52 protein-coding genes, 1 tRNA gene and 2 other annotated features are annotated in these 53,160 nt (G+C 30.8%); of the genes, 47 read left to right on the plus strand and 6 right to left on the minus strand.

The genetic code is table 11. The annotated features are described in order from the left end of the window. Positions 1-58 precede the first annotated feature (58 nt). The 3 genes from FD06_RS07795 to arcD all read left to right on the plus strand — a co-directional run bounded on the left by FD06_RS07795 (position 59) and on the right by arcD (position 2,344). Complete coding sequence (locus FD06_RS07795; protein WP_082605269.1) at positions 59-244, plus strand: IS3 family transposase; 186 nt, start codon at positions 59-61, stop codon at positions 242-244. Positions 245-256: 12 nt separating this feature from the next. Further along, on the plus strand, positions 257-790 hold the full coding sequence (locus FD06_RS02855; protein ID WP_056965950.1) for an IS3 family transposase: 534 nt from the start codon (positions 257-259) through the stop codon (positions 788-790). Positions 791-916: 126 nt separating this feature from the next. Then, a complete protein-coding gene (arcD, locus tag FD06_RS02860) occupies positions 917-2,344 on the plus strand; it encodes an arginine-ornithine antiporter (protein WP_056965952.1) in 1,428 nt (475 codons plus the stop codon). Positions 2,345-2,382: 38 nt separating this feature from the next. On the opposite strand, the gene FD06_RS02865 is transcribed toward arcD, so the two are convergent. The 3 genes from FD06_RS02865 to FD06_RS02875 all read right to left on the minus strand — a co-directional run bounded on the left by FD06_RS02865 (position 2,383) and on the right by FD06_RS02875 (position 5,251). Continuing rightward, positions 2,383-3,279, minus strand: coding sequence for a diacylglycerol kinase family protein (locus tag FD06_RS02865; protein WP_056965954.1), 897 nt, complete (start codon positions 3,277-3,279; stop codon positions 2,383-2,385). 71 nt (positions 3,280-3,350) lie between these two features. Next, positions 3,351-5,033, minus strand: a complete 1,683-nt coding sequence (gene rnjA, locus FD06_RS02870; RefSeq protein ID WP_056965957.1) for a ribonuclease J1 — start codon at positions 5,031-5,033, stop codon at positions 3,351-3,353. Positions 5,034-5,035: 2 nt separating this feature from the next. Continuing rightward, positions 5,036-5,251 carry a DNA-directed RNA polymerase subunit epsilon gene (locus FD06_RS02875; protein WP_056965960.1) on the minus strand — a complete coding sequence of 72 codons (216 nt, stop codon included), beginning with the start codon at positions 5,249-5,251 and terminating at the stop codon, positions 5,036-5,038. 372 nt (positions 5,252-5,623) lie between these two features. On the opposite strand from FD06_RS02875, the gene FD06_RS02880 reads away from it, so the two are divergent. After that, positions 5,624-5,860, plus strand: coding sequence for a hypothetical protein (locus FD06_RS02880; protein WP_056965961.1), 237 nt, complete (start codon positions 5,624-5,626; stop codon positions 5,858-5,860). 16 nt (positions 5,861-5,876) lie between these two features. On the opposite strand, the gene def is transcribed toward FD06_RS02880, so the two are convergent. Then, on the minus strand, positions 5,877-6,437 hold the full coding sequence (gene def, locus FD06_RS02885; RefSeq protein ID WP_056965964.1) for a peptide deformylase: 561 nt from the start codon (positions 6,435-6,437) through the stop codon (positions 5,877-5,879). A 132-nt stretch (positions 6,438-6,569) separates the two neighbouring features. Here def and FD06_RS02890 point away from each other — a divergent pair, with 132 nt between their 5' ends. The 11 genes from FD06_RS02890 to holA all read left to right on the plus strand — a co-directional run bounded on the left by FD06_RS02890 (position 6,570) and on the right by holA (position 17,037). Further along, positions 6,570-6,848 (plus strand): UPF0223 family protein, encoded by a 279-nt coding sequence (locus FD06_RS02890; RefSeq protein WP_056965965.1) that lies wholly within the window; start codon positions 6,570-6,572, stop codon positions 6,846-6,848. 234 nt (positions 6,849-7,082) lie between these two features. Next, positions 7,083-8,921: a translational GTPase TypA gene (gene typA / locus FD06_RS02895; RefSeq protein WP_056965967.1), complete on the plus strand. Its 1,839-nt coding sequence runs from the start codon at positions 7,083-7,085 to the stop codon at positions 8,919-8,921. 112 nt (positions 8,922-9,033) lie between these two features. Continuing rightward, a complete protein-coding gene (locus FD06_RS02900) occupies positions 9,034-10,191 on the plus strand; it encodes an FtsW/RodA/SpoVE family cell cycle protein (protein WP_056965969.1) in 1,158 nt (385 codons plus the stop codon). Between the two features lie 11 nt (positions 10,192-10,202). Continuing rightward, on the plus strand, positions 10,203-10,478 hold the full coding sequence (locus tag FD06_RS02905; protein ID WP_056965971.1) for a DUF2129 domain-containing protein: 276 nt from the start codon (positions 10,203-10,205) through the stop codon (positions 10,476-10,478). Between the two features lie 12 nt (positions 10,479-10,490). Continuing rightward, a complete protein-coding gene (gene rsmD / locus FD06_RS02910) occupies positions 10,491-11,045 on the plus strand; it encodes a 16S rRNA (guanine(966)-N(2))-methyltransferase RsmD (RefSeq protein WP_054658746.1) in 555 nt (184 codons plus the stop codon). A gap of 4 nt (positions 11,046-11,049) precedes the next feature. Further along, positions 11,050-11,541, plus strand: a complete 492-nt coding sequence (gene coaD, locus FD06_RS02915) for a pantetheine-phosphate adenylyltransferase (protein ID WP_202812975.1) — start codon at positions 11,050-11,052, stop codon at positions 11,539-11,541. After that, positions 11,534-12,577: a SepM family pheromone-processing serine protease gene (locus tag FD06_RS02920; RefSeq protein WP_056965973.1), complete on the plus strand. Its 1,044-nt coding sequence runs from the start codon at positions 11,534-11,536 to the stop codon at positions 12,575-12,577. Before coaD ends, FD06_RS02920 begins: the two co-directional genes overlap by 8 nt. A gap of 60 nt (positions 12,578-12,637) precedes the next feature. Next, positions 12,638-13,285, plus strand: coding sequence for a ComEA family DNA-binding protein (locus FD06_RS02925; RefSeq protein ID WP_056965975.1), 648 nt, complete (start codon positions 12,638-12,640; stop codon positions 13,283-13,285). 44 nt (positions 13,286-13,329) lie between these two features. Further along, positions 13,330-13,809 carry a ComE operon protein 2 gene (locus FD06_RS02930; RefSeq protein WP_056965977.1) on the plus strand — a complete coding sequence of 160 codons (480 nt, stop codon included), beginning with the start codon at positions 13,330-13,332 and terminating at the stop codon, positions 13,807-13,809. Between the two features lie 236 nt (positions 13,810-14,045). Further along, entirely contained in the window at positions 14,046-16,025 is a 1,980-nt protein-coding gene (locus FD06_RS02935) for a DNA internalization-related competence protein ComEC/Rec2 (protein ID WP_156403086.1), read from the plus strand. Beyond that, complete coding sequence (holA, locus tag FD06_RS02940) at positions 16,018-17,037, plus strand: DNA polymerase III subunit delta (protein ID WP_056965981.1); 1,020 nt, start codon at positions 16,018-16,020, stop codon at positions 17,035-17,037. Before FD06_RS02935 ends, holA begins: the two co-directional genes overlap by 8 nt. 37 nt (positions 17,038-17,074) lie before the next feature. On the opposite strand, the gene rpsT is transcribed toward holA, so the two are convergent. Beyond that, positions 17,075-17,326: a 30S ribosomal protein S20 gene (gene rpsT, locus FD06_RS02945; protein WP_056965983.1), complete on the minus strand. Its 252-nt coding sequence runs from the start codon at positions 17,324-17,326 to the stop codon at positions 17,075-17,077. 252 nt (positions 17,327-17,578) lie between these two features. Here rpsT and rpsO point away from each other — a divergent pair, with 252 nt between their 5' ends. The 8 genes from rpsO (at position 17,579) to FD06_RS02985 (ending at position 25,903) form a co-directional block, all read left to right on the plus strand. Then, positions 17,579-17,848: a 30S ribosomal protein S15 gene (rpsO, locus tag FD06_RS02950; RefSeq protein WP_054658209.1), complete on the plus strand. Its 270-nt coding sequence runs from the start codon at positions 17,579-17,581 to the stop codon at positions 17,846-17,848. A gap of 172 nt (positions 17,849-18,020) precedes the next feature. Beyond that, positions 18,021-19,739, plus strand: coding sequence for a ribonuclease J (locus tag FD06_RS02955; RefSeq protein WP_056965985.1), 1,719 nt, complete (start codon positions 18,021-18,023; stop codon positions 19,737-19,739). Next, complete coding sequence (locus tag FD06_RS02960) at positions 19,726-20,670, plus strand: hypothetical protein (RefSeq protein ID WP_056965987.1); 945 nt, start codon at positions 19,726-19,728, stop codon at positions 20,668-20,670. The genes FD06_RS02955 and FD06_RS02960 overlap by 14 nt, the downstream gene beginning before the upstream one ends. Before the next feature lie 191 nt (positions 20,671-20,861). Next, positions 20,862-22,049 carry an elongation factor Tu gene (gene tuf, locus FD06_RS02965; protein WP_054658215.1) on the plus strand — a complete coding sequence of 396 codons (1,188 nt, stop codon included), beginning with the start codon at positions 20,862-20,864 and terminating at the stop codon, positions 22,047-22,049. A gap of 184 nt (positions 22,050-22,233) precedes the next feature. After that, complete coding sequence (gene tig, locus FD06_RS02970; RefSeq protein ID WP_056965989.1) at positions 22,234-23,556, plus strand: trigger factor; 1,323 nt, start codon at positions 22,234-22,236, stop codon at positions 23,554-23,556. A 148-nt stretch (positions 23,557-23,704) separates the two neighbouring features. Continuing rightward, positions 23,705-24,943 carry an ATP-dependent Clp protease ATP-binding subunit ClpX gene (gene clpX / locus FD06_RS02975; protein WP_170207771.1) on the plus strand — a complete coding sequence of 413 codons (1,239 nt, stop codon included), beginning with the start codon at positions 23,705-23,707 and terminating at the stop codon, positions 24,941-24,943. 75 nt (positions 24,944-25,018) lie between these two features. Beyond that, positions 25,019-25,606 carry a ribosome biogenesis GTP-binding protein YihA/YsxC gene (gene yihA / locus FD06_RS02980; RefSeq protein WP_056965990.1) on the plus strand — a complete coding sequence of 196 codons (588 nt, stop codon included), beginning with the start codon at positions 25,019-25,021 and terminating at the stop codon, positions 25,604-25,606. Positions 25,607-25,609: 3 nt separating this feature from the next. Beyond that, on the plus strand, positions 25,610-25,903 hold the full coding sequence (locus tag FD06_RS02985) for a nucleoside triphosphate pyrophosphohydrolase family protein (RefSeq protein ID WP_056965992.1): 294 nt from the start codon (positions 25,610-25,612) through the stop codon (positions 25,901-25,903). 26 nt (positions 25,904-25,929) lie between these two features. Here the strand turns inward: FD06_RS02985 and FD06_RS07695 are convergent, their stop codons facing one another. Next, positions 25,930-26,067: an SPJ_0845 family protein gene (locus FD06_RS07695; protein ID WP_170207772.1), complete on the minus strand. Its 138-nt coding sequence runs from the start codon at positions 26,065-26,067 to the stop codon at positions 25,930-25,932. A gap of 87 nt (positions 26,068-26,154) precedes the next feature. On the opposite strand from FD06_RS07695, the gene uvrC reads away from it, so the two are divergent. From uvrC to recA, 24 genes are all read left to right on the plus strand, one after another. Further along, entirely contained in the window at positions 26,155-27,951 is a 1,797-nt protein-coding gene (gene uvrC, locus FD06_RS02990; RefSeq protein WP_056965994.1) for an excinuclease ABC subunit UvrC, read from the plus strand. Between the two features lie 66 nt (positions 27,952-28,017). Beyond that, on the plus strand, positions 28,018-29,310 hold the full coding sequence (gene obgE, locus FD06_RS02995) for a GTPase ObgE (protein ID WP_056965996.1): 1,293 nt from the start codon (positions 28,018-28,020) through the stop codon (positions 29,308-29,310). Positions 29,311-29,409: 99 nt separating this feature from the next. After that, positions 29,410-30,342, plus strand: a complete 933-nt coding sequence (rnz, locus tag FD06_RS03000) for a ribonuclease Z (RefSeq protein ID WP_056965998.1) — start codon at positions 29,410-29,412, stop codon at positions 30,340-30,342. A 24-nt stretch (positions 30,343-30,366) separates the two neighbouring features. After that, positions 30,367-32,700 (plus strand): single-stranded-DNA-specific exonuclease RecJ, encoded by a 2,334-nt coding sequence (gene recJ, locus FD06_RS03005; RefSeq protein ID WP_056966000.1) that lies wholly within the window; start codon positions 30,367-30,369, stop codon positions 32,698-32,700. Further along, the gene (locus tag FD06_RS03010) at positions 32,701-33,219 is read left to right on the plus strand and encodes an adenine phosphoribosyltransferase (RefSeq protein ID WP_056966002.1); all 519 of its coding nucleotides are present in this window, start codon (positions 32,701-32,703) and stop codon (positions 33,217-33,219) included. Between the two features lie 35 nt (positions 33,220-33,254). Beyond that, a tRNA-Ser gene (locus FD06_RS03015) sits at positions 33,255-33,340 on the plus strand. Between the two features lie 196 nt (positions 33,341-33,536). Further along, a complete protein-coding gene (locus FD06_RS03020; RefSeq protein ID WP_056966003.1) occupies positions 33,537-35,654 on the plus strand; it encodes an ATP-dependent Clp protease ATP-binding subunit in 2,118 nt (705 codons plus the stop codon). A gap of 100 nt (positions 35,655-35,754) precedes the next feature. Continuing rightward, complete coding sequence (gene tpx, locus FD06_RS03025; protein ID WP_054658229.1) at positions 35,755-36,249, plus strand: thiol peroxidase; 495 nt, start codon at positions 35,755-35,757, stop codon at positions 36,247-36,249. Positions 36,250-36,290: 41 nt separating this feature from the next. After that, positions 36,291-36,510 (plus strand) — a binding site (T-box leader). 47 nt (positions 36,511-36,557) lie between these two features. Continuing rightward, a complete protein-coding gene (locus FD06_RS03030) occupies positions 36,558-39,221 on the plus strand; it encodes a valine--tRNA ligase (RefSeq protein ID WP_056966005.1) in 2,664 nt (887 codons plus the stop codon). 62 nt (positions 39,222-39,283) lie between these two features. Then, entirely contained in the window at positions 39,284-40,582 is a 1,299-nt protein-coding gene (locus FD06_RS03035) for a bifunctional folylpolyglutamate synthase/dihydrofolate synthase (protein ID WP_056966008.1), read from the plus strand. Between the two features lie 112 nt (positions 40,583-40,694). Continuing rightward, a complete protein-coding gene (locus tag FD06_RS03040) occupies positions 40,695-41,699 on the plus strand; it encodes a rod shape-determining protein (protein WP_056966009.1) in 1,005 nt (334 codons plus the stop codon). A gap of 60 nt (positions 41,700-41,759) precedes the next feature. Next, a complete protein-coding gene (gene mreC / locus FD06_RS03045) occupies positions 41,760-42,611 on the plus strand; it encodes a rod shape-determining protein MreC (RefSeq protein ID WP_191980340.1) in 852 nt (283 codons plus the stop codon). A 2-nt stretch (positions 42,612-42,613) separates the two neighbouring features. Continuing rightward, the gene (gene mreD / locus FD06_RS03050; RefSeq protein WP_162256003.1) at positions 42,614-43,135 is read left to right on the plus strand and encodes a rod shape-determining protein MreD; all 522 of its coding nucleotides are present in this window, start codon (positions 42,614-42,616) and stop codon (positions 43,133-43,135) included. Between the two features lie 27 nt (positions 43,136-43,162). Further along, the gene (locus tag FD06_RS03055) at positions 43,163-43,834 is read left to right on the plus strand and encodes a septum site-determining protein MinC (protein WP_056966016.1); all 672 of its coding nucleotides are present in this window, start codon (positions 43,163-43,165) and stop codon (positions 43,832-43,834) included. 1 nt (position 43,835) lies between these two features. Beyond that, entirely contained in the window at positions 43,836-44,645 is an 810-nt protein-coding gene (minD, locus tag FD06_RS03060) for a septum site-determining protein MinD (RefSeq protein WP_054658233.1), read from the plus strand. A gap of 43 nt (positions 44,646-44,688) precedes the next feature. Beyond that, positions 44,689-44,926: a binding site (T-box leader), on the plus strand. Positions 44,927-45,088: 162 nt separating this feature from the next. After that, positions 45,089-45,754, plus strand: a complete 666-nt coding sequence (locus tag FD06_RS03065) for an amino acid ABC transporter permease (protein ID WP_054658235.1) — start codon at positions 45,089-45,091, stop codon at positions 45,752-45,754. A 12-nt stretch (positions 45,755-45,766) separates the two neighbouring features. Then, the gene (locus tag FD06_RS03070) at positions 45,767-46,402 is read left to right on the plus strand and encodes an amino acid ABC transporter ATP-binding protein (RefSeq protein WP_056966018.1); all 636 of its coding nucleotides are present in this window, start codon (positions 45,767-45,769) and stop codon (positions 46,400-46,402) included. Between the two features lie 18 nt (positions 46,403-46,420). Further along, complete coding sequence (locus FD06_RS03075) at positions 46,421-47,266, plus strand: amino acid ABC transporter substrate-binding protein (protein ID WP_338024191.1); 846 nt, start codon at positions 46,421-46,423, stop codon at positions 47,264-47,266. A 1-nt stretch (position 47,267) separates the two neighbouring features. After that, positions 47,268-48,527, plus strand: coding sequence for an EF-P 5-aminopentanol modification-associated protein YfmF (gene yfmF, locus FD06_RS03080; protein ID WP_056966020.1), 1,260 nt, complete (start codon positions 47,268-47,270; stop codon positions 48,525-48,527). Then, entirely contained in the window at positions 48,528-49,802 is a 1,275-nt protein-coding gene (yfmH, locus tag FD06_RS03085; RefSeq protein WP_056966021.1) for an EF-P 5-aminopentanol modification-associated protein YfmH, read from the plus strand. Positions 49,803-49,880: 78 nt separating this feature from the next. Next, entirely contained in the window at positions 49,881-50,756 is an 876-nt protein-coding gene (locus tag FD06_RS03090; RefSeq protein ID WP_054658243.1) for a helix-turn-helix domain-containing protein, read from the plus strand. Positions 50,757-50,813: 57 nt separating this feature from the next. Continuing rightward, positions 50,814-51,395, plus strand: coding sequence for a CDP-diacylglycerol--glycerol-3-phosphate 3-phosphatidyltransferase (gene pgsA, locus FD06_RS03095; protein WP_054658245.1), 582 nt, complete (start codon positions 50,814-50,816; stop codon positions 51,393-51,395). 63 nt (positions 51,396-51,458) lie between these two features. Further along, positions 51,459-51,932: a CinA family protein gene (locus FD06_RS03100; RefSeq protein ID WP_054658247.1), complete on the plus strand. Its 474-nt coding sequence runs from the start codon at positions 51,459-51,461 to the stop codon at positions 51,930-51,932. Between the two features lie 95 nt (positions 51,933-52,027). Next, positions 52,028-53,089, plus strand: coding sequence for a recombinase RecA (gene recA / locus FD06_RS03105; protein WP_082605273.1), 1,062 nt, complete (start codon positions 52,028-52,030; stop codon positions 53,087-53,089). Positions 53,090-53,160 lie beyond the last annotated feature (71 nt).

The following is a 53,160-nucleotide window of genomic DNA, read 5'->3' on the forward strand; positions in this document are numbered from 1 at the left end:
TTCAAGAAGTAGTTATTATTATCATCAGAAAGCTACGCTATCTTTGGATAAGTAACTTATAGAATCAGAAGTAAAAAAAGCAGTGAGTGAGCATAAAAGCTATGGATATCGTAGGATTACTGCCCATCTACGGAATAACAACAAGGTAGTAAATCATAAATGTGTTCAAAGAATCATGCATAAATACGGTTTACAATATAAGTTATTTAGTAAACGAAAACGTAAATATAATTCTTATAATTGACAAGTTGGACATATAGCACCTAACATTCTACATGATGATTTTAAGGCTGATTATTTTGGACAAAAACTAACTACTGATGTTAGTGAATTTAGGTATGGCAATAATTCAATAAACCAAAAGGTTTATTTATCTCCGGTAATGGACCTATACTCTGATAAAATCATTGCTTACAGTATTAGTTCACATCCAAGCGTATCATTTACTTTAACGGCTTTGAAACATGCGCTTGATATTGTTAAAAATAATCAAATTAAAACCATCGTTCATAGTGATCAAGGTGTTCAGTATCAAAGTCATGAATGGGTAAATACGATTAAAGCATATAATGTGGTTCAATCTATGTCCCGTAAAGGGACATGTTTAGATAATGCACAGATGGAATCATTTTTTCATATTATGAAAAGTGAAATGATGAATGTACATTATGATACAAAAGAATCCTTAATCCATGCCATGAAAGCTTGGATTAAGGATTATAATGAAAATAGGATAAAAGAAAAACTAGGATATCAATCTCCAAATCAATATTTGGGATTAATATCCTAGTAAATGTTGTCCAACTTTTGGGGGTTCACATCATAAACTTTTTTTGTTTTAATCTTTTATAACAAACTTTAAAAAATACGTTATAATACTTTAGTTGTGTCAATTTTATGAAAAAGGGGATTTATGATGAGTCGCTCTAGAAAAAAATTGAGTTTATTAGAATTAGTAGGCTTAGTCATGGGATCAATTATTGGCGGTGGAGTATTTAATTTAATGCACGATATGTCAATGAAAGCCGGAATTGGAGCTATACTAATTGGATGGATTATAACTTGCATCGGAATGTTATCTTTAGCATTTTGTTTTCAGAATTTGACGATGCAAAGACCTGATTTGCAAGCTGGAATATATAGTTATGCTGAAGCTGGCTTTGGTAAGTATATGGGTTTTAATGCTGCTTGGGGATATTGGCTATCAGTTCTTTTGGGAAATGTTAGTTATGCAACATTATTAATGAGTGCAATGGGATATTTTTTTCCTATTTTTGGAAACGGACAAAATATTTACTCTATTTTGGTAGCATCTTGCTTTTTATGGGGATGTCACTTTATGATTCTCAAAGGTGTTGAATCGGCTTCATTCGTTAACATTATAATTACGATTACTAAGTTAGTACCATTATTTTTGTTTATTTTAATAATGATAGTTTCTTTTAAAATGAACGTCTTTACTTCTGATTTTTGGTTAACTAAAAGTGGAAAATTTGAATTTTCTAGTGTTTTAACGCAAGTTAAAAGTACTATGCTTGTAACTATTTGGGTTTTTGCTGGTATCGAGGGTGCGGTAGTTTTTTCTGGTAGTGCCAAACATAGAAAAGATATTGGTAGAGCTACAGTGTTAGGAATTATAATTATTGCATTGCTATATATTTTAATTACAGTTCTTTCATTTGGAGTGATGAAGCAAGCACAACTTGCAAATTTGCCACAACCAGCTATGGGCTATTTATTACAATCAGTAGTTGGCAAATGGGGGGCAATGTTAGTTAATTTTGGATTGATTGTTTCAGTTTTAGGTGCATGGTTATCTTTTACTATGTTTGCTGGAGAATTGCCTTATGAAGCAGCTAAAGTAGGAACTTTTCCTAAGTTATTTGCTAAAGAAAATAAAAATGGGGCTCCAATTAATTCGTTAATTTTTACTAATGTAGTTATTGAGTTATTTATGTTATCGTTTTTGTTTGCCGATAAAGCTTATAATTTGTTCTTTTCTATTGCTAGTTCTGCTTCATTAATACCGTATGCATTCTCATCATTTTATCAAGTGAAATATTCTGTACAGAATAGCTTTAATCATCGTAAGAAAAATATTTTTATTGGAATTTTATCCAGTTTATATTCTATTTGGTTACTATATGCTGCTGGAATGAATTATTTATTATTAACCATGTTGTTATTCGCATGTGGAATTCCAGTTTACCTATATTTACAAATAAAAGACAATAATTCTATGAAAGTTTTTACTTCTGCTGAGAAAGTGTCAGCAATCATATTGTTTATTTTGGGATTAACGGGTCTATTAGGACTACTCATGGGCTTTGTTAAGCTAGGTTAATAAAAAACGCTTTGAAATTTATTAGTTCAAAGCGTTTTTTAGTATATAAATGGGTATTTAACATTACCAATATTAATATCGTAAAACTTCGTGCCAATTTTTTCATTATCTACATAACCATATTCTAAGGATGGTATCTGTATTTTTGCAGAAAAGACCTTGTATGAGTGGTAATTTTTTCCTCTAATTTTTAAATTGAATAACCAAAGAAGTATAAGAAAAATATTTCTTATAAATGATTTTCTTTCAAAAATCTCTACTTTTAAATTATTTTCTAAATTTAAATCGTTAGTTATTTTAATAGAAAAAATTTTTAAGAAATTATGAGTACGATTATTGGATATTAAAACTAAAGGAAAACTAGTTAAATTATACATGGTAGGGACTAAACTTATTATTTTTATTAAGTTATTAATAAATCTAGACCTATTTATTTTATATGTATAATCTTGTAGTCCAATTTGAGCTTTATTAATAAAAAAGTTGTTGTAATCTTTTTTTGTATCACGAATATATCCAATTTTTACAAAATGATTGTCTTTGCAATTAACAATCTTTTTAATGGCATTATCTTTATTTATTTCCATTTGAGCTGATGTTATAAATTCGTTTTTATATCCAGTTGGAATAATACCCACTGGAATATCTGGAATAGCTGGGTATTTTTTTTGAGCTATTTTAATTCCATTTATGGTTTCGTTAATAGTGCCATCACCGCCAACAACAATAATATGTTTAGGCAAATTGTGTTGTTCAAATAAGTCTATTAAATTTTGTGATAAGACTATTTTGATGTGTCCATGGTATTTAGAATTTAGTAACGTGTAACTTAAATGGAGTTTTTCTAATTCATTTTTTATATTGATCCAGTCTTGTCTTGAATTGCCACTGTTTGCTTTTTCGTTTAATACCACTAAATATTTTTTGGGTTGCAACGAGAAAACACTCCTTTAGTTACTAAAATAAAAGGCGAATTCTAATCAGAATTCGCCAAAGAATATATTAACTAGTGATTATGCATGATTAACATCGGTAATATAAGAGGGTGTCTCTCAGTTTTATCAAATAAGAATTCTTGTAAGTCATCTATAATTGCATTTCTAATAGTTGACTCATTAGCATGTTTATTACGCATAGCTTTTCTTATTGTTCTGAAAACTAATCGACGGCCTTCATCTAACAGCTTTCCAGACTCTCTCATATAAACGAAACCTCTAGATAATAAATCTGGTCCAGATTGGATTTCTTGGTCACTCAAGTTTATTGTAGCAACAACTACAACTAATCCTTCTTCTGAAAGTAGTTGACGATCGTGAAGTACAACACTTCCAATGTCTCCAACTCCGTCACCATCGATATAGACATCGCCAGCTTCAAAGTGACCAGCAATTCTAGCAGTATCTTTAGTTAGTGCTAGGACATCACCATTTTGCATGATAAAACTATGATCTAATGGGACGCCACATTGATTAGCTAACTCCGTATGAATTTTAAGCATTCTATATTCACCATGAATAGGCATAAAGAATTTAGGCTTCATAAGTCTTAGCATTAATTTTTGCTCTTCTTGACCACCATGACCAGATGTATGAATATTATTTACTTTACCGTGTATTACGTTTGCACCGGCTTCTTCTAATTCATTAATAACACGATTTACACTAACGGTATTACCTGGAATTGGGTTACTAGAAAATACTACTGTATCATTAGGTTGAATAGAAATTTGACGATGTGTTCCATTAGCAATTCTAGATAAAGCAGCCATTGGTTCACCTTGAGAACCGGTACATAGGATAAGCGTTTTATCTGCTGGTAGTGATTGTAGCTCTGAAGCATCTACAAAAGTATCATCAGGAGCATCAAGATAGCCTAATTCTTTTCCGTTAACGATGGCTGCTTCCATACTTCTACCAAATACAGCAATTTTCCTACCATGAGCTAAAGCAGCATCACAAGCGGTTTTAATTCTAGAAATATTAGAAGCAAAAGTAGCAAAAATAATTCTTCCGGTTACTTCGTCGAATATATGTTTAACTGATTTTCCAACCCATCTTTCAGATTTTGTCCAGACAGGTCTTTCAGCATTTGTACTGTCTGACATCAGACATAAAACGCCTTCCGCACCTAATCGAGCCATTTCTTGTAAATCAGGTGGCTGATGAGTAACTGGCGTTAAGTCAAATTTATAATCACCAGTTTGAACAATAACCCCAGATGGAGTATGCACTGCAATTCCTAAAGTATCTGGAATAGAGTGGGTTGTTCTAAAAAATGAAACACTAGTTTTTTTGAATCTTAAAACAGAACTAGGGCTAATTTCATGTAGTTCAGCTGTTCTTAGCAAACCGTGTTCATCTAATTTATTTTTTATTAGTGCTAGCGCTAGTGGTCCTGCATATATAGGAACATTTAAATCTTTTAGTAAGTATGGAACACCACCAATATGATCTTCATGTCCATGGGTAATAACTAATGCCTTAATTTTGTTTTTATTTTCTAAAATATATTGATAGTCAGGAATGACATAGTCTACACCTAACAATTCATCTTCTGGAAATTTAATTCCGGCATCAATTAAAATTATTTCATCTTGAAATTGTACACCGTAAGTGTTTTTACCAATCTCGCCAAGTCCACCAACGCCATAAATAGCTGTTTCGTTATTTTTGACGTTTAGTTTTTTCATAATTATTTAAACTCCGTAATTTTAAAATCTGGATTTTTCTTTTCGTAATCCAAGTGGTTTCCTTCTAGTGGTTCAATGAATTCGATGTTATGGTCTGTATTTTGTTCTACTAGATATCTAGCATCAACTTCAGTATCGCAATCTAAATATAAAGATTTGGTAAATTCTCTCTTTGGATTAGATTTTTTATTTTCTTGATATAATACTTTAAAAATCATATTTATAAATCTCCTTTTGTAAGCTTTTTAAAACCGTACAATTGCTGTTTTATACACAACATTCTGTTTAAATTTTATCATATAATATATTATAAGTATAGCACTGATAACTCTGGTAAATGCATGATAATTTAATGTTTTATTTAAGGAGGTCTTAACATCAATAAATTATTTATCGCTATTTTAGTAGCTGTTTGTTTATTTATATTTTACAGATATATTATTTCTAGAAAATACGCTAATATTCAAAATATCAATCATAAATTAACTGATAAATTCTTAGTTAAAGTTCTAAATGAAATTAATTTCAAAGTTAATAATAAATTCAAAATTATTTCAACAAATAATTCTTCAAAAATATGGGGTAGAGAAGTGTATGTATATTCTTACTGCATTGAGTGCAAACACACTGTTGTTCCAAAAGAAATTTTAGCTAATGTTAAACATAGTTTTAATGTTATCAATAGTGATTTTGACAGTCCTTATAAATTTGTGTTGAGTGACTTCTATGTTAGAGATAATAAGATGTTTTTAGATATCGCCTATGTTACTAATGACGCTACATCTGAATACTTACAAGATTTAAATAAATTAAAAAAAGGCTCCTAATTTATAGGAGACTTTTTTAATCAATAAATATATCATCGTCTTTTTTATCAAATGGGTCATCAGGATTAATGTGATCGTAAAACAGTGTTCCATGTAAATGGTCGATTTCATGTTGGCATACAATTGCTGGATAATTTTTTAGTCTAACTGTATGTTCTTTACCGTTAACATCAGTGTATTTCAATGTTATTCTGGCTGAACGATGCACAAATCCAGGAATATCTTTATCCACTGATAAGCATCCTTCTCCTTCAGTTAAGGCGGCTCTTTGAACTGAATTTGATAATATGACTGGATTAATGATGACATCTTTAAAAATAGGATTACTTTCATCTTCATCATTTGGCACCAACACTGATGCCATCATTTTGGATTGACCAACTTGTGGAGCTGCTAAACCAACTCCTGCTCGTAAGTTATATTTTTTACACAACTTAGGATCTTGACTAACGGTCAAATATTCCATTAAATCTTTAGCTAACTTTTTATTTTCATCACTAAGTGGAAATTCAACTTTTTTAGCTTGTTGTCTTAAAACTTTATTGCCATCACGGACAATGTCTTTCATTAAAAACATTTAAAATTCCTCCATAAGATATTGTTCTAAAGTTATACTTAATAATTTATCATAACAATTATATAATAAAACTTATATTTATTATGTCTAGTTATAATGGATTTTTTACTTAATCATTACGGGAGGTACATTTTGAAAAATTATTCTTACCCAATTATTGAGGATTGGTCACAAAATGAATTGGTACAAATGATTAAGCTCTTTAATTTAACTGAAGATGCTTATGAAAATGGTAACGGAACTAATGTTTCTGATTTTATTAATCAATATAATTTATTTAGAAAAATTAATCCATCAAAAATGGAACAAAAGCAAATCTGCAAAGATTTTTATGATAAATCTAGTTATGATATTTTTAAAGTTTATAAATTAGCTAGTAAAAGTTCTAAGAAACGTTTGAAAATGAATTAATATAAGTTCTTATGATTTCGCTTAGTATTGACGTTTTAGATATTTCTATGCTATGATTTAACGCGTATTGGTAGCGATTAATTAGCACGGAAAATTATGTTATTTAATTTTAATTGATGATCAGTATTCATTAGTTAAAAATAAAATTGGATTATGTAACTTGTGCCTAGTTACTAAAATTTGCTGAATTTATGTAAATAATGCGATTAAGCATTTCGAAGGGAAGGAACTATTTTGAAGACAAGGGACGATATTAAAAATATTGCCATTATTGCTCACGTTGACCACGGTAAAACAACTTTGGTTAATGAATTAATGAAACAATCAGATACACTAGATGAACATACTGAAATTGAAGATCGTGCAATGGATACTAACGACATTGAACGTGAACGTGGTATAACTATTTTATCTAAAAACACAGCTGTTAGATATGGCGACAAACAAATTAACATTCTTGATACACCTGGACATGCCGATTTCGGTGGTGAAGTTGAACGTATCATGCGAATGGTTGATGGAGTTTTATTAGTTGTTGATGCTTTTGAAGGAACTATGCCTCAAACTCGTTTCGTTTTGAAAAAAGCTTTAGAACAACACTTGACTCCAGCTGTTGTTATTAACAAGGTTGACCGTCCTGGTGCACGTCCTAGTGAAGTTGTTGATGAAGTTCTTGACTTATTTATTGAATTAGGTGCTGATGAAGAACAATTAGATTTCCCAGTTGTTTACACTTCAGCTATGAATGGTACTTCAAGTTATGATCCTGATGTTTCAGCTCAAGAACATACTATGAAACCAGTATTTGATACTATTGTTAACAATATTCCATCACCAATTGATAACTCAGAAGATCCATTACAATTCCAAGTTGCCTTGCTAGATTATGATGATTTCGTTGGTCGTATTGGTATTGGTCGTATCTTTAGAGGAACTATTAAGGTTGGAGATAACGTTACTGTTATGAAACTTGATGGTTCAACTCAAAACTTCCGTGTTACTAAGCTTATGGGATTCTTTGGTCTTAAGAAATTAGATATTCAAGAAGCTAAAGCAGGTGACTTAATAGCCGTATCAGGTATGGAAGATATCAATGTTGGTGAAACTGTTGTTGATCCTTCAGTTCAAGAAGCATTACCAGTACTAAGAATTGACGCTCCTACACTACAAATGACTTTTGGAACTAACACTTCTCCTTTTGCTGGACAAGAAGGTAAATTTGTTACTGCTCGTCAATTAGAAGACCGTCTAAAACGTGAACTTCATACTGATGTTTCACTAAGAGTTGATGACACTGATGATCCAGGTGCTTGGATGGTTTCTGGTCGTGGTGAATTGCATTTGTCAATCTTAATTGAAAACTTACGTCGTGAAGGATACGAATTACAAGTATCTCGTCCACAAGTTATCTTAAGAGAAATTGATGGTCAAAAATGTGAACCATTCGAATCTGTACAAATTGATACTCCAGATGAATACTCAGGTTCTATTATTCAAACATTATCTGAAAGAAAAGGTAACATGCAAAACATGGAAAGTGTTGGAAATGGACAAACTCGTTTGACTTTCTTAGCACCTTCTCGTGGATTAATTGGTTACTCAGCTGAATTCCTATCATTAACTCGTGGATACGGAATTATGAACCATACTTTTGAAAAATATTTGCCAGTTGTTAAGAACTGGAACCCAGGTCGTAGAAATGGTGCTTTAGTTTCAATTAACCAAGGTAAGAGTACAACTTACGCAACAATGGGTATTGAAAGTCGTGGTACTATCTTTATCGATCCAGGTACAGAAGTATATGAAGGTATGATTGTTGGTAAGAACAGCCGTGATAACGATATTTCAGTTAACATTACTAAAGGTAAAAAACAAACCAACGTTCGTGCTGCTGGTTCTGATGACACTGCTAAGATTAACGAACCACAACATTTAACTTTAGAAGAATCACTAGAATTCTTGAACGAAGATGAACTTTGTGAAGTAACACCTGAAAATGTGCGTTTAAGAAAAGACATTCTTAACACTAACCAACGTGAAAAAGAATCTAAGAAGAGACGTCATAACAGTTAATTGAATTAAACTTAAAAAAGAGTGATATTATTCACTCTTTTTTTGTTTGAAGTTATTAAAATTAAATATGCTATAATTACTCTATATATGCTAAATGTTAGGAAGAAATAATATGAAAAAGTTTGATACTTTGAGGAGTCACTTTAAGAATCTAGATTATTATATTTTTATACCATATATAATTCTTTCACTTATTGGAGTTATTATGGTGTATTCTGCTAGTTACAGTACTGCAGGTAATATAAATCCGTCCGGTATTTTGATAAAACAGGCTTCTTATTTTCTTGTTGGGTTATTGATAATAGTTATTGTGATGAATGGAAATAATAAAATAATAAAAAGTAAAAAATTTATTACTATTTTTGGATTTATTCTTACCATTTCACTAATATATTTAAAATTTTTTGGAGCAATAGCTAATGGTGCAGCAGGGTGGATTAACCTAGGACCAATCAATATACAACCTGCTGAAGTTGCGAAAGTGTATTTTATTATGCGATTTGCTAGAGTTATTCAAGCTGAAGACGATAAGATAAATGACTATAATTGGGTAAGTATCTTTAAAGGAAGATTGTATTTTTCATTATTTATAGTGTTTTTTATTTTTATTCAACCTGATTTAGGTGGAGCCATTATAAATACTAGTATTATATTTATAATGATTCTTTCTAGCGGTATCAAATGGAAAAAGTCATTAAAGATACTATTATTTACTATATTTTTAGCGTTTATATTTGTTTTCGCAGTTCTATATCCATTAATCAAAATGGGTGTTTGGCGTGGATATCAAGCTAATCGTGTAATATCATTTATTGATCCATTTAAATATCATGATCGGTCAGGTTATCAAGTTATTAATTCATACTACGCTTTAAGTAATGGTGGAATTTTAGGCAGAGGATTAGGTAATAGTATTCAAAAAAATGGTTATTTACCCGAGGCACATACTGATTTTATTATGTCTGTTATTTCAGAAGAACTAGGACTGCTTACGGTATTATTAATTTTATTTTTATTAGCGTTTATAGTTGGAAGAATATTTATTATTGGAGTTAGATCAAAATCCATTTACGATAGATTGATTTGCTATGGAATTGCATTTTATATAACGATTCAAGCTTTAATAAACACGGGGGCTGTAACTGGAATGATGCCAATTACTGGAGTTACTTTTCCTTTCATTAGTTATGGTGGTTCTAGTATGCTTACATTGAGTTTTTGTATAGGATTAACGCTATTGATAAGTGCAAATCAAGGCAAAAGAAGTTAGGAGTATTTTTTTTGAATATTGAATCTAGAAGCTGTCTAATTGTTTTTATAAAATCAATTAATAAATTTAAAAGCTTGTATAAATATGGAATGGTTTACTACGTTTCTAAAAGTAACAATTATGTAATCATGTATGTTAACACTGATAACTTAGATGAAATAAAGCATTCTATTAGTCAACTTAATTTTGTAAGTAGTGTTACCATTTCTTCCTATAAAAAAATATATAATCAATTGTCTATGAAAGATAAAGTAGACGTTTCTTTAAAAAAAGCTGACGAATATTAAGAGGTGATAATTTTGCGAGTTGTATCTGGTGAATTTCGAAGCCGTTTTTTAAAACCAGTTCCTGGCACTAAAACAAGACCTACGACCGATAAAGTAAAAGAATCAATTTTTAATATGATAGGTCCTTATTTTGATTCTGGAAATTTTTTGGATTTGTTTGCTGGATCTGGCAACGTAGGTATTGAAGCTGTTTCTAGAGGTATGGAACATGCAACATTAGTGGATAAACAATATGCTGCTATTAAAACTATCAAAGAAAATGTAGCAACTACTAAAAAAAGTGATAGTTTTTCAATAATAAAATCTGACGCTGACCTTGCTTTAAAAAAGTTCGGCCAAAAAGGTAGGAAATTTGATATCATATTTTTAGATCCACCATACAAAGCACAAAAAATGATTGAACATGCAAATTTAATTAATGAATTGTCTTTGCTAAATAGTAATGGTCTATTGATTTGTGAAACTGATAACACGGTTAATTTAAAAGACGATTTATCTGATTATGAATTGATTAATCAAAAAAATTATGGATTAACTATAGTGACTATTTATAAATTTTTGGGGTGATAATTTGACGGTAGCTGTTTTTCCAGGAAGTTTTGATCCGATAACTAACGGTCATTTGGATATAATAAAGCGAGCAAGTGATATCTTTGATAAAGTAATTGTTGTTATAGGAATTAATTCAACTAAAAAGCCGTTATTTAGCGTTGAGGAAAGAATCGACTTAATAAAGCAAAATATTAATGCTTTTCAAAATGTTTCAGTTAGCTGTACTAATGACCTAATCGTTAATTATGCTAGTTCCGTTAATGCTAAAGTCATTGTTAGGGGAATTAGAGACTCTAAAGATATGGATTATGAGAAACCTATGGCTAGTGTAAATAAGGATTTAAATAGTGATATAGAGAATGTTTATTTACTATCTGATAGCAGTAAAAATTATATATCTTCCAGTATGGTTAAAGAACTTTGTCGATTTAAGGGAAACGTTAGCAGGTATGTTCCTTTGAACGTAAAAAGAAGTTTAGAATTTAAATTTAAAGGTGAAGATAATGATTAAATTTATAAAAAAACACAAGTTAGGCTTATCAGTTATTATAGCCGCTTTGCTAGCCATTTTGTTTTTTTTGCCAATACCATATTATGTTGAAAAGCCAGGTGATTCCTCCAACTTATCTAAGATAGTAAATATTAAAAATAATCCTGATAAACATGCTGGAAAATTTATGTTGACCTCAGTTGCTATTGAGCCTTTAACACCCGCTAAATATATTTATGATAAGTTTGTTCCCTATTATTCTATTGATTCAATTAATAACCTAACTGATGGCCAAAGTGACGACGAATATAATAAAGTTCAAAATTTTTATATGTTAAGTTCAATCAATAGTGCTATCTACAATGCTTATAAAAAAGCGGATAAAGAAGTTGAATCAAAATATAACGGAATATATGTGTTAGGGCTTCATAAATCATCTTTCGCCAAATATCTTAAAGTTGGTGACACGATTATTTCCGTTGATGGAAAAAAATTTAATAATTCTGAATCATACAGAAATTATATTTTTTCAAAAAAAATTGGCGAAAAAATTACGATTCAATATTTACAAAATAATAAATTAAAAAAAGCTACTGCTCCAACTATAAAATTACCAGGAACTAATCATTCTGGAATTGGAATTATTTTAACTGATGATTTTAGTGTTAAGACAAAGATTCCAATAAAAGTTAATCCTGGAGACGTAGGTGGTCCTTCTGGTGGCTTGATGTTTGCTTTACAAATTTATAGCCAATTAACTGGTGAAAATATACGTAAAAATATGAATGTTGCTGGTACTGGAACTATTTCTCCAAACGGGGCAGTAGGTGAAATCGGTGGTATTGATAAAAAAATAATAGCTGCTAAAAATAACGGAGCTAAAATATTTTTAGCACCATATTTGAAACCAACTAAGAGTGTCTTAAAAGTAGAACCTAACCATAAAACTAATTATGAACTAGCGGTATTAACTGCTAAAAAATATGCTCCTGATATGAAAGTTATTCCAGTTACTTCTTTTGAAGATGCTATAAATAAACTTAATAATTTAAGATAAAAAGACATAATTTTTTATGCCTTTTTTTTTCGTATTTATTTTTAATAAAGGAGGGAGGAAATGGCAAATAAGTTTGATGATTTTATTAATTTAATATTTCATACAAAACTAAAGTATGGCATATTTACGCTTATAGCTATTTTAATTTCAGGTATTATTTATTTTAAAGATTTCGGTAGTTCTTCAAACATTGACAAATCTAACAACTATTCTATTGAATCTAATCAAATATCTTCGAATAGTGAAATTACTAACAACAGTGTTTCGCATGAATCTTTACAAAGCAATGTTGTTTATGTAGATATTAAAGGGCAAGTGAAAAAGCCTGGAGTATACAAACTTTCTTCAACATTGAGAGTTGACGATGCGATTAGACTAGCTGGAGGTTTTACTAAGGATGCTAATCGTAATAATGTTAATTTAGCACAAAAGCTTACAGACCAGATGGTTATTCTAGTAGAAGATGAAGACGACAGTAAAGTCAGTTCTAATAGTAACGTCGCTGGTAAGTCGTCAGACAAAATAAATATAAATACAGCTGATGCAAATCAATTAACTTCAATAAGTGGAATTGGTGACAAAAAGGCCAATAAAATTATAGATTATCGCAATCAGAATGGACTATTTTCTAGCCTTGATGATTTAAAAAATGTTGATGGATTTGGTGATAAGACTGTTGAGAAACTTAAAGAATATTTATTTACATGATATTATTTATAATGTAAATAAATAATCAAAGAGGTTTTGTTATTATGAATGATAAGAGAATTCCGTGGGATCAATATTTTATGTTGCAGGCGGTATTGCTTTCAAAAAGAAGTACTTGTAATCGATTATCAGTAGGTGCCATGTTAGTTAGAGATCGTCGCATAATTGCTGGTGGCTATAATGGCTCAGTTTCAGGTGACGTTCATTGTATTGATGATGGTTGCTATATTGTAGATGGCCATTGCTTAAGAACTATTCATGCAGAAGTTAATGCCATTTCACAATGTGCTAAATTTGGAGAATCTACTGACGGTGCTGAAATATATGTTACTGACTTTCCATGCCTTCAGTGTACTAAAATGCTGTTACAGTCAGGCATTAAAAAAATAAATTATTTAAGAAATTATCATAACGATGATTATGCTAAAAAATTAATAAAATTAAAAAAAGTTACGCTTAATCAAGTAAAATTAGACCCGAAATTTACTGATTCAATTCAATTTAGTTCTTATTTGCCTAAATAATTAAATATCAATATTTTTTTACAGCTTTAATATGTTGCTCATTGGTAGTTATTTATTTTGGTAACACTTACGTTGGATGTTTATTTTTTACAATTTCTTTTATTAGAATTTTATTTTATAAGGATAAAAATACATTTTTTATTACTATAATCATCGCTTTATTATTATGTTTTTGGCTTTCATTTAAACAGCATTGTAATCATAAAAAAGAAATTAATAATTATGAAAATGTAAGAATGATTTTAAAAGTCTATCCTGATGAATTAAATTTTAGTGATACTTATTTTTACGGAACGTGTCACTACAATAAAAATAAGTATATTATTAGTGGGAATGTTAAATTTAAATTATATGAAACTAGTTTAATTAATGTTGATGCTAAAATGTCTTCAATAGATGCACCAACTAATTTTAATCAGTTTAATTCTAAAAAATATAACGAAACAAATGATATATATAATCGTATAAAAGTAACTAAAATTAACGAAGTCAATAAAATTAATAATTTTAGTTTATTTAACTTACTTCATGATTTGAGATATAAACTACTTAACATTGCAGATAACATGCCTAAACCATTGAATATTTATACTAAAGGATTATTGTTTGGTAAGATTGATAATGATTTTTCAGATGAACTAAATGGAGTTAAAACTTTGGGCTTAATACATCTTTTTAGCATATCAGGTCTACATGTTTACTTATTAGTATCTTTTATTAGAAAGCTTTTTTATGTTTTAGGATTTCATAGACAATTAGTTGATAAAGTGATAATAATATTACTTCCAATGTTCTTTGTTATTTCTGGATCCTCTGTGGGTTTAATGCGGTCAATACTTTTAGTGGAACTTGCAATGGTACTTAAATTCCTTAATTTAAAATTTGACGCTTTGAACTTATTTAGTTTAGTTTTAATTATTCATTTATTTTTACATCCACAAATGATATTTCAGTTTGGCTGCCAATTGAGTTATTTGTTATCCTTAGGATTGATTTTTTTGAAAAATTTTTCTAATTGGAAACTTACTCTTCATATGAATTTAATAAGTTTACCACTTATTCTGTACAATACATACGAATGGCACATTCTAACTATATTAGCTAATATAATTATTATTCCTGTTTTTTCTTTGATTATTATTCCAGTAGTAATTATTGGAGATGTAGCATTTCTTTGCTTTATGCCTTTATGTAGTTTTTTAAATTCATTTTTAAAGCTATTTGATTTATTTGTTAACTTTATATCTAGTATGCCGGGTGTGATTCATTTTGGAAAACCTGAATTTCTGGTAGTTTTATTAGCTATTTATTTAACATTTAAAATTATGTCTAGCTTTAAGATTAAGTTAATTTCTCTCGTCGCTAGCATTTATTTATTTAACTATTTATATATTCACTTTCCAATTACTGGCGAAGTTAGTTTTTTTGATGTCGGTCAGGGTGATAGCTTTTTAATTAGGACTCCATTTAATAAAAACATTACTGTTATAGATACTGGTGGAAAAGCTAATTTTATGGATAAATCCAACAATTTGAAGCCTAACTATGCATCTTTGAAAACTTCTATTAATTATTTAAAAAGTATAGGCATAAACAGAATAGACAATTTATGTATAAGTCATCAAGATGATGATCATTGTGGTGATTTACCGGCTTTCTTAACGAATATGACAGTAGATAGACTTGTACTACCACTAGGTATTAATCAAAATAAGAAATTTATGAATAAGATTTTGCCGAATATTAATAAAACTAAATTAGTTTTTGTTAAAAATGACTATCAGTTGATAAATTTTCCTTTTACCATTTATCATCCCTTTAATTATGGAATTGGTAATAATGACGATTCAATGGTTTTAGCAGGAACTTTTAATAATAAAAAATTTCTATTCATGGGAGATTTAAGTAGTAATGGTGAAGATAAATTAATAAATGTTTATCCTAATCTAAATGCCGATGTTTTAAAATTAGGTCACCATGGAAGTAAGACTTCATCATCTGAAAACTTTTTAGAAAAGATTAATCCAAAGTTAGCAATTATTTCGGCTGGAAAAAACAATTTGTATCATCATCCTAATGTAGAAACTATTTATAGATTGAATAAACGCAGTATTTCATATTTAAGTACTCAAAATTATGGTATGATATCTTATTGTTACAGCATATTTGGTAATGATAAATGGGTTAGTGGTAACAAAGGAGGTGGACATGATTAATTTAAATGAATTATTTTTAAATTTAAAATCAGGCAAAATAAATCCCATCTATTTAATATTAGGTAATCAAAATTATTTAATTAATCAAGTTAAAAGTAGGTTTAAAAGAATTATTCCAGAAGAAGAGATTTCAATGAATTTCGCCTCTTATGACATGGAAGACACTACTATCGATGATGTCTTAGATGACGCTATGTCTTCACCTTTTTTTGGCGAGCGTAGGTTAATTTTTGTTAATAATCCGTCTTTTTTAACTGGTAACAGTAATATTCCTAAATCGAGTAAAATAATAGATGATTTATCCAATTATTTATTAAATCCTGAAAAGACCTCTACTATAGTCTTTTTTGCACCTTATGATAAATTAGATAATCGTAAGAAGATTACTAAAATTTTAAAAAGCAATGCAGAATTTTTAGATATAACTCATTTGTCAGAAACTCAAGTAAAAAAATATATATTAAATATGATTAAAAGTAAAGATTATCAAATAGATAATCAAAATGTTGAATATTTAATTTCAAGATGTGATGGCGATTTATCGTTTATTATGAATGAATTACCTAAACTCCTATTATATTGTAATGAATCAAAAGTTGTTAAATTTGATGATATAAAAGAAATTGTTACGCCTTCACTAAATCAAAATGTTTTTGATTTAGTTGAATATGTTATGGAAAATAAAGTTGAAAGTTCCATAAATTTGTACCGCAATTTGGTTAAAATAGGTAACCAGCCACTTCAAATCAATGCAATTTTAATAGGTCATGTTAGGTTATTGATACAAACTATTATTTTATCTAATTTAGGTTATTCACAAGGAAGTATTGCTCAAAAATTAAAAGTTCATCCTTACCGTGTTAAACTTAGTTTGAGAGAATCGAAAAAGACTAACTTTTCATTTTTAAAAAAGTTATATATGGAACTTTTTAACTTAGAAAGTGAATTAAAATCTAGTAATAAGGATTCAGAACTTCTATTTGAAATGTTTATATTAAAAATAGTTAAATAAAAAGGGATGTGCAAATTGCACATCCCTTTTTATTTAACTATTTTTTTAAGTTTGCTAAACGTGACTTATCACGGGCAGCTTTATTAGCTTTGATTAAACCTTTTGATTTAGCACGGTCTAAAGCACTGATAGCGTTGTTAAATAATTCTTCAACGTTTTCAGCACCTTTAACGTTAGCTGATTCAAATTTTTTAACAGCAGTTCTCATAACGCTTAATTGTGAAGCGTTACGTTTGTTAGCTTTTTCGTTTGTCTTTACACGTTCAATAGCTGATTTAATAACAGGCATTAATTTCACCTCCAAAATTTCCTAGTTTGGATTAAGGTTCATTTTCTTCAACGTTCTTCATTATACAAAATCATTATTATAATTGCAATAGCATATTATTAGCAATGATTACTAAAAAATACCTTGCTATTTTTTAGTATTGATATTATCATACTTAAGTAGAGTTTATATAAACCTATAACTTAGTTTCTTGGCTAGCTCACTGGCTTGTTACTCAGTTATAGGCGATTAATTTTGAAAGGTGGGAATATAATGGCTCTTACACAAACTGAAAAAAACGAAATCATCAACAAATACGCTCGTCACGAAGGTGACACTGGATCTGTTGAAGTACAAGTTGCTGTTTTAACAGCTGACATTAACAAGATTAATGGTCACATGAAAATGCACAAAAAAGATTTTCATTCACAAAGAGGTTTGATGAAGAAAATCGGTCACCGTCGTAACTTATTAGCTTACTTACGTAAGAATGATGTTACACGTTACAGAGACTTAATTAAGAGTTTAGGTTTACGTCGTTAATATACAAAAGAGACAGGGTAATTTATTTTGCTCATGTCTCTTTTTTCATATACATAATACATACTTAAAATTCATAAAATATGATACACTATAACCAGTTGTATTTGTGCGCGTTTAAATTTACATATTTAAATAAAAATGAATTAATTTATTAATAATTTTGAGGTGAATTATGAAAAAAAATATTAAAATTATTCCACTAGGTGGAGTTAGAGAAAATGGAAAAAATCTTTACGCAGTTGAGATTAATGATGGCATTTATATTTTAGATTGTGGGTTAAAGTACCCTGAAAATGAAATGCTTGGGATTGATGTAGTAATTCCTGACTTTAGTTATTTAAGACAAAATAAAGATAAAATTGTGGGAGTATTTTTGTCACATGGGCATGCTGATGCCATTGGTGCATTACCATACTTTTTAAGCGAGTTTGACGTTCCAGTATTCGGATCACAATTTACAATTGATTTGGCTAAGTTTTTCATTGAACAAAACGATAGTAAAAACAAGTTTAATAATTTTAATGTTATTAACGAAAAAAGTGAAATCATCTTTGATGATGTTACAGTGACCTTTTTTAAGACCACTCACTCGGTTCCTGATTCTATGGGAATTGTTTTATCTACTGAGCAAGGTCAAATTGTGTATACTGGCGATTTTAAATTCGACCAAACTGTTAAGCAGGAATATGCAACTAACTATGCTGCATTAACTGAAGTAGGGAGTAAGGGTGTATTAGCGTTATTAAGCGATTCTGGTAATGCAGATGATCCTTACCCAACAGTTAGCGAGTTAAAAATTGAAAGATATATTTATGACCTGTTTCAATACCATGATTCAAGAATAATTATTGCTTCCAATTCTGCTAACATTCTTAGAATTCAACAAGTAGTTAACGCTGCTCATAAAGTTGGAAGAAAAATATTTTTAGATGGTAAAGATTTATCTAAAATTTTAGATATTGCCATTAAATCTAAAAAATTAGTTTTGCCTAGTGATGATATTTTTGTTTCCCCTAAAGAATTGAAAAAAGTAGACCCTGAAAAGCTCGTGATTTTAGAAACTGATAAAATGGGCGAACCAGTTAAAGCAATTCAAAGAATGGCTAACCAGCAAGCTAAATACATTAATATTGAAAAAGGTGATTTAGTTTTAATAGCAACAACTCCTTCACATGCAATGGAGACGGTTATTGCTAAAACTAGAGATATGGTTTACCGAGCTGATGCTGAAGTTAAAATGATATCTGATGATTTAAATGCTAGTTCAGATGCTAGTGGTGAAGATTTACAGTTAATGCTTAACTTGCTTAAACCTAAATACTTAATACCTGTTCAAGGTGAGTACAGAATGCTTGATGCGCATGCCAAACTCGCTGAAGAAGTGGGTATTAGCAAAGATGATATATTTATGTTGAGTAAGGGAGATGTATTATCTTACGACGGTGAAAATATGCATTTAAGTGATTCAGTTGATGCAGGAAACACCATGATTGATGGTATTGGTGTTGGCGATATCGGTAATATCGTTTTACGTGATCGTAAGCTCCTTTCGGATGACGGTATATTTATTGTAGTTGTTACAATCAATAGAAGAAAGAAAACTATTATTGCTAAACCTAAGATAACTTCAAGAGGATTTGTTTATGTAAAAAGTAATAAGGAATTAATGAATAAAGCATCAGAAATTGTTTCAAATGCAATTCAACTAAATTTGGACAATAAGGAATTTGATTGGGGACATCTAAAACAAGATGTTCGAGAGAAAATAAGTCATTTCCTATTTGACAAGACACACAGAAGACCTGTTATTCTTCCTGTGATAATGGAAGTTAACCAACATCGTAGAAAAAAGCACACTAATAGTTCAAAGACAACCAATGACAAAAAATAATATTAAAGGTTTAGATGAATATTATTCGGATTTATATGATAGTGCATTAGATGATAAATCTAATAAAAACTATGATAATGCTATAAATAAATTAACTGAAATCTATAATAATAAACAACTGGATTTAATAAACATTCAACTAGTTAAACTTTTATATAAAGAGCATAGGTATCAAGAAGCGTTCGAGTACATTACCTTAAATCCTAATTTATACTTGAAAAATATTGAGTTAATTAAAATATTTATTGAAGTATTGTTAAATAATCATGATTTTATTTTTGCTAGAAAAGTCGTTGCTGATTTCAACGATAAATTATTAAAAGACAAAGTAATACTTAAAATTAGTGTAGCTGAGAAAAATTATGAAGAATATTTTCAAAAAAGTTTGAATTCTAAAGTTAAAGAATTTGCTCATTTGGGCAATTATGAATTTTCAAAGCAAAAGTCAATATTAGAAAGCTCTATGAAAATTCCTTTAAAATATTTTGTTGAATATGGTGAATATTTATTACTTGACTCCTTTGTTCATCCATTGATAAAAAGCTCAATTGTTGATACTTTTAGGGAGTTAAAGTTGAAAATTAATATTAACGAACGCTTTATCGATAAAAAAGTCAGAGAACTTAATGTTTATGGATTATCAAAGCTAGAAAGTATGCTTTCTTATAGAAACATTATTTCAATTGTTAATGAAAGTTGTTTAAAAAATGATCCCACAAGCAAGATGATGTTTTTACAGTATCTAAGAGTTAATTTAATGATTATTTATCCATTTAATGATGAAATTATCAAAAATTACAAGTTATGGTTTGAATATTTTTACAAAACTTTTACTGGTAGACAATTTGATAGTGATACCGAAGAAAAAGAAGAAATAAATGATATTGGAAACCTAATTTTATCTATTTATTCGGAATTATTTAACATTTAATAATAATAATTAAAATTTATTGTGTTTTTTGTTTACAAATAAAAGCACAGTAGCTATAATATTAGAGGAATTCTTCTTGAGAACGATTTTCATAACTTTGTCTTTTTAAGAAGATGTAGTATAATAACTTATAAAGATGTACTGTATTTTTCAGTACAAATCTTTCGAAAAATAACAGGAGGTTTTCATAAATGGCAAAAGAACATTATGAAAGAACAAAGCCCCATGTAAATATTGGTACTATTGGCCATATTGATCATGGTAAGACTACTTTAACTGCAGCTATCACAAAAGTATTATCAGACAGAGGTTTAGCAAATGCTGAAGATTACTCTGATATTGATGCTGCTCCAGAAGAACGTGAACGTGGTATAACAATCAACACTGCACACGTTGAATATGAAACTGAAAAACGTCACTATGCTCATATTGACGCTCCAGGACATGCTGATTACGTTAAAAACATGATTACTGGTGCCGCTCAAATGGATGGTGCTATCTTAGTTGTTGCTGCAACTGATGGTCCTATGCCACAAACTCGTGAACATATCTTACTTGCTCGCCAAGTTGGTGTTGAATACATTGTTGTATTCTTAAACAAGACTGATTTAGTTGATGATGACGAATTAGTTGACTTAGTTGAAATGGAAGTACGTGAATTACTTTCAGAATACGATTACCCTGGCGATGACATTCCATTTGTTCGTGGTTCAGCTCTTAAAGCATTACAAGGCGACAAAGAACAAGAAGATGTTATCTTAAAATTATTGGATATCGTTGATGAATACATTCCAACTCCAAAACGTGAAGATGACAAACCAATGTTAATGCCTGTTGAAGATGTATTTACTATCACTGGTCGTGGTACTGTTGCATCTGGACGTATTGACCGTGGTGTTGTTAAAGTTGGTGACGACGTTGAAATTATTGGTTTAGTTGAAGACGTTCTTAAATCAACTGTTACTGGCCTAGAAATGTTCCGTAAGACTCTTGACGAAGGTGAAGCCGGAGATAATGTTGGTATGTTACTTCGTGGTGTTAACCGTGATCAAGTTGTTCGTGGACAAGTTGTTGCAGCCCCAGGCTCAATTACTACTCACAAGAGTTTTGAAGGACAAGTTTATATTTTAAGTAAAGAAGAAGGTGGACGTCATACTCCATTCTTCTCAAACTACCGTCCTCAATTCTACTTCCATACAACTGATGTTACTGGTGTAATCGAACTTGAAAAAGGTGTAGAAATGGTTATGCCTGGTGATAACGTTACATTCAATGTTGAATTAACTAAACCAGTTGGTATCGAAAAAGGTACTAAGTTCACTATTCGTGAAGGTGGACATACTGTTGGTGCCGGTGTTGTTTCAGACATCGATGACTAATTTAGTATAACTAAAAGAACTCGAAAATTCATTTTTTCGAGTTCTTTTTTTATATTTTAACTTTCTTAATACCTATATTATTAGTAAAACATTTACTTTTATGCATTCATACGTTAAAATACTTATGTGCGCAATTAAGAAGAAAATTGTATTTAAATTATAATTTCATCTCGGAGGGAAAATAATGTCTGCAAAATGGGAAAAAAAAGGTACTAACGATGGTGTTTTAACTTTCGAAATTAGTATAGACAAGATTAAAGAAGGCCTAGATAAGGCTTTCAATAAAAATAAAAAAAATATTAACATTCCAGGTTTTAGAAAAGGTAAAGTTTCACGTCAAATCTTTAATGAAATGTACGGTGAAGAAGCTTTATACCAAGATGCTTTGAACATTCTTTTACCAGAAGCATACAGTGCTGCTGTTAAAGAAGCTGGAATTGAACCAGTTGATCAACCTAAAGTTGACGTTAAATCATTAGAAAAAGGCCAAAACTGGGTATTAACTGCTGACGTTACTGTTAAACCAGAAGTTGAATTAGGTGATTACACTGGTCTGAAAGTTGAAAAACAAAACACTCGTGTATACCAAAAAGACATTGATGCTGAAATCGAAAAGAAACGTCAATCACAAGCTGAATTAGTTCTAAAAGAAGATAAAGCAGCTGCTAAGGGTGATACTGTAGTTATTGACTTTGACGGATATGTTGATGGTAAACAATTCGATGGTGGAAAAGCTAACAACTATTCACTTGAACTAGGTTCAGGTTCATTCATTCCTGGATTTGAAGATCAACTAATTGGTCACAAAGCTGACGAAGATGTTGATGTTGTAGTAACTTTCCCAGAAAATTACCAAGCAAAAGAATTACAAAGTAAGGAAGCTACTTTCAAAGTTAAAATTCATGAAGTAAAAGAAAAACAACTTCCAAAACTTGATGATGAATTTGCTAAAGATGTTGATGAAAACGTTGATAGCTTAGATGAACTTAAAGATAAGATTAAAGCTGACTTAAAGGAAGAAAAACAAGCTAGTGCTGACAACGCTATTGAAGATGAAGCTATTCAAGCAGCTGTTAAGAATGCAACTATCAAAGAAGTTCCTCAAGCAATGATTGATGAAGATGTACAACGTCAAATGGATCAATATCTTGCAAACATGCAACAACAAGGTATTAATGCAAGTATGTACTTCAAATTAACAGGTACTAAACCCGAAGATTTGAAAAAACAATTTGTTGCAGGTGCTGAAGAAAGAGTTAAAACTAATTTAGTTCTTGAAGCTATTGTTAAAAATGAAAAAATTGAACCAACTAAAGAAGAAATTGATGAACAAGTTAAAGAATTAGCAAAACAATATGGTATGAAGGAAGAAGCCGTTAGAGGTGCTTTAACTGACGACATGTTGAAACATGATATTGCTATTCAAAAAGCTGTTAAGTTGGTTACTGACAGTGCAAAACCTGAACCAAAATCAAAGCTAAAAAAAGAAAGTAAAAGTTCTAAATAGCTAACATTAAAAAGATCCAATTAGTTGTTATTTAATCAATTGGGTCTTTTTTTTTTCTATATTAAACAAATTGTTTTGTTTAATATATGAGTTGTGCTATATTAATTTCTAGTTAAGTATTTAGTTGATAATTGGAGGGATAAATCTATTGCTAGAAGATAATGAAGATAAAAATGCAGTAGTATGTTCTTTCTGCGGTAAGTCCCAAGACCAAGTAAAAAAAATAGTTGCTGGTCCTGGAGTATACATTTGTAATGAATGTATTGATCTTTGTAAAAAAATCGTAGATGAAGAATTAGCACGTGAAAATAAAGACAAGACGATTAAGGCATTAACACCTAAGCAAATTGTTAATAAGCTTGATGAGTATGTTATCGGTCAAGATGATGCTAAAAAAACATTATCAGTGGCTGTTTACAACCATTATAAACGTGTGAATGACATTAATACTGAAGATAAAGATGAAACAGAATTACAAAAAAGTAATATATCAGTAATTGGTCCTACTGGTTCAGGAAAAACATATCTAGCTCAATCCTTAGCTAGAATTTTAAATGTGCCTTTTGCCATTGCTGATGCAACTACTTTGACTGAGGCTGGGTATGTTGGTGAAGATGTTGAAAATATTTTGCTAAAGCTTTTGCAAAATGCCGATTTTGACGTTGAAAGAGCCGAAAAAGGTATTATTTACATTGATGAAATCGATAAAATTGCTAAAAAGTCTGAAAATGTTTCAATTACTAGAGATGTTTCCGGTGAAGGTGTTCAACAAGCTTTACTGAAAATATTAGAAGGTACCATTGCTAACGTTCCACCACAGGGTGGTAGAAAGAATCCACAACAAGAGTTTATTCAAATTGACACCAAGAACATTTTGTTTATTGTTGGTGGTGCTTTTGACGGGATTCAAAATATTGTTAAAAACCGTTTGGGAGATAAAACAATTGGTTTTGGAACTTCATCTAGTGAAATTGATGAACTAACTGATGACAATGTTATGCAACACGTTATTCCTAGCGACTTGCTAAGCTTTGGTTTAATTCCAGAATTTATTGGTAGACTACCTATTTTAACTTCATTAAAGAAACTAAGTGAAGATGATTTGGTAAGAATCTTAACGGAACCTAAAAATGCTTTAGTTAGACAATATACTAAGTTATTAGCAATAGATGGAGTTAGATTAACGTTCGAAAAAGCTTCTTTAAGAGAAATTGCAAAATTAGCACTTGCTAGAAAAACAGGAGCTCGTGGTTTAAGATCTATCATGGAAGATATTATGCGTGATGTCATGTATGATTTACCAGGTAGAGATGATGTTGAAGAGGTAATAATTACTCCTGAAACTATCACCGATTCTGTAGAACCTAAATTAGTATTAAAAAAGTAGGTTTTTAAACCTACTTTTTTATATTGTATGTATGTTAAAATCGTTATATCAATAAACTAGGGAGTTACATTTTATATGAAGGTAAATAATGTTAATTTAGAGATTAGTGCGGTTGCTCCTAAACAATATCCCGGTGGTAATTTACCTGAGATAGGTTTAGTAGGTAGATCTAATGTTGGTAAATCTTCTCTAACTAACAAATTAATTAATCGTAATGGTTACGCTAGAACTTCAAACCGTCCAGGAAAGACTCAAACGCTTAATTTTTACAAGATAGAAGATAGTATCTACTTTGTAGATATTCCTGGATATGGATATGCTCGTGTTTCTAAAAAGGAACGTGAAAAATGGGGCATGATGATTGAAGAGTATTTAACTACTCGTAAAAGTTTAAGCGGAGTAGTTTTATTAGTTGATGGTCGTCGTGCACCTTCTGATGATGATGTACAAATGTTTGAATTTCTACGTTATTATAATATTCCAACTTTGATTGTTGCCACTAAGATGGATAAAACATCTAAAACTAAGTGGAACAAAGAATTGAGCATTTTGAAAAAATCTTTTAATGTGTCTGAAGATGATATACGATTATTTTCTGCTCAAACAGGATATGGAACTGAAAGTGTTTGGCAGTGGATAGGAGATAAGACAGGAGTAAAGTGATTTATGAACTTTGAAGAATATCAAAAAGAAGCTAATAAGACTTTAATCGGTGACGAACAGGTATTAACTAACTGTGCTTTAGGACTAGCAAGTGAAACTGGCCAACTGGTAGATTTAGTTAAAAAATATACTTTTCACGGTGAAGAAATGAGTAAAGAACAGCTTACTAAAGAAATGGGTGATGTTCTTTGGTACTTGTCTCAAGTTGCTGAATGGAATGATATTAATTTTGATGACGTGGCTAAATATAATATTCAAAGATTGCGCAATAAAAAAAATAAATTAGCAAAAAAATAAAGAGCTTAGCTTATGCTAGCTCTTTATTATTTATCTGAATTCTTTTTTTTGCTATCTTTTTCTTTTTTGAGAAATTTATCTTTCTTAGGGTCTTTGGGTTCGATTTTGGCAAATTTATCAAACATTGCATTTAAGTCAGCGTTTCTTTGAATGTTTAAGCTCATATTTCACATCTCCTTATTTTGAATATATAATATCAGATGTTTGTATATTTGTCATATAATGAAGATAACATTATTCGAGGTGATATAATGGCTACACCACATATAGAAAAAAAACTAAAACTTCTGCCAGATTTACCTGGATGCTACTTAATGAAAAATGAGCAAGGCAAAATCATATATGTTGGAAAGGCAAAAAATCTCAAAAATCGTGTTCGTTCATACTTTAAAAGTAGTCATACTGGAAAAACTGCTAAACTAGTATCTCAAATTAGAGATTTTGAAACTATTATAACTTCTAATGATAAGGAAGCTTTTCTATTAGAAATAACCCTAATTCATAAACACAGGCCACACTACAACATTCAACTAAAACAGGGTAATGGTGGCTATCCATATATAAAAATTACCAATGAACGTGACCCTATACTTTTAATAGTTAATAACGTGAAAAATGATGGTGGTTACTATTTTGGTCCATATCCCAACGTATATGCTGCTGACGAAACTTTACATTTTTTACAAAAAACATATCCACTTAGAAGATGCAATGGATACCAAAAACGTCCGTGTCTCTATTACCACATGGATCAGTGTTTAGGAGCTTGTTTTAAAACTGTTCCACAAAAATTATATCAACAACAAATTCGTAAAATAAAGTCATTTTTAAATGGAAATGTTAGTTCCGCTAAAAAAGAAATTACGTCAAAAATGATGGAAGCATCCAATAATCTAGAATTTGAAAGAGCAGCTGAATTAAGAGACCAGTTAAAATATATTAATATAACTGTTGAGAAACAAAAGATTATTACTAATGATAACACTACCCGTGATATTTTTAACTACTATACTGATATGGGATGGATATCAATTCAAATATTCTTTATTCGTCAAGCTAGGTTGATGAAACGAGTTAAACGGGCTTTTCCGATTGTTAATAATCCCGACGAAGAATTTTTAAGTTTTATAGTTCAATTTTATAAGCAAAAGAATCAACCGCTCCCTAAAGAAATATTAGTACCGGAAAGTGTTGATAAAGATGTCTTAGCTAGTATTTTGGATACAAGTGTAAAGACACCCAAAAGAGGTCAAAAATTAGATTTAATGAAAATGGTTAAAAAAAATTCTAAATTAGTTCTCGAAGAAAAGTTTAGACTAATGGAATTTGGCAAACGTAAAACTTTAGGTGCGGTTGAAGAACTAAGTCGTAAGCTTAATATTCCTATTGCTCATCGCATTGAATCATTTGATCATTCACACATTCAAGGAACAGATATCGTATCAGCAATGGTAGTTTTTGAAGATGGTTTACCAAATAAAAATATGTACCGTAAATATAAGTTAAAAACGGTTGATAAAGCAGATGAATCAGCTAGTACACACGAAGTTGTTAGGCGCAGATATTCAAGACTACTAAAAGAGCATAAGTCATTACCAGACTTGATTTTAATGGATGGTGGAGAAATTCAACTAGCAGCGGTGCAAGATGTTTTACAAAATGAACTGAATCTAAACATTCCAGTTGCTGGAATGGTGAAAGACGATAAACATAAAACAGCACATTTAATCGTTGATAATAATCAATACATTCCTTTAAAACATGACTCACAGGCTTTTTATTTAGTTGAAAGAATCCAAGACGAAGTACACCGATTTGCAATTAATTTTCATCGACAAGTACACACTAAACATTCACTAAGTTCAGAACTAGATACTATTAAAGGTGTGGGACCTAAAACTAAAGTTAAATTATTAGATAACTTTAAATCACTAGATAAAATAGCTAATGCCAGTATTGATGAACTAAAAAATACAGGTATTTCAGAAAGTGTAGCCAAAAATGTTAAGCTGACTTTAGATATACTTATAAAAAAACGCAAAAAATGAAACTTTACTATTTGTTAAAATATAGTTATACTCAATTACATTAAATGAAAGTGAAACGGAGAAAATATGTTTGTAGATCAAGTAAAAGTTAATATAAAAGCTGGAAAAGGTGGTAACGGAATCGTTGCCTTTAGACGTGAAAAATATGTACCGAATGGTGGACCTGCTGGTGGTGATGGCGGACATGGTGGTAACATCATATTTTCTGTTGATACTGGAATGAACACCTTGATGGATTTTAGATACCGTCGTAAGTTTAAGGCTGATAATGGTGCTGATGGTGGTAACAAAAAAATGACTGGGCGCAGTGCCGAAGATTTAATTGTTTATGTACCTGAAGGAACTACTATTTACAATAATGAAAATGATAAAGTCATTTGCGATTTAGTTAATAAAGATGATCGTTTTGTAGTAGCTAAAGGCGGTCGTGGTGGCCGTGGAAATGTTCATTTTGCTAGTGCCAAAAATTCAGCTCCTGAAATATCTGAAAACGGTGAACCGGGAGAAGAAAAATCAATTAGATTAGAATTAAAAGTTTTAGCTGATGTCGGTTTAGTTGGTTTCCCTTCAGTTGGGAAATCTACATTGTTATCAGCAATAACTAGTTCCAAACCTAAGATTGCTGAGTACCATTTCACCACATTAGTTCCTAACTTAGGGATGGTAAGGTTAGACAATGGAAAAGATTTTGTGGTCGCCGATTTACCTGGTTTAATTGAAGGTGCTTCAAGCGGGACTGGACTTGGTTTCCAATTCCTACGTCATGTGGAAAGAACTAGAGTTATTTTACATTTAGTTGATATGAGTGGTACGGAAGGCCGTAATCCTATTGATGACTTTAATAAAATTAATAATGAGTTAGCTCAATATGATGATAATATTTTAAGTCGTCCACAAATCGTAGTTGCTACTAAAATGGATATGCCAGATTCAGCTAAAAACCTGGAAGAATTTAAGACACATTTATCTGATATAGATGTAAATCCAGTTAAGGTAATGCCAATTTCTTCAGTAACTCATTCTGGATTGAAAGATTTAATAATTACTACATCTAACTTATTAGACGAAACTCCTAAGTTCCCAGAACAACAAGAATATGATGATAGCGTTGAATATGATTATGATGAATCTGATGAAAAACCATTCGAAATATCTCGTGATGATTATGGTGATTGGATTCTTAGTGGAAATAGAATTGAAAAACTATTCCAAATGACGGACACTACTCACGAACAAAGTATGTTAAGATTTGCTAGACAACTTCGTGGGATGGGTGTAGATGATGAGCTTAGAAAAGCCGGTGCTAAAAACGGTGATCAAGTTTCAATTCTTGACTTTACATTTACGTTCATGGACTAATACGATTAGAAAGATGGGCATTGCCCATCTTTTTTTATGTTACAATTTAATGTGGTATTTTTTCGAGATTTAAATTAATAATAAAAAGGAACGATTAATATGCAGTTAGAATTTTTAGGTACTGGAGCAGGGGTTCCTGGTAAATTTAGAAACGTTTCCTCAACAGCTCTAAAACTATTGGATGAATGCAACTCAGTATGGTTATTTGATGTAGGTGAAGGAACACAACAACAAATTTTAAGGTCTAACTTAAAGCCTAGAAAGATTAATAAAATATTTATAACTCATTTACACGGTGACCACATTTTCGGATTGCCGGGTCTTTTAAGTTCTAGATCTTTTCAAGGTGGAAATACTCCTTTAACTATTTATGGACCTAAGGGTATTAAAGATTTTGTTAAAATTAGCTTAGGTGTTTCTAAAACAAAATTGTCCTATAGAATTAACTATGTGGAAATAGATTCTACGGGATTAATCTTTCAAGATGATAAGTTTAATGTATATACTGAAAAACTTGATCATCAGATTGAATGTTTTGGTTATAGGGTTGTTGAAAATGATCATCCGGGTGAACTATTAGTTGACAAATTAATTGCAGACAATATTCCATCTGGACCAATTTATGGGAAACTAAAAGACGGCTTAACTGTTGAATTAGAAGACGGTCGTGTTATCAATGGTAAAGACTACCTAGGCGCATCTCAAAAAGGTAGGATTGTCTCTGTATTAGGCGATACTAGGTCAAATGATAATTCATATAAATTATCTAAAGATGCGGATGTTTTAGTTCATGAAAGTACTTTTAGCAAAGATGAGGCCAAACTTGCTAGAAACTACTATCATTCAACCTGTGTTCAAGCTGCTAATTTAGCTAAAAAAGCTGGTGTAAGTAAGCTCTTATTAACTCATATATCTGCTAGATACACTGGTAACATGGCTAAAAGACTAGAGAAGCAAGCTCAAAAAGTATTTGAAAACACCAAGGTTGTTAAAGACTTTGATGTTATTGATATTCCATTTAATAAAAAATAAAGTATTACTAGTAAAGGTGGTTGCATGATTTTACCTAAATATAATTGGAACATACACTCTATTGACTATAACGATAACGAAAAGGCAATAGCTAATCAGTTAAATATTAATCCTTTAATTGTATCTATTCTGTTTCAACGTGGATACAATACGTTAGATAAAATTAAATCATTTTTAAATCCTAATATAGATAGTTTTCATAATCCATTTAATTTACATGATATGCAAAAAAGTGTAGATAGGATTAATACTGCTATATCAAATGATGAAAAAATTACTATTTATGGGGATTATGATGCTGATGGAATTACTAGTACTGCGATTTTGTATGAAACTTTGCAAAATATGGGAGCAAAGGTTAGTTTCTATATTCCTAATCGATTTACAGATGGTTACGGGCCAAACTCTGATGCATACAAAAAAATTATTAATGACGGAACGACTTTAATAATTACCGTGGATAACGGGGTTTCTGGTAAGGAACAAGTTGATTTAGCTAATCAAATGAAGTGTGATGTGATTATTACTGACCATCATAATTTACCAGATGAGCTACCCAACGCCTACGCAATAGTCCATGCTCGTTATCCTGAACATCAATATGATTTTGGTAATTTATCAGGTGCAGGGATATCATTTAAACTAGCGACTGCATTACTGGGGGATTTTCCTAGTGAACTATTGGATTTAGCTGCCATAGGAACAGTTGCTGATTTAGTATCGTTAACTGACGAAAATAGAGCGATTGTAAAACTTGGATTAATTGCAATTTCACAAACTGAACGTCCGGGTTTAAATGCATTAATTCATAAAGCTGGATTGAAATTAGACAATATCAATGAAGAAAGTATTGGTTTTGGAATTGCACCACGTTTAAATGCATTAGGTAGAATATCGGATGCTTCAATGGGAGTAGCATTATTAACTACTTTCGATGATGAATATGCCGATGAACTAGCAAAAGAGACTGACAGTAAAAATACCCAGAGAAAAAAGTTGGTAAGCGACATTTATGAGGAAGCTAGCCAAAAAGCCACCAATTTGATAGAGGCGGGACATAATACCTTATTTATAGTTGGTAATAATTGGCATGAAGGGGTATTAGGGATAGTTGCTAGTCGAATAGTTGAAAAATTTCATAAACCAACATTAGTGTTGAACTTGGATGAACAAACTAAGCTGGCTAAAGGTTCTGGAAGAAGTATTGAAGGCTTCGACTTATTCAACGCCTTAAATCATAGTCGCAGTGATATGACATCTTTTGGTGGCCATAGTATGGCAGTTGGTTTAAGTGTTCAAGAAGACAATCTTTCAAAAGTTTATGCCAATCTAGATAAAAATGCACTAGAGCAAGATATTGATACGATTTCCAAGCCTACTTTGAATATCACAGCTGCAATAGATATTAAAGATATTAATAAGAGCTTATTTGATAATTTAGAACAGTTAGCACCTTTTGGTAATGACAATGAATATCCAGTTTTTGAATTTAAACACGATTCTATTTCTAATGTAACCACGATGGGTGCTGAAAATAATCACTTAAAATTTAGATTGAATTCAGGATACAACAATATTAATGTTTTAGCTTTTAACAATGGAAAATATAGTCAAAGTGTTACCAATTCTTTTGATGTAACTAGGGTAGCAGGCCATTTAGTATTGAATACCTGGAAAGGTAAAACATCAATTCAAATAATGCTTGATGATTTATGCTGTGATGGTCCAGAAATTATCGATCAAAGATCTAATGTATTAAAAAAAGATTATTTTAATGACGCAGTTACTTATGTTTTCTTTAATAAGAATATTTTGAATCAAGTTAAATCATATGTTGCTGAAGATGCTAAATGTATATATGTAGATGATTTGTCTTTTGATAACTGTTCTGATAATATTGTTATTGTTGATTGTCCAGTTAATATGGCAACCTTAGATAAGGTATTATCAATTGCCGATTCAAAGAAAATAATTTTTATTTTATATAAAAAAGAATTAATTTCTAAATTTGGGATGCCAAATAGGCAACAGTGTGCTAAAATATTTAAGTTCTTTGCAAAGCATAATGGTTTCGATTTAAAACAAAATTATCAACAACTTTGTGAATTTTTAAATATTTCAAAAAGAAGTTTATTTTTAATTTTAAAAGTATTCGATGAGTTAAATTTTATTTCTATAGATAGAGGCTTAATTTATGAAAATAAACAACCTGCTAAAAGAGAAATATCTGAAGCTCCAGCTTATCAACAGATGAGTGATGAGATTTTATTAGAAAAAAAATTAATTCTAAGTAGTAAAGAAGAATTAAGTCATTTTATTCGTAATAAATATGACCAACGAAAGGACGCTGTTAAATAAATGGTGTTAGATTTAAATGATTATGTAGCTAGCTATGACGATTTTCCTAAAAAAGGAGTAACTTTTCGTGATATTTCTCCACTAATGGAAGATGGTAAGGCTTATAAACAAGCTACTGATGAAATTGTTGCTTATGCTAAATCTAAAGATGTAGATTTAGTAGTAGGACCGGAGGCTCGAGGATTTATCGTTGGATGTCCAGTTGCCTACGAATTAGGGATTGGTTTTGCTCCAGCTAGAAAAGAAGGTAAATTACCTGGTGAAACTGTAAAAGCTTCATATGGGCTAGAATATGGTGAATCATCGCTATACTTACATGCTGATGCCGTAAAGCCTGGTCAAAAAGTACTTATTACTGATGATCTTTTAGCTACAGGTGGAACAATTGAGGCTACCATTAGATTAGTTGAAGACTTGGGTGGTATAGTTGTAGGAACAGCTTTTATTGTTGAATTAGCTGACTTACATGGTCGTGACAAAATTAAAGATTATGATATACTTAGCTTAATGAAATATTAATATAAATAAGTTATGTTTTTACATAACTTGATTATGGAGAGTTGGCAGAGCGGTAATGCATCGGACTCGAAATCCGACGAACCGGTAAAACGGCGGGCAGGTTCGACTCCTGTACTCTCCTTATGATTGGAAAAAGTGGATTTTTTTAATTCCACTTTTTTATTTACAAATTTAATTAGCACTTTACTTGCTTGAGTGCTAAAAATGTAGTTTAATAGTAGATGAAAAGGATATCAACTGATATCTTATTTAAAATAAAAACAGCGATGCTATCCTTTTCGAAGGGTGGCATTGTTTTATAATAGGGGTGTAAAACTATGGCAAACTTTTTTGATGATTCATTTTTTAACAATAATATGGATGATATTTTTAACCAAATTATGCGTCAATCTAATGGTAATAGCTCAGCACGTTATATGGTTAATGGTCATGAGTTAACACCAGATGAATTTTCTCAATATCGTATGACTGGCAAGATGCCAGATAAAAACCAAGAAATCGAGTTAGAAAAAAATGGTGAACATGCCATTAAACGTGGTGGTATTCTTGATAAGTTAGGTCGCAACTTAACTAAAGAAGCTCAAGATAAACTATTAGATCCAGTTATTGGTAGAGATAAAGAAATTGAAGAAACTGCTGAAATTTTGAGTCGTCGTATTAAAAACAATCCGATTTTAGTCGGAGATGCTGGTGTTGGTAAGACAGCTATTGTTGAGGGATTAGCTCAAGCAATTGTAACGGGAAAGGTTCCAGATTCCATTAAAAATAAACAAATTTACTCAATTGACTTATCCTCATTAGAAGCCGGTACCCAATACCGTGGATCTTTTGAAGAAAACATCAAGAATTTGATAAAAGAAGTGAAAGCAGCTGGTAATGTAATCTTATTCTTCGATGAAATACATCAAATATTAGGATTAGGTTCCGGCGATAATAAGGGTGGTAAAGGTTTTTCAGATATTATAAAGCCAGCCCTTTCTCGTGGTGAAATTACAGTTATTGGTGCAACTACTCAAGATGAATATAGAAATACTATTTTGAAAGATACAGCTTTAGCGCGTAGATTCAATGATGTTGTTGTAAATGAACCTAGTGATGAAGATACTTTTAAGATTTTACAGGGGATTAAAAAGTTATATGAAAAACACCACGATGTTGTTATCCCTGACGAAGTTTTAAAAGATGCCATTAATTATTCAGTTCAATATATTCCACAAAGAACTTTACCTGATAAGGCAATTGATTTAATTGATATGACTGCTGCTCATCTAGCTGCTAAACGTTCTGAAAAAAATCCTAAAGATTTAAGCAAACAGCTTAGTATCGCAAAGTCGGAAAAAGATGCTGCTGTTAAATCTGAAGATTTTGAAAAAGCTGCTAAAGCCAAGCATGAAATAGATCGTCTAGAAAAGGCTATCAAGGAAAAAGGTAAAGATAGTTCTAAAAAAGAAAGTCAAAAAGTAACAGTTACATCTAATGACATTGCGAAATCTGTTGAACGTTTGACTGGAATTCCTGTAGCAAAGATGGGCACTAATGATATTGAAAGATTAAAGGGCATTGCTAATCGACTAAAAGGCAAAGTTATCGGACAAGATGAGGCTGTTGATATGGTTGCTAGAGCAATTCGTAGGAATCGTGCTGGCTTTGACGAAGGTAACCGTCCAATTGGTAGTTTCTTATTCGTTGGACCTACTGGTGTTGGTAAAACGGAATTAGCTAAACAATTAGCATTAGATATGTTTGGTAATAAAAATGCTATTATCAGACTAGACATGAGTGAATATAGTGATCGTACAGCCGTTTCTAAACTAATTGGGGCCTCTGCTGGATATGTAGGTTATGATGATAATTCTAATACTCTAACTGAACGTGTTCGTCGTAATCCTTATTCAATTGTTTTACTAGATGAAATTGAAAAAGCAGATCCTCAAGTATTAACATTGTTATTACAAGTTATGGATGATGGAAGACTAACTGATGCCCAAGGTAATGTTATTAACTTTAAGAATACCATCGTTATTGCAACTTCTAATGCTGGTTTTGGTCATGAAAAATTAGATGGTGATAATGATAAGACCATTATGGATCGATTAGCTCCTTATTTCCGTCCAGAATTTATTAACCGTTTTAATGGGATTGTTGAATTTAGTCATTTAACTAAAAAAGATTTATCACAGATTGTCGATTTAATGTTAGATGATGTTAATAAGACCTTAGCAACTAAGAATATTAGTTTATCTGTTTCTGATGATGCAAAAGCATGGTTAATGGAACAGGGATATGATGAAGCAATGGGGGCCAGACCATTACGTAGAGTCATTGAACAAGAAATTCGTGATAAAGTTACTGACTACTACTTGGATCACTTGGATGACAAGAGTTTATCAGCTGATTTAGTAGATGATAAAATCATAATTAGTCATAAAGCATAAATAAAAGACCTGTCAACTATACATTGATAGGTCTTTTATTTTACATATGCATATTAATTATATATTATTAAAGAAAAACATAAATGAGAGGTGTAATTTTATGGAAGTATTATTTCAAGGAAAACCACAAAAAACAGTTGGCGACTTACCAGCTGTTGGGGATAATTTACCTAAGTTTAAAGTTAAGAATAAAGATAATCAAATTGTTAAAACTGCTAATATTATAGGAAAACCAACTGTTATCAGTGTTGTTCCAGATATTGACAGTGGTATTTGTAGTATCGAAACTAAAAAGTTTAATCAGCAAGCTGATAAGTTTAAAAACGTAAAATTTATTACTATCTCTAATAACACTATAGAGCAACAGACTAAATGGTGTGCTGCTAAGGGTGTTTCAAACTTAGAATTATTATCAGACGTTGAATCATCCTTTGGATATGAAACAGGTACTTATCTAGAAAATATGGGTGTTTTAGCTAGAGTTATTTTTGCAATTGATAGTGATGGTGAAATAATTTATCGACAAATTGTTCCTGAAATAGCTTCTGAGCCTAATTATGATGAAGTCCTTTCATTTTTAGAAAAATTAAATTAATATTGACTAGTATAGTAAATTTAGATAAGATTGACATATACAAAAAAGCTTAGATCAAGACAGTAGCATTTAAAAATTGTTCAGGAATAAAATCATTGGCTGTGAGATTTTACGTTTTTACTTGTGAAAGTAACTTGTGAGCTGATATGCTGAAATTATTAGGTGTATCCGGAAATAATCATCCGTTACTTGATACATGAGTGAAAATGTTTTTATGAACATTTTAATTTAGGTGGTACCGCGAAGTGTTTCGTCCTATTTAGGGATGAAGCACTTTTTTATTATAAAAAAGTATAGGAGGCTTTATAATGGCTAAAGAAGAAATAGAAATGTCAACTAAGTATGACCATGAAGATGTTGAAGATGGTCGATACGAAAAATGGCTAGAAGAAGATGTGTTTAAACCTAGTGGGGATAAAAAGGCAAAACCTTATTCAATCGTTTTACCACCACCTAATGTTACAGGTAAACTTCATTTAGGCCATGCGTGGGATACAACTTTACAAGATATGATTATCAGACAAAAAAGAATGCAAGGTTTCGATACTGTTTGGGTTCCAGGAATGGACCATGCGGGAATAGCTACGCAAGCTAAGGTAGAAGCTAAACTACGTGAAGATGGCATTACTAGATACGATTTAGGTCGTGAAAAATTTGTTGATAAGGTATGGGAATGGAAAGATGACTATGCTGCAACCATTAAAAAACAATGGGGTAAATTAGGCTTATCATTAGACTATAGTCGTGAAAGATTTACTTTGGATGATGGTTTATCTGAAGCTGTTCGTAAAGTCTTTGTTGATTTATATAATCAAGGATTAATTTACCGTGGTGAATATATCATTAACTGGGATCCACAAGCACAAACTGCGCTTTCCGATATTGAAGTTGTTCATAAAGATGATAAGGGTGCTTTTTACCATGTTAAATATCCATTTACTGATGGAACTACTTTCAATGGTAAAGACTTTATTGAAATTGCAACAACTAGACCTGAAACTATGTTTGGTGATGTTGCGGTTGCCGTAAATCCTGACGATGAAAGATACAAAGACATTGTTGGTAAAAAGATTTTAGTGCCACTAGTTAACCGTGAAATTCCTATTATTGCTGACCAATATGTAGATAAGGATTTTGGAACTGGAATGGTTAAAATAACTCCAGCTCATGATCCTAATGACTTTAAAGTAGGGAATCGTCATAACCTAGAAAGAATTAACACTATGAATGGCGACGCTACTATGAATGCTAATGCTGGTAAGTATGAGGGCTTAGATCGCTTTGCAGCTCGAAAAGCAATGGTAGATGACTTACAATCACAAGGTTACATTATTAAAATTGACCCAATTGTTCACTCAGTAGGTCATTCTGAAAGAACTGGTGTTCAAGTAGAATCCCGTTTATCTACGCAATGGTTCGTTAAAATGAAACCATTAGCAGAACGTTCATTAGAAAATCAAAAGACTGATGATAAAGTTAACTTCGTACCAGAAAGATTTGAAAACACCTTTACTCAATGGATGGATAATATTCATGACTGGGTTATTTCAAGACAATTATGGTGGGGCCATCGTATTCCAGCTTGGTACAATAAAAAATCTGGTGAAATGTACGTTGGCATGGAAGCTCCTAAAGATGCTGAAAATTGGGAACAAGACCCTGACGTCTTAGATACTTGGTTCTCATCTGCCTTATGGCCATTTTCTACTTTAGGTTGGCCAAATGAGGACTCTGATGATTTTAAACGTTACTTCCCAACTAACACTTTAGTTACTGGATATGACATTATTTTCTTCTGGGTTTCTAGAATGATTTTCCAAAGTCTTACATTTACTGGTAAACGTCCATTTAAACATGTTTTAATCCATGGATTAATGCGTGATGCACAAGGTCGTAAGATGAGTAAATCCTTAGGTAATGGAATTGATCCAATGGATGTTATTGATAAATATGGTGTAGATTCACTTCGTTGGTTCTTATCAACTGGAAACACCGCAGGTCAAGATGTTCGATTCAGCTATGATAAGATTGAATCTGCTTGGAACTTTATCAATAAGATTTGGAATGCTAGTCGTTACGTAATTATGAACTTAGGTGATATGAAAACACCTAAGCTACCAGATAAGAGCGAATGGAATTTAGCTGACCGTTGGATTTTAAGTAAGTTAAATAAGACCACTAAACAAGTTACTGAACATTTTGATAAATTTAACTTTGGTGAAGCTGGTCGTGCTATGTATGATTTCATCTGGAATGACTTCTGTGACTGGTACATTGAAATGAGTAAAGAAACTTTGACTGGAGAAGATCAAAAAGCCAAAGACAATACGAGAAATGTATTAGCATACGTTCTTGATAAAATTTTGAAATTAATGCATCCAATTATGCCATTCGTAACTGAAAAGATTTGGTTATCAATGCCACATGAAGGAAAATCTTTAGTAGTTGCTAAATATCCTGAAACTAATAGTGAATTTGACGATGACAAATCAGAAAAAGAAATGTCTAACCTTATTGAACTAATTAAGGTGGTAAGAAACATTCGTGCCAAAGCTAATGCTCCAATGTCTTCTTCAGTTGATATTTTGATTAAAACTGAAAATGAAGAGCTTAAAGCAATGTTTGAAAACAATAAACACTACATTGATCGTTTCTGTCATCCAAAGGATTTACAAATCGGCTCTGATATAGCAACTCCTAAATTGGCAATGACTGGAATTATTACTGACGCTGAAATTAACATTCCTTTAGCTGAATTAGTTGATTTAAATGATGAAATTACTAAGATTCAAAAAGATATAGATAACTATACTTTTGAAGTTGAACGTGCTGAAAAGAAACTCTCAAATAAAAAGTTTGTTAATAATGCACCAGAACAAGTTGTAAATGCAGAAAAAGAAAAACAATTAGATAATCAATCTAAATTAAATGCTGCTAAACAAAGATTAGCTGATATTAAATCTCAACAATAATATAAACTAAAAAGTACCGAGCATTTTATGTTCGGTACTTTTTTGAAAGGACATCTTTTTTTATGAACTATAACGATGCAATTAATTATATTCATGGGCGAAAACAATTTAAAAAGCATCCCAATTTAGACACAATTAAGTTACTTTTATCAAAGTTAGATAATCCACAAAATAAAATCAATGCAATTCACGTTGCTGGTACTAACGGGAAGGGTTCAACAGTTGCATTTTTAAGGAATTTATTTCAAGCTGACGGCTATTCTGTAGGAACTTTTACTTCGCCTTTTATTATTAAATTTAACGAGCGAATTAGTGTTAATGGAGTTCCAATTACTAACGATGAATTAGTGCAATTAGTTGAAGAAATAAAATCTATTGTAGATATAATGGATACAGAACTAGGATTAAATGCACCTACAGAATTTGAAATTATTACAGCTATGATGTTTAAATATTTTGCAGACAATCCCGTAGATGTAGTTATTGTAGAAGTAGGAATTGGTGGAATTTTAGATTCAACCAATGTTTTTACACCTAAGGTTTCAGTTATAACTACAATTGGGTATGATCATATGAAAATATTAGGCAATACATTATCTGAAATTGCTGCTCAAAAAGCTGGAATTATTAAGCCAAGAGTTCCAGTCGTAGTAGGTAATCTACCAGATGATGCTTTAAATGTTATTAAGAAAACTGCACAACAAAAAAATAGTTCAATTGATGTATTTGCAGAATCATTCACAACTCATAAAAAAACTTCATTAGGGTGGCTTGAAAAGTTTGATTTCAGTAATGATGATATAAAAATAAAAGACATTAGTATTAAAATGTTAGGTGTATATCAAGTTCACAATGCGGCTTGTGCTTTACAAGCATACTTGATTTATCAAAATGAATTTAAAAATTCTATAAGTATTAGTAATATTAAGACGGGCCTATTAAAAACTAGTTGGGCTGGTAGGTTTGAAGAGTTAAATAGTTCTCCTTTAGTAGTGATTGATGGTGCTCATAATGAACCAGCAGTTAAAGAATTAGCAAAGTTAATTGATAATCACTTTTATGATAAAGAAGTTTATATTATACTGGCAGTATTAGCTGACAAGCAATATATTAAGATGATTAATACACTTTTAAAAGTTAAGAATATACATCTTGTTTTAACCGAATTTGATGGTGTAGGAACTAGGAAGGCCGCTGATTTTAAGAAACTAATAACTGAGATAGATAACGATTCAGTCACTTTTATTAATAACTGGAAGGAAGCTATTGCAGAGGTTTCTACCGAAATGAGTGATGATGATGTTTTAATCATCACTGGTTCTTTATACTTCATTTCAGATGTGAGAAAACTTTTTAAGTAAATTTATGATTGATTGTTTAGTTTTTATTTTTAATAATTATTTTATGATATAATTATCACAGTATGAAAAATAATCATTTTTAAAGTAATGATTATGAAGGGATGAAATAATTGTGTTTGGATTTGGAACTAAAAATATAGGAATTGATTTAGGAACAGCTAACACAAATGTTTACGTTGATGGTAAACAAATCGTGTTAAGAGAGCCCTCTGTTGTTGCTAAAAATACTAAAACAGGCGAAATTGTTTCAGTAGGTACTGAAGCAAGAGATATGATTGGTCGTACACCAGCTAGTATTGCTGCTATTCGTCCAATGAAAGACGGAGTAATCGCTGATTATGATACTACGGTTGCAATGTTAAAATATTACATTAATAAAACAATTGGTAAATCTGCTGGTAAACCATACGTTATGGTTTGTGTACCAAGTGGTATCACTGCTGTTGAAAAAAGGGCAGTTATAGATGCTACCAGAGTAGCAGGTGCTCGTGATGCTTATGTTATTGAAGAACCTTTTGCAGCAGCAATTGGTGCAGGATTACCAATTATGGATCCAACTGGAAGTATGGTTGTAGATATTGGCGGTGGTACTACCGATGTTGCTACTATTTCTTTAGGTGGAATTGTTTCTAGTCGCTCAGTTAGAGTAGCTGGTGATAAGTTAAATGATGCTATTTCAACTTACATTAGAAAACACTACAATTTACTAATTGGTGAAAGAACTGCTGAAAAATTAAAATGGGACATTGGCTCAGCTTCACTAGAAGGTGCTAAGGATATTGAAAGCGTTACTATTCGCGGTAGATATTTACTAACAGGTTTACCTAAGAGTGTAGAAATTTCAGCCGAAGATGTTGCTCATGCCATTGAAGAGCCTATCCAAGAAATTATTAGTACAGTTAAGGAAACTTTAGAAGAAACTTCTCCTGAAATTTCAGCTGACGTTATCGATCATGGAATTGTACTTACTGGTGGTGGAGCATTACTTAAGAATTTGCCTCAAGTAATTTCTGATGCTACTAAAGTTCCTGTTTCTATCGCTAAAGACCCGCTTGATTGTGTGGCAATTGGAACTGGTGAATCATTGAAGAGTATTGATGTAATGAAGAAAAAATAATAAAGAGCGGGAAGGATAACTTCCTGCTTATTTATTATACATATGGAGGAATACTTACTCATGAACAAGTTTTTTTCTAACCGAAAATTAGTTATTGCAGTAATTTGTATAATATTAAGCTTTGGTTTCATGACTTTTTCCGTGGCAGTGCGTAATAATCGAGCTACGCCACCTTTAATACAACAATTTGGTAACGATATAGCAGGCTTTGGAACTAGTATTATTGCAGTCCCTGCAAATTTAATTCATAGTGGAGCTAGTAATGTCGGTGAACTATTTGATGCGTACAATGAAAATCAAAGACTAAAACCACAGGTACAAAAAGTTGCTTCTACGTTAGTTCGAAATCAAACTTTAGAAGCTGAAAATAAGCAATTAAAAAGACAACTTAATGTCGGCAAAACTTTGACTGATTATAAAATTATTAACTCAGCTGTAATTACTAGGTCACCATCTGCTTGGGAACAACAGATTATTATAAATAAAGGTCAAAGTGCAGGAATACAAAAGAATATGGCAGTGTTGGGTGGAAAGGGTTTAATTGGCCGAGTTACCGAGGTTAACAAAACTAATAGTAAAGTTGGCTTGATTACTAACACTGCTGATTCAGCTGATCGCTTTGCTATTCAGATTACTAATAAAAAGAATCAAGTAGTTAATGGAATTATTACTGGATATAGCCGTCAAAAGAACCTAATTGAAATGGGTAATATAACTAATAAAATTAAATTACAACCAGGAGACAAGGTTTCTACTAGTGGTTTAGGTGGAGTAACTCCTAAGGGCATGTATGTAGGAACTGTTGTCAAAAAATCATCTGACGATTACGGATTATCTTCCAAGATATACATTAAACCAGCTGCCGACATGAACAATTTACAAGTTGTAAGTGTAGCAATTAGGGATAATTAGAGGTGAATAACTTGCTGAAAAATAATGCTTTTAAATATGTTTTTCCCATTGGTATGCTTATATCTATTTTCTTAGATGGATCAATTTTTTCAATATTTGGTGCTAGTTTATCGTTTCATGCAGTTCCTAATTTATCATTTTTATGGATATTTTTAGCGATGTTTTTTATAAACGATGATAGTATACATTACGAATGGTGGGCTGTTTTGGCAGGAATAATAGTTGATGCTTTTTATATGGGATTTTTAGGAGTTTATACATTTATTTTTCCCTTAGCTATTTACTTTAGTAAATGGATATATAAGCATCTTCCGTTAAATGTTGTTAGTGCATTTTTAATTTATTTTATTGATATTACAATGATTTTTTCTCTTGCTTTATTGGCCAATCGTTTAGAAAGTTTGACTAATATGTCTTGGAGTTTTTATTTAGTCTATGTTCTAGGACCAACTTTGGCAATCAATTTGGTATTTTTGATAATTTTATATATACCTCTGCAATTTTTATTTGACAAGTTAAACTAAAATAATATTAAGGAGTTACTTATATCAATGCATTCAGCAGTGTTAAAAGGCAATAAAAATGGTTATGAAATAGTTATTAATGATAAGTCTAGCATAAAAGATATACTTCATGAATTAACTATACTTTTAGGTGAATTAAGCCATAATAAGGCTTTAAAATCTGCTAAGTTGTTTATTAATGTTAATTCAGGTTTACGATTATTATCAACGGATGAAAAGAATAAAATTAGGGATTTAGCCAATAGCTATGAAAATTTGTCAATAGACAAGTTTATTTCAAAGACAGTTACAATTGATAAAGCCGAACAGATGATTAAAGATAATACGATAAACACTTTAGATAAAGTTATTCGAAATGGTCAAGATGTATTTATCGATGGTGACGTGTTATTTTTTGGTAAAATCCATAATGGTGGTAAACTAGTAGCTTCTGGAAATATCTACTTGATGGGAAACAGTGAAGGGATTCTTCAAGCTGGCTTTCCTAATGACGAAAATAAGTTGATTATCGGTAATGTATCTACTTCTCAACAAGTTAGGGTTGGTGAACAATTTGAAGTTATAGCTGACAATCAGAATGTACCTGAATTGTCCGATACTGTAATTTATGTTAACGACTTACATGTTTTGAGCTATGGTAAAATCAATAATTTGAAGCAAATTAATCCAAAATTCTTTAATAAGATAGGGGGAATTTAAAATGGGTAAAGCTATCGTGATAACATCTGGAAAAGGTGGAGTAGGTAAGACTACTTCTACTGCTAATATAGGAATTGCTTTAGCCTTAATGGGTAAAAGAGTTTGTTTAATAGACTTAGATATAGGTTTAAGAAACTTGGATGTAGTGCTTGGCTTAGAAAATAGAGTGATGTACGATATCGTTGATGTAGCAGATAAACGTGTGAAATTAGTTCAAGCTTTAGTTAAAGATAAACGTTTTGATGATTTATTATATCTTTTGCCAGCTGCCCAGAATACTGACAAAAATGCCTTAAATGAAGACCAAGTTAAATCTATCGTTGATGAATTAAAACCAGATTTTGATTATGTCTTTATTGATTGTCCAGCCGGGATTGAACAAGGATTTATCAATTCAATATCAGGTGCTGATGGTTCTATTATCGTTACCACTCCTGAAATCTCAGCAGTACGTGATGCTGATCGAGTTATTGGATTATTAGAAAAACACCCATTGGTTGAAGCTCCTAAACTAATTATTAATCGTATTCGTCCAGCAATTATTGAACAGGGAAATGCTATGGATGTTGATGAAATTACTAGACATTTAGGCATTGATTTGCTTGGCATAGTCTTAGATGATGATGAAGTCATTAGTACTTCTAATCGTGGTAAATCAATCGTGATGGATGCTGAAAACAAAACTGCTAAGGGATATCGTAATATTGCGAGAAGACTGGAAGGTGAAACAGTTCCTCTGATGAAAATAGAAAGAGAAACCAAAAGAGGTTTTTGGTATCGAATATCACATTTATTTGGACACGATAAATAGCTTGATTTAATTTTTATAATAGTTTATTATTTATTCAAATAATTTAAATACTTTGAACAGATTTCGCTTTATTGTAAAGTACACAGAGAGCTTATGTTGCTGAGATTTAAGCACTTAAATAAAGGGATTCACGTCTGTGAGTTATGTTTCTGAACGTTTTTATTATTAGGAAATGTCGGTTTATTCCGTTATCTTGTGAGTTATTTTATAAAACTTGTAGAGTTTTGCTATGTGAATAGTAAATAAAAACGGGGTGGAACCGCGACTTTGTCGTCCTCTTAAGCATGTTAGTGCTTAAGAGTTTTTTTATTTTAATGAAATAACTCTTTAAGCTGACTTGTGTGAATGAGTTAGAAAATTAGGTGGAACCACGGTATAACGTCCTTTTAGATTTTTTCTAAAAGGACTTTTTTAGTTTTTAATAAACAACAGGAGATGATTTTATGGATTATATTGTAAATATACTACCTTCATTGTTATCGGGAGCTTTAGTGACACTAAAGGTTTTTTTATGGACATTAGTTATTTCTATTCCTTTAGGGATTATTCTTTCTTTAGGTTTGACTTCCAAATTAACTAATAAAAAAATTTTAAAAATATTTTCTATTAAGCAAGTTATTGAATTTTATATTTGGTTAATGCGTGGAACTCCATTATTATTACAATTAATTTTTGTATTTTATGGTTTACCCATTATTGGAATTGTTTTTCAAAGATATGATGCTGCTTTAGTCGCATTTTCATTAAACTATGCGGCATACTTTGCTGAAATTTTTCGTGGAGGCTTTCAATCCATTCCTAAAACTCAATATGAAAGTGCTTCAATGCTGGGTTTAAATTCTTGGCAAACAACAAGAAAAGTTATTATTCCCCAAGTTCTTAAAATTGTAATTCCATCTATTGGAAATGAAGTAATTAATTTAGTAAAAGATTCGTCGCTTGTTTATGTAATAGGAATTGGAGATTTATTACAGGCTGGAAATATTGCAACTGCCCGTGATGTAACGCTATTACCGTTAATTCTAGTTACTATTATTTATTTATTACTAACAGCTTTTTGTACTATTATTTTAAGAAAGATAGAAAAATACTATAGTTCTTGGCGATAAGGAGGCATCGATATGTTTAGAGCATTAAATATTTCAAAAAAGTTTAACGAGAAACAAATTATTAGTAACTTTAATTTAGAAGTTCCTGATAATAAAATATTATGTATAGTTGGTCCTTCTGGGGCAGGTAAATCTACTTTATTAAGATGCTTAACAGGATTAGAAAGTACTGATAGTGGTGAATTTTATCTAAATGATAAAAAATTTGACCCTACTACTGCAAATAATAAAAAATCTACTATTGGGTTAGTTTCTCAAGACTTTGGGTTATTTCCAAACTTAACTGTAATGGAAAATATTATTTTAGCTCCACAGTTAGTTCTAAAACTTAGTAAAGAAGAAGCTTTAGGTAAAGCTCAAAAATTAATTAAAACTTTGAACTTAAGTGGTAAAGAACAATTATATCCATATCAATTATCTGGTGGACAAAAACAAAGGGTGGCAATTGTTAGAACTTTGGCAATGAATCCTAAAATAATTTGTTACGATGAACCGACCTCGGCACTAGACCCTAAACTTAGTGAAGAGGTTGGAAAGATATTAAATAAACTAAAATCTAATAATATTATGCAAATAGTTGTAACACATGATATGGATTTTGCTAAACAGGTGGCTGATCGAATTATTACGGTCGAGCCTTTATCTTAGAATTTAGGAGGGAAGGATTTGTATACGAAAAAGCTAAAGATATTTTTAATGTTTATGATTTTATTATCTACTTCCTTACTTTCCTCATGTTCAATAAAAAACAATGATAACAATAATTGGAATAGTATCAAGAAAGAACATAAAGTTGTGATTGGGCTGGATGCAACTTTTGTGCCTATGGGTTATGAAAATCAACAAGGTAAAATCACTGGCTTTGACGTAGATGTAGCTAATGCAGTTTTTAAACAATATGATGTAAAGCCTATTTTTCAGCCTATTGATTGGTCTATGAATGTAACGGAACTAAGGAATAACACGATTGATTTGATTTGGAATGGTTTTTCAATTAACAGCCAGCGAGAAAAAGTGGTTAATTTTACAAAGCCTTACTTATCAAATGATCAAGTACTAGTAACAATGAGAGACTCTAACATAAACTCACTAAATCAAATGCATAATAAAACATTAGGTGTACAAGCGGGTTCTTCTGGATTAAATGAATTAAATAATAATCCTAAAATTTTAAAAGATTGTATTAAAAATCGAACTCCAGTATTATATAATTCGTTTACTAATGCTTTTATTGATTTAAGTAGTCGAAGAGTTGATGGATTATTGATAGATAGCACCTATGCTAATTATTACGTAAGCCATCAAAAGAATCCTAAGGCATTTGCTATCAAGCACACTAATTTTCCTAAGGAATATTTTGCAGTAGGAGCTAGAAAAGGCGATTATGAAATAACTAGTGCAATTAATAAGGGATTAGATAAAATATCTAAAAACGGTGAATTAAAAAAAATATGTCAAAAGTGGTTTGGCAAAGAATATGAATCACCTTTATTAAACAAACAGGAGGAGTAATTTGAAAGAACAATTATCCCACGGTGTTGAACTATACATGACACCCACTAAAAAATTTAAGACAGTTACATTGACATGTAACTTAATTACGGAAGCTAATTTTAAAAATTTTGCTAAAAGAGCTGTTTTAGCTGAATTACTTGAAACCAATAATTCTAAGTATAAGACCCAAGAAGAATTGGCTAAACAACTTTCTAAAATGTATGGTGCTTCTTTTGGTACCAATATTGTTAGATATGGTAATTTGCACATCATTAAAATAATTTTAAGTTTTCCTAATGCTAATTACTTACCCAATAAGTATGACAACATTAATGAAGCTATTGAATTTTTGATGGACGTTTTATTAAGACCAAATGTTAAAAATAAAGCTTTTGATAATAAAACTTTTACAACCCAGAAACAAAATATTTTAAAATATCTTTCTTCCATTAGTGATGATAAGCAATACTATGCAGCTGTAAAATCTAAAGAGCTGTTTTTTAATGAAAATGTCAATCGAGGAAGATTAATATTTGGCGAATCCAGCCAATATAAAGATTTGAATGAAAAAAATATTTTTGAATATTATACAAATACTATATTGAATGATAATATTATATTTTCCATAATTGGCGATTTTAACCCTCATGATATTCTTAATGTTTTTAAGAATTATAATTTTGATGATAGAAATAATATTTACAAACTATTACCTTATAAGCATGCTCTTACAGATTCAATAAATGAAAAAACAGAAACGCAAGAATTAAGTCAAGGAAAATTAAACTTGGGATATTCATTACCAATTAATTATAACGATAAAAATTTATATGCTGCTATAATTTTTAATGCTGTATTTGGTGGAACTCCGCAGTCCAAACTATTTAAAATAGTTAGAGAAAAATACAGTTTAGCTTACTATGCAAGTAGTAGCTTTAATGCTATTAATGGTTTTATTAATGTACAGTCTGGAATTGATTCCAAAGATAAATCAAAGGTTATTTCATTAATTAATGAACAATTAGCTTCTATTCAAAGTGGAAATTTTGAAACAGAATTAATTAATCATATAAAACATGAATTGGTCAATGCTAGGTTAAACTTATTAGATAGCCCCAGAAAAATGTTAGAACAGCAATTTGTAAATAATCTTTTAGGTCGAAGCATTTCCTTTGAAGATTGGCAACGAAATATATTAGCTGTTCAAAAAGAAGATATTATAAGTGTTGCTAAGCTAGTTAAATTGCAATCAATTTTCTTTTTGGAGGGCAAAAAATAAATGATAAATAAAAAATATGATAACTACAATGAAGAAATTTATTATGAAAAGTTAGATAACGGATTAGAAATAGTTTTAGTTCCTAAAAATGATTTTTATAAAACTTACGCTACCTTTTCAACATCTTATGGTTCTATCAATAACAAATTTATTCCTTATGGTAAGAAAAATGCAGTCAGCTTACCAGCTGGAATTGCTCATTTTTTAGAACATAAAATGTTTGATAAAAAAGATTATGATGCTTTTGACCTTTTTTCTAAGACAGGAGCTTCTTCGAATGCTTTTACTAGTTTTACCAAAACTAGTTACTTATTTTCTTGTGTTGATAATTTAAAAGCAAACATTGGTATTCTTTTAGATTTCGTGCAAAGTCCTTATTTTACAGATAAAAAAGTTGAAAAAGAAAAAGGAATAATTGGGCAAGAAATTAGTATGTATGATGATGATCCGGATGCAGCTATTTTCTTTGGAACGGTTAGCAAGATGTACCCAGATTTTCCATTAAATGTTGATATTGCAGGAACTGTTGAATCCATCAGTAAAATTACAGCAGAGGACCTTTATACGGCTTACAATACATTTTATCAACCAGGTAATATGCAATTGAACATTGTAGGTAATATGGACGTTAATGATGTTGTTAAATTTATTAAAGCCAATCAAGCTAAAAAAACATTTAAACCATATCAAGATATTAAGAACGTAATTCCAAAATCTACAAAAATTATAAAAGATTCAAAACAGTTCATGAACATTACTAGAAATAAAGTTGCTGTTGGTATCAAAGGCCAACAACTTGATAGTGTTGATTCTAAATATGAATTAGGAATATCATTGTTGTTAGAATTATTGTTTTCTGAAAGTTCATCAAACTATAATAAACTATATAATAAAGGAATTATTGATGACTCATTTGGATTTGATTTTGAATTTGAAAAATATTATAATTTCGCCTTGATTGCTGGAGATACTGATTATCCTAATGAATTTATTACGGAGATCAAAAATATTTTATTAGCTGCTGTTTCTAATTTAGATGATTTGAAAGAAAATTTTGAATTAATAAAAAAAGAAGAGCTAGGTCAACATATTTCTATGATGAACTCTATCGAAGCGATTGCTAATAATTTAGGTAACAAAGATAATAATTACACTAATTTATATGATGAAATTAATATAATCAACAGTATAACTTTGGAAGACTTGAAGTTATATGCTCAAAAATTTATTAACAAAAATAATATAGTTACTAATATAATATCTCCTAAAAGTTAATTCATTTAAATATTTTTTTTAGGTTATGATATACTGTTAAGTGTATAAAAATTCTTATTTTAACTGGAGTATTTATTTATGGATAATGATAAAAATACAAATAAAAAGAATATTGGACAGACTTTAAAAAAAGCCAGAGAAGATAAAAATTTAACTATTGATGATTTACAAAAGAATACTAAAATTCAAAAAAGATACTTGGTAGCGATTGAAGAAAACAATTTTGACGAATTACCAGGGGACTTTTATGTTAGAGCCTTTATCAAACAATTTGCGGATGCAGTTGGTTTGAATGGTTTCGAATTATTAAATAGTTATGATAATGATTTACCAAACACAAATTCACCTGAATATGTTGAACAAGTTTCTGATGATAAGATAGCCTCTAGATCTTCGCAAAGAAAAGAAGAAGATAAGTTTGCTTTTGTTAGAAATTACGGTCCAACTGCTGCTATTGCTGTTTTTGTATTAATTGTGATTTTTGTTATTTGGATAGCAGTGGCTAAAACCAATAATCACTCGGATTCTACAATTAATAAATCTTCAATTTCAGTTAGTGGTTCATCTCAAAAGAGTGAATCTAAGGAAAGTAAATCTAAAACTGATACTAAGAGTACTAATAAGGATACGAATGATACAAAAACAACTATTAAGAAGACTGATAGTACTAGTGGTGCTAACGTTTATGCTGTATCTACCAATGCAGCTAAAAACAAAATTAAACTAAGCAGTACTAGTCGAGCTTGGATATCTGCAACTTCAAATGGTAAAACTTTATATTCGGGTGCATTAACACCTAACGCTGGAAATAAAATTAAGTTAGCTAAAGATGATAAAGAAATTACTATTAACTTAGGAAATTCCCCTGCTACTAAGATATCAATTAATGGCGAAAAATTACCAATTCATAGTGATAGTGCTCAAGTACAAACAGTTAAGGTACAATTTAAATAAAAAAGGGGCTTTTAAAGCCTCTTTTTTAATATTTTTAGATATTGGAGATAAATATAAATGAACTTACCAAATAAATTAACTTTGTTACGAATCTTTTTGATCCCAATTTTTATTTTAATACTAGCTTACCCATTTAACTGGGGAACTGTAATCATAGCGGGTACGATGTTGCCAATTACACAAATTATTGCAGCTTTAATTTTTGCATGTGCTTCTATAACTGATTTTTTGGACGGACAGATTGCCCGTAGACAACATCTGGTTACTAATTTTGGTAAATTTGCTGATCCTTTGGCAGACAAGATGATTGTAATGTCAGCTTTTATTGCATTGGTTGGATTGGGTCAGGTACCAGCTTGGGTAGCTTCCATCATTGTATGTAGAGAATTGGCAGTTACTGGATTGAGATTAATAATAGTTGAAAACGATGGTGAAGTCTTAGCCGCTGCTTGGCCAGGAAAGATTAAGACAGCAACTCAAATGTTTTCAATTATATTACTATTGCTTAATAACATCTTCTTTGCAGCTATAAATGTTTCGATGGGATTGATTTTACTTTACATTTGTTTATTCTTTACTGTTTATTCTGGAATTGATTACTTTGTTAAAAATAAAGATGTGTTTTCAGATTCATTTTAAGAAATTAACGTAGATTAGTACGTATGTATAATATGAACACATTAGCAAGGGTGATGGTGTCTTATGATAACTAAAATTGATAAAATTGCGATTGAGAAATTAATTAATGCCGACGTTTCAGTTACTGCAGCTGAAAGTTTAACGGCTGGACTATTTCAAGAGGTTTTGGGAGAAGTGCCAGGGGTTTCTAAAATTTTTAGTGGTGGTTTTGTAACTTATTCCAACACTGCTAAAGAAAAATTGCTTGGAATACCATCAAAAATAATAAATGATTTTGGAGTTGTTTCGGCTCAAACAGCTAAACAAATGGCTCAAAAATCACGTGAAATTATGAAAACTAATCTTTCAGTGTCTTTTACCGGAGTTGCTGGACCAGATGAATTAGAGGGCAATAAAGCTGGTACAGTTTATATAGGGATATCATACGGTAATTATTTGGAAAGTCGAGTTTTTCATTTTCGTGGAGATAGGGATGCAATACGGATTAAATCAGTAGTTGCAGCTTTAGATTGGATTGACTCATTGGTCAATAATTAATTAAGCGAACTTTTGTTCCCTTTTTTCTTGATTTTTATCGAATACATTAGTATAGTATATGATACTGTTAAAGTTATAAATGAGGAGGTAAGTTAATGGCTGATGAACGTAAAGCTGCTCTAGATGGGGCTTTGAAGAGAATTGAAAAAGAATTCGGTAAAGGTTCCATAATGAGAATGGGCGATCGTGGAGACACTAGAATTTCAACAATTCCTACTGGTTCTTTAGCATTAGATAATGCTTTAGGGGTAGGTGGATATCCAAGAGGTAGAATCGTTGAAATTTATGGACCTGAAAGTTCTGGTAAAACCACAATTGCCTTACAGGCTGTTGCTGAAGTTCAAAAACGTGGTGGTACAGCAGCTTATATTGATGCTGAAAATGCATTAGATCCAGTTTATGCTACTAATTTAGGAGTTAATATTGAAGATTTATTACTTTCACAACCTGATACTGGTGAGCAAGGTCTTCAAATTACAGATGCCTTAGTATCAAGTGGTGCTATTGATATTGTAGTTGTTGACTCAGTAGCTGCATTAGTTCCTAGAGCTGAAATCGAAGGAGAAATGGGTGATGCCCATGTTGGTTTACAAGCTAGATTAATGTCACAAGCTTTAAGAAAGCTTTCTGGTTCTATTAATAAAACCAAAACTATCGCTTTATTCATTAATCAAATTCGTGAAAAAGTTGGGGTAATGTTTGGAAATCCTGAGACAACTCCTGGAGGACGTGCGCTTAAATTCTACTCTACAATTAGATTAGAAATTAGAAGAGCTGAACAAATTAAAGACGGTACTGATATTATTGGTAATCGTACTAAAATTAAAGTAGCTAAAAATAAGGTAGCTCCTCCATTTAAACGTGCAGAAGTTGATATAATGTATGGACATGGTGTATCACAAACTGGTGAATTAGTTGACATGGCTGTAGACAAGGACATCATTAATAAGTCAGGTTCATGGTATTCATATGGTGAAGCTAGAATTGGTCAGGGTCGTGAAAATGCTAAACAATATCTTGCTGATAACCCTGAAATCGAACAAGAAATTAACCATAAAGTTAGAGTTGCTTATGGAATGGAAGAAGATACTGATTCTGCAAAGGCAGAAAATGAATCCAAAAAGAATTCCGAAACTAAAAAAGACAACAAAAAATAAAAAGGATGGAATTTATTGAACCGCCTTACAAAAGTTGGACATTAAAACTAACTTTTGTAAGGCGGTTTTTT

Source organism: Apilactobacillus ozensis DSM 23829 = JCM 17196, assembly GCF_001435995.1.
Lineage (GTDB): Bacteria > Bacillota > Bacilli > Lactobacillales > Lactobacillaceae > Apilactobacillus > Apilactobacillus ozensis.

What these genes read in the sequence shown, in the direction of transcription:
- rpsO (WP_054658209.1), top strand. Translation starts at nt 17,579, where the DNA reads ATGGCTCTTACACAAACTGAAAAAAACGAAATCATCAACAAATACGCT.
- FD06_RS03065 (WP_054658235.1), top strand. Translation starts at nt 45,089, where the DNA reads ATGGATTATATTGTAAATATACTACCTTCATTGTTATCGGGAGCTTTA.
- FD06_RS02930 (WP_056965977.1), top strand. Translation starts at nt 13,330, where the DNA reads ATGAATGATAAGAGAATTCCGTGGGATCAATATTTTATGTTGCAGGCG.
- mreC (WP_191980340.1), top strand. Translation starts at nt 41,760, where the DNA reads ATGAACAAGTTTTTTTCTAACCGAAAATTAGTTATTGCAGTAATTTGT.
- FD06_RS03100 (WP_054658247.1), top strand. Translation starts at nt 51,459, where the DNA reads ATGATAACTAAAATTGATAAAATTGCGATTGAGAAATTAATTAATGCC.
- yihA (WP_056965990.1), top strand. Translation starts at nt 25,019, where the DNA reads ATGAAGGTAAATAATGTTAATTTAGAGATTAGTGCGGTTGCTCCTAAA.
- rnz (WP_056965998.1), top strand. Translation starts at nt 29,410, where the DNA reads ATGCAGTTAGAATTTTTAGGTACTGGAGCAGGGGTTCCTGGTAAATTT.
- pgsA (WP_054658245.1), top strand. Translation starts at nt 50,814, where the DNA reads ATGAACTTACCAAATAAATTAACTTTGTTACGAATCTTTTTGATCCCA.
- FD06_RS03055 (WP_056966016.1), top strand. Translation starts at nt 43,163, where the DNA reads ATGCATTCAGCAGTGTTAAAAGGCAATAAAAATGGTTATGAAATAGTT.
- FD06_RS02875 (WP_056965960.1), bottom strand. Translation starts at nt 5,251, where the DNA reads ATGATTTTTAAAGTATTATATCAAGAAAATAAAAAATCTAATCCAAAG.
- FD06_RS03030 (WP_056966005.1), top strand. Translation starts at nt 36,558, where the DNA reads ATGGCTAAAGAAGAAATAGAAATGTCAACTAAGTATGACCATGAAGAT.
- obgE (WP_056965996.1), top strand. Translation starts at nt 28,018, where the DNA reads ATGTTTGTAGATCAAGTAAAAGTTAATATAAAAGCTGGAAAAGGTGGT.
- FD06_RS03070 (WP_056966018.1), top strand. Translation starts at nt 45,767, where the DNA reads ATGTTTAGAGCATTAAATATTTCAAAAAAGTTTAACGAGAAACAAATT.
- FD06_RS03010 (WP_056966002.1), top strand. Translation starts at nt 32,701, where the DNA reads ATGGTGTTAGATTTAAATGATTATGTAGCTAGCTATGACGATTTTCCT.
- FD06_RS02935 (WP_156403086.1), top strand. Translation starts at nt 14,046, where the DNA reads ATGATTTTAAAAGTCTATCCTGATGAATTAAATTTTAGTGATACTTAT.
- holA (WP_056965981.1), top strand. Translation starts at nt 16,018, where the DNA reads ATGATTAATTTAAATGAATTATTTTTAAATTTAAAATCAGGCAAAATA.
- rpsT (WP_056965983.1), bottom strand. Translation starts at nt 17,326, where the DNA reads ATGCCTGTTATTAAATCAGCTATTGAACGTGTAAAGACAAACGAAAAA.
- minD (WP_054658233.1), top strand. Translation starts at nt 43,836, where the DNA reads ATGGGTAAAGCTATCGTGATAACATCTGGAAAAGGTGGAGTAGGTAAG.
- uvrC (WP_056965994.1), top strand. Translation starts at nt 26,155, where the DNA reads ATGGCTACACCACATATAGAAAAAAAACTAAAACTTCTGCCAGATTTA.
- FD06_RS02955 (WP_056965985.1), top strand. Translation starts at nt 18,021, where the DNA reads ATGAAAAAAAATATTAAAATTATTCCACTAGGTGGAGTTAGAGAAAAT.
- FD06_RS03035 (WP_056966008.1), top strand. Translation starts at nt 39,284, where the DNA reads ATGAACTATAACGATGCAATTAATTATATTCATGGGCGAAAACAATTT.
- FD06_RS02960 (WP_056965987.1), top strand. Translation starts at nt 19,726, where the DNA reads ATGACAAAAAATAATATTAAAGGTTTAGATGAATATTATTCGGATTTA.
- FD06_RS07695 (WP_170207772.1), bottom strand. Translation starts at nt 26,067, where the DNA reads ATGAGCTTAAACATTCAAAGAAACGCTGACTTAAATGCAATGTTTGAT.
- FD06_RS02925 (WP_056965975.1), top strand. Translation starts at nt 12,638, where the DNA reads ATGGCAAATAAGTTTGATGATTTTATTAATTTAATATTTCATACAAAA.
- FD06_RS02920 (WP_056965973.1), top strand. Translation starts at nt 11,534, where the DNA reads ATGATTAAATTTATAAAAAAACACAAGTTAGGCTTATCAGTTATTATA.
- def (WP_056965964.1), bottom strand. Translation starts at nt 6,437, where the DNA reads ATGTTTTTAATGAAAGACATTGTCCGTGATGGCAATAAAGTTTTAAGA.
- FD06_RS02900 (WP_056965969.1), top strand. Translation starts at nt 9,034, where the DNA reads ATGAAAAAGTTTGATACTTTGAGGAGTCACTTTAAGAATCTAGATTAT.
- FD06_RS03090 (WP_054658243.1), top strand. Translation starts at nt 49,881, where the DNA reads ATGGATAATGATAAAAATACAAATAAAAAGAATATTGGACAGACTTTA.
- tig (WP_056965989.1), top strand. Translation starts at nt 22,234, where the DNA reads ATGTCTGCAAAATGGGAAAAAAAAGGTACTAACGATGGTGTTTTAACT.
- yfmH (WP_056966021.1), top strand. Translation starts at nt 48,528, where the DNA reads ATGATAAATAAAAAATATGATAACTACAATGAAGAAATTTATTATGAA.
- tuf (WP_054658215.1), top strand. Translation starts at nt 20,862, where the DNA reads ATGGCAAAAGAACATTATGAAAGAACAAAGCCCCATGTAAATATTGGT.
- FD06_RS02985 (WP_056965992.1), top strand. Translation starts at nt 25,610, where the DNA reads ATGAACTTTGAAGAATATCAAAAAGAAGCTAATAAGACTTTAATCGGT.
- arcD (WP_056965952.1), top strand. Translation starts at nt 917, where the DNA reads ATGAGTCGCTCTAGAAAAAAATTGAGTTTATTAGAATTAGTAGGCTTA.
- recJ (WP_056966000.1), top strand. Translation starts at nt 30,367, where the DNA reads ATGATTTTACCTAAATATAATTGGAACATACACTCTATTGACTATAAC.
- tpx (WP_054658229.1), top strand. Translation starts at nt 35,755, where the DNA reads ATGGAAGTATTATTTCAAGGAAAACCACAAAAAACAGTTGGCGACTTA.
- recA (WP_082605273.1), top strand. Translation starts at nt 52,028, where the DNA reads ATGGCTGATGAACGTAAAGCTGCTCTAGATGGGGCTTTGAAGAGAATT.
- FD06_RS03020 (WP_056966003.1), top strand. Translation starts at nt 33,537, where the DNA reads ATGGCAAACTTTTTTGATGATTCATTTTTTAACAATAATATGGATGAT.
- rnjA (WP_056965957.1), bottom strand. Translation starts at nt 5,033, where the DNA reads ATGAAAAAACTAAACGTCAAAAATAACGAAACAGCTATTTATGGCGTT.